The following is a 41,867-nucleotide window of genomic DNA, read 5'->3' on the forward strand; positions in this document are numbered from 1 at the left end:
TGAGACGAAAAGCTGTATTCCCGATTACTTGTAAAAAGTAATGGAGAATGCAGTTTTTTTGTGTAATAAGTGTAACCGTGCAGAACGAATGCACGGTTTTTTTGTTTTCTTTTTTTGTCCCTCTATCATCCTCTACGCTAGAAACAATGGAGAGGAGGGGGAGAATGTCTATACATCCGTTACGACTGTTGGCTATATTGCTTCTCGCTACATGTATAGGTATAGCGTCTTACACCATTTTGAAACCACATCAGGTGACCTATATACAATTACGATCATCAGTAGAAAAAGAAAGTGGCCAATTACTGGAAGCGAAGGATATGGAGCCTTTGACATTGAGAGTGGGAGGGATTTTTCAACGACCCATTGCTCCAATTCCAGGCTTGATTCCATGGGAAGAAGGACAGAGTCTTGTCGGTTTAGCATTCACTCGTCACGTGAAGGGAGGTCGCCCGTTATTGCAAAGTGATTTGGAGCAAACAAGTAGTGCACAAGGCAGCGGGGTGATAACAGAAGAAATGACAGGTATGAGCATTCCCATAGACAATGTAGCAGGAGTTTCACCGCATGTATCAAGCGGAGAAAGGGTACACGTCTATGCTTCCTTTGAAGATGAGACAGGAGCACATTCTGGACTCCTATTGCAGAATATGCCGATCATTGGCATTCAACGCGAAATGGAAGGTGATCACCCCAATCTGGTAGCTGTTACTCTCTCCCTGACACGTGATGAGGCTGTTCTGCTAACACACGCACTTCATTATGGAAAAATCAGATTGGGCTTGGCCGCAATGAAGGATGGGGGAAATCCGGGAATAGGAGACGCAAAATTCGCTGCAGAGTTAATGAAGACGAAAACACGCTGGGGTATTCAAAAGGAGGAGCAGGAGTGAAAAGGCGTTTGCTCATAGTAGATGATGATCGAGATTCAGCTCGTTTGTTAACGGCTCAACTTATTAACAGCAGATGGGTAGAAGTGTGCGGGGAAGCACTCGGAGTGGAAGAGGCATGGGCAAAATTACAGGCAAACCAACCCCATTTGGTATTGCTCGGTGGTATAAAGGGAACGGAAAGAGGTGTGTTGTGTCAGCAATTTCGGCTAGCCTTTCCTCATCTTTCATTTATTGCTGCTTGCTCAAGCGATGAACTGATGTGGGAGCCGTTTTTCCGGAACTTAGGTTTATGGGTTATTGCCAAGCCCATTGAACCAGGGCAAATCGAAGCGTTAGCCATGATGATACAGCCTCAAGGCATGGGAGCAGAAGCTACGCCACAACAACATCAGTATGTAATCCAGGAACAAACCAAGAGCTATCCGAGCCAGACGCCTTCATTCTCCGAGCCGATTACAGATAGACAAGTCCCTGAAATGACTCGTTCCAAACAGCTTATTACTGTTTACGGTCCAAAAGGTGGCGTAGGAAAAACATTTATTTCTCGTGAGCTAGCGATTTTCTTTTCCATGCAAAAAAAAGAAGGTCTCCCATTGCGGGTAATTGCTGTTGACTTCAATCTGGATCTCGGTACATTTGCAACTACCTTAAATCTCCCTCGTACTCCTAATCTTTTTACGTGGGTAAAGGATCTTGATGCTCAGTTGCATTCGTTTATTCAGAGTCAAGGAAATGACCCTTATTCCATAAGCAGTGAGGAATGGCAGGAATACGCACAAGCCTTGCCGTTATCTCCACAACAAATCGAGAAATATGTGGTTGCTCATCCTGATACGGGATTGCATGTACTTACCTCCCCCCGTGATATTCGACAAAGCTTTGAAATCCGTGACTATCATTTATATCTGATTCTCGAAACGTTAAAACAAAGCGACTACGACGTCATTCTGATCGATACGGCTCCTGATACAACAGATGCAACGATTCAAGCTCTGTTTTTTGCAGAACATGTCGTGATGGTGGGAAATCCGGTGGTAGACTCCATTGAAAATATTCAACGATTGCTGAAACTGTTGAGAGAAGCAGAGTACCCTGAAGAACGCATTCAAATTTGCATGAATCGTTTGCAACGGAAAGAAATGTTTACCTTAGATGAAATTCGTGCCTACTTTCAACTTCACCCTAGCAAAAAAATCTTCTCAATACCTGACGATGTAGAAGTAAAAAAATCGATTAACACCGGAACGCCAGTCATGCTCCAGTCAGGGAGAATTCCGGCCAAGGAAGCCATTGAGACACTAGGAAAAGCACTGTTTCCTGTAGATGGGGAACAAGTTAAGGCTATTGGAAAAGAGAAACAAAAAGAGAAAACATCTCTCTTCAAGTGGTTATGGGGATAAGGGAGGGTATCATGTTCGATAAAAAACAGTTACTAGGCATTTCTAATCAAGTCCGCACAGCGCAAGAATTACGGTCAGCGGGGAGGGGAATGGCGGGAGTACCTTCGACGCTTCACGAAAAAATGCATGCCCCCGAACACGAGCGGACGAATGAAAAATGGGTCGGGACAGATAGGGAAACATCGATTCGTACCCAGATTGTTGAGAAATACGGAAAACGATTATGGGAGGAAAAGCAGTCCCCACTCTTTTTAGATGAGTTGATGACAGATCTTCGAATGCTGTTGGAGTCGCAAACGACACTGACATCCATACAAATGGAAGCAGAAGTAAAACGATTGCTGCATTCTTTGACGGGTTGGGGGCCATTAGATGCTTTGTTAGAGGATAACGACATTACGGAAATTCTTTTTCATCGCTATAACTATCTCGTCATTGAAAGAAAAAGTACTGGTCGTCTTGAATCGCCAGACATTGCTGTTTTTCGCGATGAGGAAGAGCTGCTGCGCTTATTGGAACAAATTGCAGCGACAATGGGGCGTGAGTTTAATGAAACAAAAGCAGAGCTGCATACACAGCTTCCGGACGGTTCCCGGGTTGCTGCTACGCATCGCTCTATTTCTCCCGATGGTCATATGCTCACGATCAGAAAACACCGTGAGTTATTCAGCGAGTCCGACTACTTGCGGTATGGTTCCATATGCGAGCCGATGCTTCTCTTTTTAAACAGAGCCGTCCGATTATCTCGTGCATCTGGCATTGTTAGTGGAGGAACAGGCTCAGGCAAGACACATATGCTCAATCTCATCTCCCAATATGTTCCTGATCATTTAAGTATTATTACGATCGAGGATGTTTTGGAGATGAAGCTTCAGCATCCTTTTGTGCGCAGATTTTTAGCGAAACCTGCGAATTATGAGGGGAAGGGTGGGTTTTCGATCAAGGATTGTGTTCGTTTGTCCTTGAGAAAAAGGCCGGATGTCATTATGGTCGGTGAGACACGAGGTGGCGAAATCGTAGATATGCTTTGGGCGATGAATACGGATCACCCTGGTAGCTGGAGCACAGCACATGCAAACTCACCGCGAGCTTTGGTCGATTCAACATTGCCCATTTTATTTGGAAAAGCAGATGAAGGGTATAGTGCTGAGGAGCGCAATTTAATGATCGGTTCAGCACTGGATCTGATTGTTCAAGTAAAACGTTTTGAAGAAGATGGCAGTCGCAAGGTGGTTGCGATAACGGAGGTAGTGGGGACGGGTCAATCGCATGAAGAATGGATAAAACGAGCTTGCAACATTAAACAGGTTCTCCCTGATCGGGTGTACTTACAGGATATTTACGTGTACGAAGCAACTGGGGTGGAGAATGGGAGAGTAAAGGGCCACTTCAAATGGACAGGCTATCGCCCAGAGCGACTGATTAAGCGATGGCTAGAGAAAGGCCTGTCACGAGAGGAGATTGAGCAAGTCTTTTTCACCACACCAATACCGCTATAGGAGGAGAAGGCATGGATATTAGCTTACCTATTGCGATAGGGATGGGGATGGCCATCCTGTTATTGATCATGCCCAACAAATTGTTTATGCGAGAACCGACGGGGAAGCACGAAATTGTAGAAGTCCTGCAACAGGACAGAAAAACAATTTGGAAGCAGTTTGAGGAGAGGTTGGCCAAATCGCGCTCAGGATGGGGGATAAACCAGTATGTGACCCTCTCTTTTTTATTGGGGATCGCGTCCTTTGGTGTGAGTAGTCAGATCCTACAGTCTTGGTGGATGGCATTGCCTGCTTTGCTGGCAGGGATTATGTTTACCGAACGGTTGGTGAGTGTATGGGGAGCTCGTCGAAAGGACGATTTCGAAGCAGGCAATGTAAAAGCGATTCGTCTCATGGCCAGTTCTTTACGTACTTCTCCATCGTATTTGCATGCGTTTGAACAGGTAGCGGCTAGTCCATTCTTATCAGAAATTGTATTAGAGGAATACAGGCGTATTGTAGAGCTATTGCGGGCACAAGTCCCGTTGGAGCACGTAATGAATCGATTCTTTGAACGTACAGGATCAGCAGATGTCAAATATTTAGCGACCATTGTTCACATTCAACGTGAGATGGGCGGAGATATGGCCAAAACGCTCGATTTGGCTGCCTCTTCGATATTGCGGCGCCGACAGTCGCTCCGTAGACAAAAAGCAGCAATGGCGCAGATCGTCGCACAAGTGAATTTACTAAGTGTCATGCCGTTTGTTTTTGTCATTGCGTTGTATGTGAATAATCCCAATCATTTCGACCCACTAACGGCCACAATAGGGGGGAGATTGCTTATTTTGGGAAGCTTGGCTTCTATTTTGATTGGGGGAGAAGCAATTCGTTATGTTGCGCATAAAAGCATAAGCAGGGGAGCATAGGAGAGGGTGCAATGTTCGTTCTCGTTATTAGTATATTGGTGAGTGTTGCTATATTTCTGTACGGTCTTCCGTCATGTGTGAGTAAGGAAGAACCATTCTCCGCCACGCTTTTGGGCAGGATTGATTCCGAGAAACAAGCCAAGCTTGAACAATCGTTTCAACATGAACGAAAAAGGTGGACACTGGTTCGAGGCTTGGAGAAAAATCAGGTACTGCTACAGCATTTTTACAAATGGACGGGTGTCGATAAGAAAAAAATAGAGGAAACATTGGCGCGTTTGGGGATCGAGATAAGCCTGACAGAGATTGTCTTGTTCCGGCTCATCAGTATGTGTTTCATAGCTTCATCTCTAGCTTCATTGGCAATAAGCATGGTTAACGGTGAAAGAATCGGTATGGTAAATGGTCTCCCCTTAACGTTTAGCTTATTTTTGTACTTGCTTCCAAACATGCTGCTAGATTGGGCGGACAAGCGGGCAAAAGCTGAAATTCGTGCGCAGGTTCCTATTTTTTTCAGCATTGTGCAATCACTGGTGGAAGCAGGCATGCCATTGCAGCAGGCTGTTAAGCAGACAGCGAGACGGTTTGATGCAAGACTGGGCAGAGAGCTTGCGAGCCTAGAAATGGGAGAGAAAAGGCATGGGAACTGGAGAAAGGCGCTTGAAGAGTTGGCCTTTCGGTGGGAGGTAGATTCGTTGACTACAATCGCGCTGGAGATGAACGAGGCGATGAAAAAAGGGGTTAGCCTATCACAAATGTTGTCTGTCCAAGTAGAGGAGCAAGTGAGACAACAAGAAGACGAAGCTGCTACCCATATGAATCGGTTAAATATCAGGTTATTGCCTTTTGTCATTTTGTTAATGGGTCTGCCGCTGTTGTTCTTGGTGATGGGTCCTGCATTCATTGGCATCGGAGAAAGCTTGTAGAAAAATTAGCGAATGTAAATATTTTTGCGAGAGGCACTGTCTTTTGGCAGAGTGAAAATAGAACCAAAATCTCAATGAGGAGTGAATGGAATGGGAGCCATCGCAGATTACGTCAAGCGTTTTTGGTATGAGGAGGACGGTGTTACGATCGTGGAAATGGTCATTATCATTGCCGTCATCTTGATTGTACTTATTCCGACACTGACACAACTAGGCACTGCCGAAGACGAGAAGCTGAAGGAACTGCAAGAAAAGATAAGCAAATGACAAACGTAGTCTTGCTGGGCGTGTTAGGAGCGGCAGCATGGACGGATTGGAGACGAAGAAAAATACCGAATACTCTTGTTTTTCCAGCGATTACTGTCGGCTTATGGTATCAGTGGGAAGGTGAATTATTAGCCGGAGCATTGTTAGGTGTGGCAGGAGCCTTTTTGTTGACAGTTGGTCCCGTAATCTTAAAAGGGATGGGGATGGGGGATCAAAAGTTGCTGATGGCTGTTGGTGCTTGGACGAGCTGGAGTGTGGTGTATTCTTTGTTTTTGCATTCCATCGTTTTGTGCCTGCTTGTTATGGTGTTCTATCCGCAAAATTGGGCTCGCTTATGCAACAATCTTCAAATCATAGCAGCCGGATGGTCAGCTCATCGACAAGTATGGCTTCCAGGCAGGGAAAAAACAGCCTTTTCATTCCCCTACGCGGTATATTTGCTGGTTGCTTTTGTGTTCCAATCCGTACGAGATGTCATCGGAGCAAGCGGATGATCACACGCATGGGACGAGTGATACGTGCGAGGGTGAAAGATGAGCGAGGCAGCCAAATGATTGAGTTTATTTTGGTGTTTCCTTTAGTTTGGATCTTGATCGTATTCTCCTTTGACCAATTCAGCATGATGTACAACAAGCAAAAGGCATTGGCGGCTGCGTATGAGGCAGGGAGAATTGCTGCAGTGCAGCCCAATTTCGGGTTGGCCAAATTCCATGCGAAAGAGCGAGGTACATCAGAATTAGAACAAGGTATCGGAGTCCTTCACAAAGATGTGCAGCTGGAGCTTGATGGGAACGGCTGGAGAAAAGGTAGTCATGTAAAAGCTGAAGCAACAGTTTCATTTCGGCTTCTCGCTACGGGGGAAATATACGAGATAACCGAAAGCTATCACATGATGGTTGAAAATGCGGAGGAGAAGCAATGAATGATCTGTTGCACCATTTTTTGTTTCGAGTGAAGGAAGAGCGCGGGGCAACCATGATTACTGTGCTCTTCTTTCTCTTCTGCTTAGGCAGCCTGCTCTCTATCCTGTTATTTTTGGAGCAGACAGATTATCTAAAAATGAAGATGCAACATACAGCAGATCTGATTACCAAAGGATCGCGTGCGGCTGGAAAATGGGAGTACGAGGATTCAAACGGTGATAAGCAAATCAGATTGTTTGCGACAACAGAAGAAGCAGAACGGCGTGATGCGGATATCATTCGCGGGGCACGTGAAGAAGCGGGGATTCTTTGGAGATTAAACAGGCCGAATCTGGAGGGGACAAGTGATGGGTTCTCTGTCATTCACCAAAAAGGTGAACGGCCTTATTTGTACTTGCAAGGAATCTATCATTTAGAAGTAAAGGTTGAAAAGAATATATCTGTATTTTGGGATGAGCTGTTTGTAAAAATGAACAGAGTCTCCCAGTCTGGAGTCTATGAATAAAGTCACAATTTTGAACAAAGGTACTGTTATTTTTGTCCTAATCCCGCATGGTAATTTAGTAGTATATTCCAGAAATGGGGATAGGAGTGAGATGACAGTGCCTTCAAAAATAGTCGATCGGTACAAACGAATTCTTAACGGAGAGCAAAAGCGTTTTTCCCCGTATGAGTTCGAAGATGTGCAGTACCGTAAGCAAAAAGTCCAGTTAGTTGTCAGATATGCGATTGAAAATGTGAAAAGATGGACGCCAGAGCAGGCGCGGCGTGAATTGAGCTTGCAAGATGTTAAAGAATTGAAGCTGCATTTAGTAAGGGAATTTATTGAACCGCCTATCGAGGCAAAGGCTGAGGATGTGTATTATTTCGTCGAATTTGCTTATCCGTATTTACCTCGGCTTTCAGAAGAGCAACGAGTGCTATGGGTTTACCATGAAGTGCTTTCAGGCATAAGACGTCATTTTCCCCCATCTTATTTTCAGAGCATAAAGGGTGAGGAACGGGCAAAAATATGCGTCGACTATATGTGCAGGCATCTACTAAAGCTGACAGATTTGCGTCAACTGCCAAGTATCTTCAGCAAAACAGAGAGAGCATATACGCTCCTGAAAACATATAAACTCAAGATTCTCGTCGATACACTCTACTTTTCACCATTTGATATGGTCACTGAAATGTATCCCGAACTTAGTGATCCCTCTTATTGGGAAGAGTTATAAAAATATTTGCACAACCCTGCTGTCTTTTTTTACGGTAGAGATAGTTTCATAGGCTTATAAGCAGATGAAACGGCCGTACTCTACAGGTGAGAGAAGGAGGCGTTGCGTATGGCAACAGTAGAGGCTCACCAGAAATGCTCTGCATCCGTGGAGCAGCTTCTAGGGCGACAAGTACGCTACCAGAAGCACAAACCCGGCAGGTATCTTTCAGTGGAAAGAGTTCCGCAGGGAGCGTTCCAGATCGAATCTGTACATCGATTTGGAGACAGAGTAGTACTCAATGACGGACTGATTGTAATGGAGAATGCTCCAACCGTCATGGAGCGCGGGGGAAGGATCGCTCTTCTTTTCGCGACCGGAGAAGAACTTTACTTTGTAACTGAGTAGGTTCTCTGAATCGCCTTGCACGGGTGCGTGTGAGGCGACCCATAAAGTGAAATGCCTGGTTTATCAGGCTAAATAAGATTCGACGAGTCGAGAATGCTGTTGGAGAATATCTATTGCTCTATAAAAAGGAAAATGGGGGTATTTTGACGTGTTGGCAAAGAGTGCAATCGAATTAGTCAACCGCTGCTATGAGGAGACAAACAAGCTGACATTGTTGTCATTGGAAGAGTTTAAGGAATCCTTTATTGCTTTTGTTTTTGGAGATTACCAGGAAGAGTTTATGGTTCAGTATGATCTGGAAGAGTTTTATGAGCATCTGAATCAGCTTCAGTTATCGAATTGCCGGAGAGATTTTGATCGAGCAGTTGAGGAATGGTACATCACAGAGTATGGAAGCGGGTATAAAGGCGTCAGTTATCATGACATTTTGTTTACGCTAGTAAAGGAAGCAGTCGTTCAATACCAATCGCCCAATCGGATAGCACTCATCCGGGACGTAACCAAGCTCCTTACTATGCCAAATGGATTCCTTGCCCGTTGGCAAAATGGGCAGATACGTGAGCGTTCCATCCCCACATATTTTAAATACTTGATGAAGCTTGGAGTACGTACACATGAAGATATTGAAACGTTGGTAGACATGTGGCTGGTAGAGTACCCAAACGCATTTAATAAAAAGCAGCAGGAGCTATTTGCCAATCCACCGAGAAGAGGAAGACCTAACAACGTCGAGCTCGCTCTGTTAATCGAGCTAGCCATGAAAGTGAGACCAGAAATGACAGCTCAGGAACGAGAGCGGCTGCGCAAAATATACTATTATCATCGCAAGTCCCTCACTGTTCGAGAGATGGTTGAGAAATTTGAGAAATACATTGCCAGTAAAAATAAATCAAATGATTCCCAGGTGGGATAATCATGTTTCACCAAATGAGCCGCTTTGTCTCCAGGTTCCGAGATTTGGAGCAACAGGAGTTTTCACAGTCAATTGAGGAAGAGCGGCATTGGAGAGTGCTTAAAGAAAAGCTTGCTTTGCCACAAATAGTTGAGCAACAGGAGTCGTATCAGCGTAAATGTATTGCTGTTATGAGTTTGTATGCACAGGCTGGAGCTAGTTTTCTTGCAAGTAACCTAGCGTATGCATGGTCAGGAAAAGGCATTCCTGTCACCCTTTGCGAGTTACCAAAAGTGACTTCCTATTATTATTTTGCACTTGATTTTGAACGTAGAGTTCGACAACAAGTAAGAGATTCTCCTACACCATCGCTCCTCATGCAGAATAACCATCTTCGCATCCAGATAGATTCCCCAGCACAACTTCAGCACGAATCTTCTCAAACAGATACAGCCAACTGGTTACTACGGATTTGTAAGGATAGTCCCATTGTTGTCATTGATGTTTCTTCCTACTGGAATGATCTCTATTCTAAACAAATTTTTGAGCATGCCGACGAAATATGGGTAGTATTTGATGCAGATTTGGCTAGACTTACCCGTTTGTTCCTGGTAGATCAAGCCCCTGCTTGGTGGAAGACAGAAAGAAGAAAAATAAAAATGATAGCAAACAAGTGGAATAGCCAATTGTCTCGGACAAGCGTCATGAAAAAAGTAGAAGGAACGCTCTCATTATGGGATCAGCAGCCTGGAGCTGCACAGGTAACTGACATGATTCCGTTGATGGATGGAGAGAAAACAGCAATGGCAAGTGCTAAAGCCAACCTACTATTGGAGCTTTTCCCAGAGGAAGAGATTGAGTTTCAGTCATTGATTCATGCTTATAAAGGAAGGATGTTATGAAGAAGCAAACATTGCTTGTCATTTGCTTAATTTCGTTTCTGCTAGCAGGGTCGTCCTTTTATGCAGCCACTCAGTATATTGACGCGATGGCTGCGGAAAAGCTGTTTGCCCCAGTTGTAAAAGTAGCTGCAGGGAAAGAAATATCAGCCTTCGAGCCGATTACACAAGATGATGTGATACTTGTACAGGAAGAAGTGGATGAAATTCTTCCAGGCTCAGCGCGTGATTTGGATACTGTTCTGGGGAAAAGGAGCACGCAGACTATATATGAAGGCGAACAATTATTAGTGGAAAAGCTGACAGATACGCAGCTTTTACCAGAAAAAGGGGAGGCGCGCTACGAGTTCCCCCTACTATCCATTCATCCTTTAACGGAATTACGCAAAGGCGATCATGTGAAAATTTGGGTCAAATACAAGAATCTCTCGGAGCTGCAAGACTATCCTGCACCACTGCATTTTCGAAAAACCAATGATACGGCAGATTTGTTATTTGAAAGTCAGCTTGCAAGCGTGAGGGACAGTAATGGTATTGAGATCTATACATTAAAGCCGAGCTTGTTGCCATCGCCTGATCAGATGGATTCCATCTTTCATGGATCACGAGAAAAGCCGTTGCAGAATGGCGAAAAACGATATCGTGACTACCGGGTTCAGCCAACAGCACTACCAGCTTTTATCGGCTTTAATTTGACAGACGAGGAGTATGTGATAGTAAGCGAGGCAATGTCATATGGGATGCTTCAGGTAGGTCATATCATGGGTTCAAAGGAGCAAGCGTCATGAAAATTTTAGTTTGTTATCCGATGAAGTCACTCGCCAAGACGTATATGCCTGTGTACAGTGATGTACTGGTAGCTGAGTCGGCGGAGGAGTTTTCGCGGCTTGTGCAGCTTTATATGCCAGAAGCTACCGTGATCTTTTCTGAAATGTTCACCTCTCCCGTTTGGGAATGGCTTCCGGCTCTGAAAGCACAGCTCCCGCCTAACTCACCGTTAATTATTGTTCCTCTCTATCGGGATGAGAAGATGATTGAGAAGGTAGCGGAGGAGTCTGAGCTAGAGCATGTATACCTGTTATCAGCTCATTTATCTCAAGAAGAAATACGCCATCAAATCAGTCTGATTCTAGGCCTTGTGCAAGAGTGTGCAGATATCGGATCGTCAAAAGAAAAGGGGCTGGTTTACGCTTTATTGAGCTACGGAGCTTCTGGCATTACTACCTTTTGTATTAATTATCCTGTCATACTAGCGAGACAGCATCCTGAAAAGCGAATTGTCGTACTTGATATGAATGACGCTAAGCCGGATTTAACACGTTTCTTCAAACTCCAACAACATCAATTATCTTCATTTCGTCCTGACTTTATCGATATACAAACAACTGCCAAGCGTAACTGGAGCAAAGTCTGCAAACAGAGCGTACACTTGCCTAATCTGTATTACGCACATGCTGCTAGCAAATGGAAAAGCTCAGAATTAAGCAATCTAATTAATGTGTTTCGCATGCAATTTGACTTTGTCTACGTCGATTGGGGTTACTGCTTTCCTGAGTCTGAAACTCTACAGCGATTGCTTCATACCGTTGACCGCAATCTTTTATTCGTGAGAGCTGATCCCTTTAGTATCGATAGTGCCAGAGAGTGGCTGCATAAATGGAGAGAAAGAGGAGTGAAATGCGAGGTTCTGCTCAGTCATTTAGAGCCTGGGCAACCCTTTCGAATCGGGGAGGATGTTTCGGTCTACGGTGTAGTACCACGAATTTCGGAGAGCAGGCTCAATCAATCTCATCAGAGCTGCAGTGTATTAATAGAAGAGTTTTTCCCTCCCAAATCCTACATCAGCAGTTTGAAGGAAATTGCTAAGGCACAATATATGGATAAAAGTGCGGTGTTTTGCTGATGAGAGGGATAGAACGGGAACAACCAGTTGGATCGGGCATCCAAACTATCGAGGACATTAAACAAGCAGCAAGAGATTATTTAAATCATTTTGGCAAAACGCGAGAAGAGAAGCTAGAGATGCAGCGAATTCTCGCTTTGGCAGAACAGGGAGATCGTGATAGTCACAACCATATTATTCTTCGTTTGCAGCATTATTTTGAGGAAGTCCTCCAACGACCAGTAACCGAACAAATTTTGCCGCATGTCAACGGTTACGAAGGGCTCACCTTTTCTACATACGGGTGGGGCATACTCGATGCGGTCCTCCATTTGTCTCCGTGGGTAGAGGAAGTGCGAATTTCTGCAAACCGCAACATTGCCTACTTGGAGCAAGGGGTCAAAAAATTTCTCTCTTACACACCAAGCTGGAAAGAGGTTGAAACCCTCCAACAAAAGTTGACCAATACAGCGGGGCTATCTTTTAACGAGAAAAAACCTAGATTGAGCGGATACTTACATTCACTAAAAGCGAGATTGACTATGTTTACTTTCCCTTATTCCAGAGTACCGACCATTCTGGTTAGACGATTTACAACGCCTACCTTTTCACTCGACCAACTTCGTACACAGCAACAGCCAGCCTTCGACGAAAGAATTCAATGGCTAATGGAACAGCAAGTGTACGGACGCAGCAATGTACTGGTTATTGGACCGATGGCTGCAGGGAAAACAACATTGATGATGTGTATGATGAAGCTGAAGGACCCTCGGACAGAATATGTCACGATCTTTGAAAGTGAACATGAGATGCGATTTGGTGATATTTGGCCAGGTGAAGTGATTGAACTCCAAAACGTGGAGGAAATCGGTATTGAATTAGAGCATTGCTTCAAAGACATGTACCGATCAACCGCAAATACGATTTTGATTGGAGAAATTCGCGAGCCTATAGAAGCGTACCATTTTATAAATGCCGGAATCAGAGGGACGGACGCTACAATCGGAGCGATGCACGAACGATTTGCGCATAGAGCGTTACATGATTTGACCGATCTTGTTTATCAATACGGAGGGCGGAGTGTCGAATTGACCCAGGAGCGGATTAGCAGGGCAGTCAATTTTGTCAATTCGCTTACATACCGCAACAGTGGTCACCGTTTTATTGATGCCATTCATACGACGGAGTGGAATTCATCTTTTAACCGAGTGGAATCTATTCCACTAGTAGGTCGCAACATGCAGACGGGAGCTTATGAATGGACGGGAAATCAACTGAGCCCACATTTAGTTGAATACATGTGTTACGTCGGCAAAGCAGACATTGAAGTGTTGAAAGAGCTACGTCTTACCGATATAGGTAGGCAGCTATGATTTACACATTTCTTTTCCCAGTGTTTCTATGTCTCTTCTCTGGCTTTCTGTTCCTCGGCTTACACCTGTATAAGGGATGGAGAAGTCCACGCGTATTCTTCCCGCGTACAGTTGAGGTATGGAGAGAGAAATTTTTAAGGCATTCAACCCAGCGCATGATGTATGAACATTGTGAGCGTTGGTGTCAAATCGTGGGAGGTACACCAGAAGGGTACTTATTACTATCCATGATTGGCGGGATAACGGGATTCATCTCGGGTATTTTGTTAGGAAATATGATTGTATCCTTGTCGCTTTTTCTCTTATTCTTCTTGCTGCCAACACTGATTCTATACGCACGCTATACCGTACAAATGAATAAAAAAATCAGCTCCTTCTGTCGATTCGTAGAGTTGTTTGCCCGTTATTATAACAGTCGCAAAAACATCGTCCTTACCTTTCGCGAAATGATAGAGGAATGCCCCAAAGAGTTATTACCTGACCTCCTTCTGCTAAACAATAGCCTTTCGGATGGGGGAAACTCGGTTGCGGCAGTAGAACAATTTGCGAAGAGACTGGACCATCCGTGGGCTTTTGATTTTGCAACGTATATTTCCAGCGGTTTAGAAGGAGAAACAGAAGATATTCAATCACCTTTAAACCGGTTAACGAATGAGATGTTTGTACAACAAGATGAAAAGCATGAGCGTGATAGTGAAATATACTCCATTTGGATCAGCCTGCTTATCGTCATAGCGATTTGCATTTGTTTGATCCCCTACAACCAGGGGTTGCTTCAAGATTCCTATCGTCTCTATTTCTACACGCCAGATGGACAGGCCATATTAGCAATTGCGGCGACTGTGTGGACTTTTTCGATCCTGTTGGCGTTTATTTGGGGAAGGAGATATCGCTAATGCCAATGCTAGTCATGTATACCTACCTTGGGTTAGGCGCTCTATTTGTTTTTAGTGCGACGTTTATGATCGGAAAGTATTTGTTTCACAAGCAAAAGCCGAAGCTATTTGTTTCCGGGGCGTGGTGGGGAAAGTGGGAGCAGGCACTCAAGCCTGACGAAGACGACAAATGGGATCAGTTACTATCACGAGCAGGAAGGCCTTTTGGATGGGGAAAACCGGAGTGGGTGTTTCTGCAATTGTTGACTGGAAGTACCGTTTGCATCCTGATTCTTATGTGGGTCGTCGTGAGTCGAATGGAATCATTTCCACTTCTGTCGATGTGCCTGGCATCTGCAGGGAGTTACATGCTTCCGTACATGGGCTTGAAGATGTGGGCAAATCACAGGGAGGATATGCTGAGCACAGATATCGCCAGATTTATCAATCGCTATGTGACTCTTCTAGAAAATCAGGTGCCCATTTACAATGCCATGGTCAAGGCAGCAAGACCGACTAGAAAGCTAAAGGAGTATATCCCTACTTTATCTGAGTGGAACAGGGACTCTAAAGAAGCACTTGAGAGCTTTAAACGCAAGATTGGCGTCGACGACGGAATTATCCTCGTATCGAGCATGCGTACAATTGAAACGCTGAGCGAAGGACAAGTAAGTGCAACTATGCAACGAATGGAGTGGGCTGTCGATCATCGACGAATGTTCCGTCATCGAAAAAAGATAAAGTCTTTGGGGATCGGCTACACGGTTATTGTCTACCCGGCATTTTACATGGGATTATTGGTCGCCATGTTTCCCTGGTACAAGCTGCTTACAGAAATTCTGGATAAATATTTGATCTGAGGAGGAGAAAACTCATGACCAAGCTATTATCTATCATCATGTGCATCGTTTTCTCTTTAGGAATAATCGTTTCTAGCTTGTCCGAAATAAACACATTGGTAGTGAGAGAAGACGGGCTGAGAGATCGAGCAGTTGGGTGGATCGACAAAGCCATACCTTAAATCACGTAAGAGAAAAGGGGAAATTCGAGATGTCGAAAATGTTTTTTATATTTTTAGCATGCGTCATGGTGTTAGGGATCGGTGTCAGCAGCTATGGCAATGAGTTAAGCCCGGCGGCAAACGATTCTGCCGAGAGCATTAACCAATCCATCACATCGCTGAATTACGATACCCGAAATGAAAACATCAACTTCAGGATGCAAAACGGCACATCTTATACATCGTCAAAGTGATGCTGCACATCCACGTTCTTCTCATCATTTCGATTATGGTAGGGAGTTTGTGCGCGGTACTTTGGAATCTCCAGCCAGAGGAGCAGCTTAAACAGACACAAAAAGAAAGGGTGTATCGAGCAGCGACGGTCATCTTCCATTAAAGAGGAGTTGGCGTTTCTAAAACGATGGTGAAAGCAAAAGTCTTTCTTATTTGTCTACTGGTCCTTCTATTGGTCACTTCCGCATTGGGAGCTTACCACTTGTACGCAATGGAAAGGGCGATTGCCCGTGGAATCTATGCTGACTTACTGGATGATATGCAGGACATCGGGTATTTGGAGCCGACGTTAGCAGATTACTATCTTCTGAAAATGAAAGAACTGGGTTGGGAAGTGACAGAGGATGCGTTTGCTGGGAGCTGGCCTCGAACTGAGAGCGAGCGAGCTCGCAAAGAGCGGCAGGAGGCGATTACCTTGTCGGTTACCATCCAGCCTTCAAAAGTGACCCAATGGCTGCACAAATTTGTGGAGGGGGATACATCCTTTTCCTTTACGGGAAGCCGGCCGTCCGAATACTTTGATCCAGGGTGGTAGTACATGAATAAAATGATTAGCATTTTGGCTGTAATGGCTATTGTTTTGCCTTTGACGGTAGGCTTGCTTCTCACCGGGCCGCAAAATCTCCTTTCGGCATGCACGCAGTTTTTCGGTGATTTGCTCGCTGAAGTCACGCGTTTTGGTACAGGCTAATGGGTCAATTAATCGCTGTGATTCTGAACATTATGGTTATGCTACTCGTTCCATTAGGACTTTTACAGGTACATACGGTTGTTCAGGCCAGAAACGAATTATTGGAAGTGAGCGCGGCCGCTACAAAATACGTCAGCAACCACGGGGGGACGAGTGAAGCCAACTTGCAACAAGAGGTTCGGGCATTGATCACTCGGGAGCTGAGGGAGAAAAAGTTTTCCGTGTCAGATCAGGACCTGTCTGTCAGTGTCACTCGTACTCGTTCACTTGATCCCGTCCTATGGAGCCATGAAGATGAATTTGTTGTGGAGCTGGCAATTCCATACCCCCGCTTTACCTCATGGATTCCAATGCCGGCTGATTCCTTGCAAGTTCAAAGAATAGGTACAGTTAACATCATGGACTACGATCTGTAAAAGCTCCCGTTAGGAGGCTATCGTTACGGGTATTAACATCTTATCCATTTCTACGATGCTGTTCTTTTTGCTGGTAGGTATGTTTATTGTCGATGCAGACATCGCCATGCAGAAAAAAACAGAAGTGAAGATACTCCTGGAGTTGTCTAATCATCACGCCACCTTTGCTGTTGATCCTGTATTGAAAACAGAGGGTGTGATTGATCTGCTCGAAGACGAGGCTCTTGAACGTTTTGATGAAAGAATGTACGAGAACGGTGGATACCGTCGTGAGCAAGCCATGTTCGTCCCTCAAGCAGACAGTGTGACCACTGATCCCATTCCTTTCTCGCGCTATTATGTGGATTTCCGTTCGTGGCGCCATGACCTCCAATTACGCCTACAGTATAATGGGACAACCCTCGTGACAGAGAGAGCAACGGAAGGGCCAGCTCGTCCGGGAGGTGGCATGCTACAGATTACCGTCGTAACTGAGCAGGGGGAGGAGCTGCAGCTCGCACCGAAAACAATGGTCGGTCCATCCCATGTAGTAGTTGCCTACATCGACGAGCAACCGTTTCTGCCAATGCTGCCTCCACATTCGTTTCCAGTCGTATCTGTAGAAGAACTGAAAGATTAGTCAGACTTATTTACAAATTGCAAATTCTTCTGGTACTATGTAGGAAAGTGCTTACCCAGCTTGCGATTGTGAGGAAGTCGCTCTCCGAACATCCCGTTTGCCGGTCCGTTAAGCATAGTAAAAGTGGGGTTATTGATTTGTTTGATAAAGATACCATTTATATCGTAGGCGATGCACAGTCCTCTTCGAACAATCCGATTACACAGCAATTCAGTGCTTTTTTTATCGGATTGGTTGTCGATACTTCCAACGACAAGATCGTAGATGCGGCCTGTTCCTCCACGGTTCAACTGACGTCTGACTTTGCTCGGTCGATCTTTATCGGTCATTCTATTATGGCGTCGGAGGAAATTGGTGAAGAGATTCGCTTTCGGTATTTTGGATCTTCCCAAAAAACATTGATCGCAGCGTTCAAGGACGCGCAAAAGAAGTACAAACAAGCAGTTTCCACGAGAAATAAAGCCACAGTCACCAAATGAATACACCCGCTGCTTTATTTATTCGTATGCACGGCATACACGTAAGTATAACCCAGCAAATGCCATGATCGCGTGCATTTGCTGGGTTTTTTGCTTATTACGAGAGTTCAGTCACTGCCACCAACATGGTTTTACTGATTTTTGATGAAAAGGAGGAGAGTCCTTGCTATCTTTTGTCTTCCGCAGATTTATCTCCATGATCGTGACGTTATGGCTCATCATTACCCTCACCTTTTTCCTGATGCATGCCGTTCCAGGATCTCCTTTTGAAAAAGAAGGAAAGGCATTAAACGAAGCGGTTGCTGCGAACCTCAATGCCTACTACAACCTGGATAAGCCACTACTCGTCCAATACGGGCTGTACTTGCAAAAGCTATTGCAGTTTGACCTTGGGCCATCGATTGCCAACAGCTCAGATACGGTCAACAAAATGATCGCCCGTGGATTCCCCGTTTCTTTTCAACTCGGTCTGATTTCTGTCGTCTTTGCGATTGTCACTGGTATCGCCCTTGGTGTGATCGCCGCGCTACGACATAACCGTCTCATTGATTACCTTGCCATGATTATTGCTGTTATCGGGATATCTGTTCCCAGCTTTGTTGTCGCTTCCTTATTAATCAAATATTTGGCGGTCGAATGGAAGCTGTTGCCGACCGCAACATGGGGTACTTGGCAGCATGTGATTATGCCAGCGCTTGCATTGGCATTTGGTCCGATTGCGATTATCGCTCGTTTGACCCGTACTAACATGCTGGAAGTGTTGACCCAGGAATATATTGAAACCGCTCGTGCAAAAGGGCTGTCTCCGGCGACGATCGTGTTGAAGCACGCGCTACGTAATGCAATTTTGCCTGTCGTCACGCTTTTAGGTGCATTGATTGCCAACGTTTTAACGGGAAGCTTTGTGATCGAAAAAATATTTGCGATTCCTGGGATGGGGAAATACTTCGTCGCTGGTATTAATAACCGTGACTATTCCGTCATTATGGGAACGACAGTCTTCTATAGCGCACTTTTAATTTTCCTGATGTTTGTCGTCGATGTCCTGTACGGCATCATTGATCCACGAATTAAGCTACATCGAAAGGAGAGCGAAGGATGATCGTTTCTGATGATTTATTTATCCCCATGCGTAAAGACAACCTCAATGCGGAAGCGATTGTGCGACCTCAACTGACGTTTTGGCAAGAAGCTTGGCTTCGTCTGAGAGGAAACAAGCTGGCCCTGATGGGATTGGTAGTTATTATCTTGCTTGGGGTTATGGCTACGATTGGACCGATGATCTCTGGTCATGAATACGCCAAACAGTCGATTATTATGAAAAACAAACCGCCATCGGAAGCGAATTGGTTTGGTACTGATGATTTTGGCCGTGATGTTTTCACACGTGTTTGGTATGGTGCTCGCATTTCCCTGTTTGTCGGTTTGACAGCAGCTCTTATCGATTTTTTCATTGGTGTCTTGTATGGAGGAATTGCCGGATATTTGGGCGGGCGAATCGATAATATCATGATGCGCTTCGTCGATATTTTGTACGGCCTTCCTTATTTATTGGTTGTGATTTTGTTGATGGTCGTCATGGGACCCGGACTTTTAACCATTATTATCGCATTAAGTGCGACAGGCTGGATCGGGATGGCCCGGACTGTGCGTGGTCAGGTCCTGCAAATGAAAAACTCGGAGTACGTACTGGCGGCAAAAACAATGGGGGCAAAGCCGTTCTATATCATTCGCAAGCACCTGCTGCCTAACACAATTGGCATCATCATTGTCTATGTCACGTTATCTGTTCCATCTGCGATTTTTTCAGAGGCGTTTCTGAGCTTCCTCGGTCTCGGTATTCAGGCACCAATGGCTAGCTGGGGTGTGATGGCGAACGATGGACTCCCCACCATTTTGTCCGGTCATTGGTGGCGGCTCTTTTTCCCTGCTTTCCTAATCTCGCTGACGATGCTCGCGTTCAATGTGCTCGGTGATGGCTTGCGTGATGCGTTCGATCCGAAGTCAAGGAGGTAGGCAACATGGATAAAACGGAAAAGCTGCTGGAAGTCAGTGGGCTTCGGGTCACATTCAAGACGCATGGCGGTGAAGTAAACGCGGTTCGGGACGTGAACTTTACCTTGAACAAAGGGGAGACACTGGCGATTGTTGGTGAATCCGGATGTGGGAAAAGCGTGACTGCAAGGAGCATCATGCGTCTGATCCCAGAGCATATCGGAAAAATCGCAGGTGGAAGTATTCATTTTAAAGGGCAAGACCTGGCAAAGCTGCCGGAAAAGCAAATGCGTGAGCTGCGTGGGAAAGAAATCTCCATGATCTTTCAAGATGCGATGACTTCACTCAACCCGACCATCACCATTGGTGAACAGATTATGGAAGGAATCGTTCGCCATCAAAAGGTCGCCAGAAGCGAAGCCAAGCGGCAAGCGATTGAAATTCTCACCTTGGTCGGGATCGCCAATCCAGAAAGTCGTCTCAAGCAATACCTCCATCAGTTCAGTGGCGGGATGCGCCAACGGATCATGATTGCGATTGCGCTTGTCTGTAAGCCGTCCATTTTGATTGCGGATGAGCCTACGACAGCGTTGGATGTAACGATTCAGGCGCAAATCATCGAGCTGTTCAAAAGCATTCAGCAAAAGACGGGAGTCTCGATCATTATTATCACGCATGATTTGGGAGTCGTCGCCAAGATTGCGGATCGGGTCAACGTCATGTATGCCGGAAAAGTGGTAGAGTCCGGTCCTGTTCGCGACATTTTTTACAATCCTCAGCATCCATACACAAAAGGCTTGCTGGCGTCGATGCCTCGTTTGGATGCGGATCGCTCTATTCCGTTGAGCCCCATACCTGGAACACCTCCAGATTTGTTTCGTCCGCCAATAGGCTGTGCATTCGCTGCGCGCTGCGACTACGCGTTGGAAGTATGTCGGAATTACCAGCCTGCGGAGACCCATGTCCATAGCAAACACGCGGTTTCCTGTTGGTTGCAGGACCCACGGGCGAAGAAGTTGCTGGCGTCGATGCAACCGCCTACGGGGACCTGATTCATGGCTGTCGAGGGCAGTGCATTCGTGTAAAAGAGGGTGTCGTCTGACGGCGCTATCCTTTTACGTCATACAAAAACAAAAAAATAAGGGGGAAGAAACAGTGAAAAAACTATCAACATTGTTGCTGACGGCTACGCTGGGTGTGTCCATGCTCATGGCTGGATGTACATCGGGTCAACCAGCTGCACCGAGTGAGCCTGCACCAGGCAACACGGCTCAGCCAAACGCTCCGACGCCGGGCGATCAAGCGGCAAAGCTCCTCTTGCTGAATAATATCAAGGAACCGACGTCATTGGACCCGCCAATTGGTTTCGATGAGCCGTCCTATAACATTTTGAACAACTTGATGGAAGGCTTGACCCGCCTGGACGAAAATCAAAAGCCTCAACCAGCGGCCGCTTCCGAATGGACAATCTCCGTGGATGGAAAAACCTACACCTTTACCCTGCGTGACAACAAATGGTCCAATGGTGAACCGGTAAAGGCTCAGGACTTCGAATTCGCGTGGAAACGCATGCTTGATCCTGCCCTGGCATCTCCAGCAGCATCCCTCGCGTACATTATTGAGGGTGCGGAGGCATATAACAGCGGGAAAGGACCGGCGGATGGCGTAAAAGTAAAAGCTCTGGACGACAAGACACTAGAGGTTGTGCTCGCTCAACCAGCTTCTTGGACGCTCCTGTTGGCATCCAACCCAGCTTTCTTCCCTGTACACAAAGCAACTGTAGAAAAAGATCCGAAATGGGCAGCAGAAGCAGCAAGCTTTGTCGGAAACGGACCATTCAAGCTGACAGAGTGGGCGCATGACAGTGAACTGAAAATCATGAAGAGCGATACCTACTGGGATGCAGCCAACGTAACGCTGCCTGGTGCCGTTTGGAAAATGATTGATGACGAGAATACCGAGTATCAAATGTTTACGAACGAAGAGCTGCATAGAACAACAACCGTTCCTGCAGACATGGCGGACCAATTGTTCAAAGAAGGCAAAGTATTCGTGCGTGACGGAGCAGGTACAGAGTTCTATCGTTTTAACGTAACGAAGGAGCCATTTGATAACGCCAATATTCGTAAAGCCTTTAGCTTGGCGATTGACCGTAAGACACTGGTCGACCTGGTGCTGATGCGTCAGCAAAAACCGGGAACAGGCTTCGTATCTTTTGGTTTGCCTGATGCCAACGGTGAAGGACAATTCCGTGAAGTGGGCGGAGAACTGGTAAACTTCAACCCAGATGAAGCGAAGAAGCTCCTGGAACTAGGAATGAAAGAAAAAGGCTACACAAAGCTACCAGAAGTTACACTCACATACCGTAGCGGAACGGCTAACGAAAAAACGGCACAAGCCGCGCAAGAAATGTGGAAGCAGACGCTGGGCGTAGATGTGAAGCTGCAAAAAGTAGAAGGAAAAGTTTTGACCGATATGCAAAAGCAATTGCAGTATCAAATTGCTCGTTCTTCCTGGTTGCCTGACTTCGGTGATGCGATCAACTTCCTCGACATTTTCCAATCGAAGGCAGCAAGCAATCGTACGGGTTGGAGCAATGCGCAATTCGACAAGCTGATCCAAGACGCATACAAAGAGCCAGACGATGCAAAACGTCTGAAGCTGCTGCATGATGCAGAAAAACTCTTGTTGGATGAAGCGCCAATCGCACCGCTGTATTTCTACAACACTTCCTTGCTCTCAAGCGACAAGGTGAGTGGGGTACAAAGCTCTTCACTTAGCTACACAGACCTGAGAAAAGCTGTCGTGAAGTAACAAGAGTGAGTTGGGAGAAGTCATTTCAGGCGGCTGGAATGACTCTCCCCCCTTTTTTGCTAGAATTTTTAATAGTGCTATAATTTAGTATGTCTATTAGAAAAAACAGTGAAAGAAAGCACAAGTGCTGGAGAAGATGGAGGAAAACATGATTATTCAAGCCATTGAAGTAAAACGAATATCTGTTCCTTTGAAAAAGCCTTTTAAAACGGCTTTGCGTACGGTGCATAGCCTGGAATCGATTCTGGTGAAAATCACCTGCGACAACGGTATGGTCGGGTGGGGCGAAGCTTCGGCTACTGTTGTCATTACCGGAGACAGCATCGAGAGCATCGAGTCGGCGATTATGAACACGATGAGACCTCAGCTCATCGGTTTGAATTTGCTTGCCTATGAACGAGTTTTCCAAACCTTGCATCAATCCATGGTAGGGAATACGAGTGCGAAGGCAGCAGTAGACATTGCATTGTACGACCTCATTTCTCAGCGCGCAGGAATGCCGTTGTATCAATTCCTGGGTGGCTACCGTGACCAATTGGAGACGGACTATACCGTCAGCGTGAACTCCCCGAAAGAAATGGGCGAGGATGCGGCTGCCTATCTCAAGCAAGGCTTCAACGTACTGAAAATCAAAGTCGGCAAGGACAATATCGAGGATGACATTTTGCGCATCCAGGAAATTCGCAAATCCGTGGGCAATCAGGTGAAGATTCGTCTTGATGCCAACCAGGGATGGAATGTAAAAGAAGCGGTGCAATCCATTCGAAAAATGGAGGACATGGGTCTTGGCATCGAACTCATTGAGCAGCCTGTAAAAGCGCATGATCTGGAAGGCTTGAAGCGGGTAACAGATTCGGTCGATACGCCAATCATGGCTGACGAGAGTGTGTTTTCACCAGCGCAGGCTCTGCAGGTTTTGCAAAACCGTGCGGCTGACATGATTAATATCAAGCTGATGAAAGCTGGCGGCATTTACAAAGCACAATTGATCAACCAATTGGCTGAAGAGTACGGTATTCCATGCATGGTTGGCAGCATGATCGAATCACGTCTGGCTGTATCAGCAGCAGCTCATTTTGCAGCCAGCAAGAAGAACATCACCCGCTTTGATTTCGATGCTCCGTTGATGCTTTTGCATGATGGCATAGAGGGTGGCGTAACGTACGAGGGCCGCGTGATGCGCATGCCAGAAGAGTCTGGGCTCGGTATTCGTTCCGTCAGCCTGTGGGAGGGGGAGAACTAAGATGAAATCTGCCATTGTTTCTGTCTCTGTTGCCACTGTGTGGACCAAGCCGGAGTCGCCGCGTGATATTGACCAAGTAGCACTCCAATCCCCGGTAGATGCACGAAGCTGGCTCGCTTCCCTTACTGTGGAGGAGAAGCTTGGTTTTTACGACCAAAACGCGATTCAAACCCAAGCGCTGTACGGTACGCGCGTAGAGGTAGTCGAGGAGCAAGGGGAATGGTCACAAATTCTGATTCCTGATCAGACTACGAACAAAAACACAACAGGCTATCCGGGCTGGATGCCGTCTCGCCAGCTAGCACCGTGGTCAGATGCTTTCGAGGTACAGCAAGGCCAAAAGCTGGTGATGGTCACGGCGGCGTTTACCCGTCTACATACACCTGATCAAAAGCCAGACATGGAACTTGCCTTCTTGACCAAACTACCGCTGATCGAGGAAACCGCGGACTGGGTAACGGTAGCGACACCGAACGGCACAGGACTTTTGCCAAAAGCAGACGTCAAAATCGTGAAAGCAAACGAGCCCATCGAGCTTTCCGGTAATCGTGGAGAGGCAATCGTAGAAGCGGGTAAGCGATTCCTCAATCTGCATTATTTATGGGGCGGCATGTCCTCTTACGGGTATGACTGCTCAGGATTTGCGTACAACATGCACCGTTCTGTCGGTCTCCAGATTCCGCGTGACGCATCTGATCAGGCAAAAGCCGGACAGCTTGTGGAAAAAGAAGCTTTGCTTCCAGGCGATTTGTTGTTTTTTGCCCATGACGAAGGAAAAGGCAGAGTCCATCACGTGGGCATTTACATGGGCAATGGCGAAATGATTCATTCTCCGGATTCGCGAAGTGCCATCGAGATCGTCAAGCTGGATGGCTACAAGCTCGAAAAGGAACATTGCGTCTCCAGACGATACTGGTAAACGGATAACGGGGAGGAGTGGCCAGATGGAACGAAAGAAGCTGGTCCAGGTAAAGAACCTGACAAAAACCTTTACGTTGGGTAAAGGGCTCTCACTTACGGCAGCGGACAATGTTTCCTTCGATATATACGAGGGGGAAACGTTTGGACTGGTAGGGGAATCTGGCTGCGGCAAATCGACCACAGGCCGTACAATCATCGGATTGTATCAACCGACGACAGGTGAGGTCATTTTTGACGGGCAAAACGTCCATCAGGCATCATCTGCTGTGCGGAGTAAGCTGACACGCCAAATGCAAATGATTTTTCAGGACCCGTATGCTTCTCTGAACCCCCGAATGAACATTGCGGAAATCATATCGGAGGGCCTGTATCTGAACGGGCTATATAAAGGGAAGGAACGGATGAACCGTGTGATTGAGCTGTTGGAGATGGTTGGTTTGCAGAAAGAGCATGCCAACCGTTTCCCGCACGAGTTCAGTGGTGGTCAGCGACAGCGGATTGGGATTGCCCGTGCGCTTGCCGTGAATCCACCATTCATCATTGCCGATGAGCCGATTTCTGCACTCGATGTTTCGGTTCAGGCACAGGTCGTTAATTTAATGAAGAAATTGCAGCAGGAACAAAAGCTGACGTATTTGTTTATCGCGCATGATTTGGCGATGGTCAAGCACATCAGTGACCGTATTGGCGTCATGTATTTGGGTAATATGGTCGAGATGACTGCGAGTGAAATTCTTTACGAATCACCGAAGCACCCTTATACGCAGGCGTTGTTGTCGGCCATTCCTGTCCCCGATCCCGACTTGGAGAAAAGCCGTGAGCGCACCATTATCGAAGGTGACGTTCCCAGCCCGATCAATCCACCTAGCGGCTGTGTGTTCCGTACACGTTGTCCAGTAGCCAAAGCAGTATGCGCCGAAAAGAAGCCTATCTGGCAGGAAGTAGACACCAACCACTTCGTCGCCTGTCACTTGTATCAATAGTCTTCTATTTTGCCAGAAGATTCGACATTGTCTTTCTGCCATCCTTGATTAATGGGGATGGCTTTTTCTACATAAACTTTTAACTTTAACCTATGAAAGGGCTTACATCAACTATTCGGAGAGGAGAACTGTTAATATTCTGTTAACTGGCAGGAATCGAACAGGTTTTGTCGAAATACGGATACAGTAAAACATTCCGTGACTCACCTACTTCATCGTGAACTTCATTCCAGAGAAGTGAGGGTTGCATATGACTCTGAGTACCTCCTCGTTCCATTCAACTCCCCGTCGCTGGCGGGAAGTGGAGACACAGTTGGGAATTGTTGTCCCTAGATCGCTTCGATCGGACACTTCTGCTCTACTGTTTTTGGAAAGCGTCGCTGCAACACCCATGTTGGACAAAGAAGAAGAGCTTGCTTGCCTGATTCGCTATCAAAGGGATGGCGATCTTGAAGCACGTGAAACGATTGTGCGCGCCTATTTACGATACGTAGTTAGTACCGCTTTGCGCCATTTGAAAAGAGGGATGCCGTTCCTGGATTTGATTCAGGAGGGCACGATAGGTTTGTTTACCGCGATTGACAAATTTGATGTGGGACGTGGCGTGCGTCTCTATCATTACTCACACTGGTGGATCTCTCAGGCGATCACCCGTGCCATCAACGACAAAGCAACTTTGATTCGCATTCCTGTCCACATGCATGAGCAGATTCGCCAGTATCAGAAGCAAGTACTACATCTCGTCCATGCTTTGAATCGTACGCCTGATCGGCAGGAGATTGCCGTACTCTTGGATATCCCACTAGAAAAGGTGGATGCCATCGAACTGGCTTTAATGATGAAGATGGAATCCATCGACGCTGAGCTGGATAGTGAGAAATGGCAGGCTTGGCATGAAGACGAGAGCTTGAGCTACGCAGAAATCATGGATGATGGGTTGTCCTCTCTGGACGACTGGATTGAAAAGGTAGACCTTCGCTCGCAGATGCGTGCAGCGTTGGAGCGACTTAGTCCCCGCGCCCAAGAAATTATCTCTATGCGTTATGGTCTCTATGATGATCAAGTGTATACGCTGGAGGAAGTGGGGAAAATGTTTGGTCTTACCCGCGAGCGTATTCGCCAAATTGAAGCGACGACGATTGACCGATTGCGAACGCAAAAAGCTTCACACGTATTAAAAGATTATTTAACCTAACATAGGATTTGGTTATTTCAGCCCCTCTTTATACAGAGGGGTTTTTTCTGTCAGAAATGGTCGAATTCACAAAGTGTCAGACTCACAGTGGGAGAAGCGTAGTCTTTTTCTCCTTGTGGTAAACTGGTAAGATAGCTTCATGATTTTTTCGCTATGTAAAGAGGTAGTTTGAAAAGGAGGATCGCTACATGGGCGATTATATGATAAGAGCAACTGGTTTTAATGGGCATGTTCGTGCATTTGCCGCACGCACGACAGAATCTGTCGAAGATATGCGTCGTCGTCATGACATGTGGAATACAGCGACAGCAGCAGCGGGGCGTACGCTGACCATTACCTTGATGATGGGGGCTATGCTAAAAGGAAACGAGAGCCTCTATGTCAAAGTAAAAGGAGGCGGACCAATCGGGCAGATCATCGCGGAAGCAAACGCACATGGTGAAGGAATCGCTTATGTATCCAACCCTCAGGTCCACTTTGAGCTAAACGATAAAGGCAAGCTCGATGTAGCGCGTGCAGTGGGAACAGACGGGTTTGTGTACGTAACGAAAGATCTGGGTCTCAAGGAGCCGTATCAAGGAAGTTCGCCGATCGTCTCTGGTGAGATTGGGGAAGACTTCACTTATTATTTTGTGATGTCCGAGCAAACGCCTTCAGCAGTAGGTGTGGGTGTACTGGTTAATCCTGAGGACCGTTCTGTTTTGGCTGCGGGTGGATTCATTCTTCAGCTGTTGCCGAATACGCCAGAAGAGGTTGTAGCAGCCATTGAAGAACGTTTGGGGCAGCTTCCGCAGGTTTCTCGCATGATTGGCGAAGGATTGACTCCGGAAGAGATTTTGGCCCGCGTATTGGATGAGCCAAAAATCCTGAGCCGCACGGAGATTCAATTTAGCTGCAAATGTACAGCGGATAAGGTGGTTCAGGCACTGATCAGCATGGGACGCGAAGAAATGGAAGGTCTGATTGAAGAACTGGGCGAAGCAGAAGTACACTGTCATTTCTGTAATGAACGTTACCATTATGACAGATCCGCGTTGGAAGACATCCTGAAAGACATGTAAGCGCGGCGTCAAGTAGGGGAGTGTTGGCATGACCAACCTAAAAGGGTTATGGGCATTCATTGGGGCGCTTGTATTGTTGCTGCTTGCCGTTACCTGGGCATGGTACCAGGCATCAGGCAAGCTGCAGCCTGCCGCCATCGTAGGGGATAAGACGATTAGCAACGATGAGTATGTAACGGCGCTGAAACAAAAGTTCGGTAAGCAAGTGCTAAACGACATGATTAATCGGGAAGTCGTTTTTCAAGAGGCGAAGCGATCCGGCATTACGGTTGATCAGAAACAGCTGGAGCAAGAGCTTTCCCAGATTCGCGACAGTTATGGCAGTCGGACAGACAGCGAGTTTGAGGCTGCGCTGTTAAAACAAGCGGGAACGACCGTGGAAGCCCTCAAGCAGGAGATTTCTTACCAAATCCTGCTGCAAACCCTGGCAACGAAGGACATGACCATCAAGGATGAAGAAGTGCTAAACGTCTACAATAGCCGATCTGACCGCTATACCCGACCGATGCAGATGCGTTTAGGACAAATCGTCGTGGCGTCACAAAAAGAAGCGGAACAAGTTTTGGCTGATTTAAAAAACGGGGCCGACTTTCAGACGATTGCCAAAGAGCGTTCGATTGATGCGGATACAGCTGTGAACGGCGGCGATGTAGGCTGGGTTTCCATTAAGGATAATCGATTGCCTGACGAGGCGAAGCCCATCGTAGAAAAGCTGGAGAAAGACAAATATAGCGAAGCGATCAAAATAGAAGACCAATACGTCATTTACCAACTGACAGAGCGCAGGGAAGCCAGTCAACGGACATTTGAAGAAGTAAAAGATGAGTTACGCCGAGAGATCGCATTTGCCCAGGTCGAGTCATTGGATGTCGTGCTGGAGCGGTTGCGAAAATCGGTAGGGGTCCAGATTTCTGGGCAAATGCCTCATTGACCAAATAGGCTGCCGTTGATATAATTATGTCAATAAATCCTAGCGTTTTACTCGGTTATTAAAAATAGGAGGGGCAGAACATATGCGCGTGGCTAATTCCATTACCGATTTGATTGGATTTACTCCGCTTGTGAAGCTGAATCGTGTTGTCACCGAAGATATTGCAGACATTTACTTGAAGCTGGAGTTCTTCAACCCGGGAAGCAGTGTAAAAGACCGAATTGCGTTGTCGATGATTGAGGCAGCAGAGGCAGATGGAAGTCTGAAACCGGGTGATACTATCATTGAACCTACGAGCGGAAATACTGGTATTGGACTCGCGATGGTTGCTGCTGCAAAAGGATATCGTGCTATTCTGGTCATGCCAGAGACGATGAGTATGGAGCGACGCAACCTGTTGCGTGCGTATGGTGCGGAGTTGGTTCTCACACCAGGCAGCGAAGGGATGGGCGGAGCGATTCGCAAAGCGGAAGAGCTGGCGAAAGAAGATAGCTCGTATTTCATTCCGCAACAATTTAAAAACTTGGCGAACCCGGCCATTCACCGTGAGACAACTGCGCGTGAGCTGTTGGACCAAGCGAAGGAAATCGGCGGCGTAGATGCGTTTATTTCCGGTATTGGTACAGGCGGAACGATTACGGGTGTAGGGCAGGTTCTTCGTGAACACTATCCGAATGTTCAAATCGTGGCTGTTGAGCCTGCTGCTTCGCCAGTTTTGTCTGGCGGCAAACCAGGTCCACATAAGATCCAAGGTATCGGGGCTGGCTTTGTCCCGGATATTCTCGATACACAAATTTACGACGAAATCATTAAAGTAGAAAACGAGGACGCTTTTGAAACCGCGCGTCGTGTTGCTCGTCAGGAAGGTATTCTCGGCGGGATTTCTTCTGGAGCAGCGATCCATGCGGCTCTGCAAGTAGCAGCGAAGCTCGGCAAAGGCAAAAAAGTGATCGTTGTCATTCCTTCGAATGGTGAGCGTTATTTGTCCACGCCTCTGTATCAGTTCGAAGACTAATGGTAAAAAGATACCGCAAGACCACGGAGCGCCACGTTGGCGACGTGGTCTTTTCTTTTTGTGTCAGGCAACTATATAATGAACGGATAAATAGTGAAAACCGGAGCGTGAAGAGGAAGAATGTTCCCTACCTTTGCTGATTGCCAGACGTATGCCTTATCTTATCCGTTGGTTCCCCTTGCCCTGCGTAAACCGTGGTCTTCGACGATTGATCCGTGGCAGGTGCTCACAAAGCTACAGCCTTCTCTGCAAAATGCTGTCCTGTTGGAAAGTGGACGAGCTGGGCGGTATACCTTTTTGGCATATGAGCCTATCGCTACGCTGCGCAGTCAGCGAGGAGAAACCATCGTTTCGTACCCAGAAGGGAAAATGGAGAGCATAGAGACTCACAACCCATTGAATGCTTTACGAGAGCTGCTCTCTCGTTACCGTACGCCGATGCTTCCAAGTATGCCAGATTTTGCTGGAGGCGCCGTAGGCTATATTAGCTATGAGATGAACCGCTTTTTTGAGCCTAGCTTGCCACAGATAGCGACTGACGACTTACAGTTGCCAGACCTGTATGTTATGATAATGCAAGACCTTCTTGTCTTTGATCATGAGACCCGAGAGATCATTTGCCTGACGCATTTGCGCGCGGACAATTTGACCGAAGAGAGCTATCGACAAGCAGCACTCCACCTGGAAAAACGCATGGACTTGATTGCTTCATTGGCAATGGATCGCGATGAGACAGATTGGGAAGCTTTGCGCAAAAGACCGCTTGCCAAGCTAGTGCCTGCGTCCGTATCCTTTGCCAAAAACCAATTCGAGGATGCCGTTCGTCGGGTGCAGGAGTACATCGCCCAAGGGGATGTTTTTCAGGTCAATCTGTCGGTACGGCAAAGCAAGCCGGTGCAGGTGACAGCCCCAGAAGTGTACGATGTGCTTCGCAAGCTGAATCCCTCGCCTTATATGGGCTATCTGAGCTTCCCTGAATTTCAATTTGTTAGTGCCTCGCCAGAGCTACTTGTAAAGGTAAAAGGCAAGGAAGTGCATACGCGTCCAATCGCCGGCACACGTCCTCGTGGATTAACGGACGAGCAAGACGATGCATTGGCACGTGAGCTGATTGATAATGAAAAGGAACGCGCAGAGCATGTCATGCTGGTTGATTTGGAACGCAATGACATGGGCCGTGTCTGTCGCTTTGGCAGTGTAGAGGTCAGCGAATTCATGGTCGTGGAGAAATATTCCCACGTCATGCATATCGTCTCTCACGTCAAAGGAGAGCTGGCAGCAGGCAAGGATGCGCTTGATGCGATCGAAGCGACTTTTCCGGGAGGAACGATCACCGGAGCGCCAAAAGTTCGCACGATGGAAATCATCGAGGAGCTGGAGCCCGTCAAGCGAGGCGTCTATACGGGATCCATCGGCTGGTTTGGCTTCAATGGTGATATCGAGGTCAACATTGCCATCCGTACCATGGTGATCAAGGATGGCGTAGCTCATGTGCAGGCTGGAGCGGGTATCGTGATTGACTCGGTTCCAGAGGCCGAGTATGCCGAGTCATTGAAAAAGGCAGAAGCGTTGTGGAAAGCGCTTGAGTTGAGCGAGCAGAGAACGATGAGTTGAGAGGAGATGAGTGTACGATGATTTTGATGATTGATAACTACGATTCCTTTACCTACAATTTGGTGCAGTATGTGGGAGAGCTTGGGGAAGAGCTGCAAGTGTATCGCAATGACAAAATTACACTGGAAGAAATCGAACGGTTGGCACCGGATTATTTGATGGTGTCTCCAGGACCGTGCACGCCAAATGAAGCGGGGATCAGCATGGATGCGATCCGCCATTTTGCCGGAAAAATTCCGATTTTGGGTGTTTGTTTGGGCCATCAGTCCATTGGGCAAGTGTTTGGCGGAAAAGTCATTCGGGCTGAGCGCTTGATGCATGGAAAAACGTCGGAAGTTTTCCATGATGGCAAAACCATCTTTCAGGACATCCCTTCCCCGTTTACGGCGGCACGCTACCATTCCTTGATTATTGAGGAAGCGTCCATTCCGAGTGAGCTGGAAGTAACCGCCCGGACAGCCGAAGGTGAAATTATGGCTGTGCGCCATCGGGAGTTCCCAATCGAAGGCGTCCAGTTCCACCCTGAATCGATTATTACGGAGCACGGCAAGCAATTGCTGAAGAACTTCCTTACCGCATACGCGCGCCAAACGACAGGTTAACGCATAGATACGACAGGAAAACCGCCTTTTTTCGAGGGCGGTTTTTTTATTTACATACTCTTTATATAACATTCATGGTTCCTCGATATACGGCTTGTACAATGAAACAGAAGAAGGCGAAAAAGGAGAGATAGTAAATGGATGTAAATCGTCGACAGTTTTTGACTTATCTCGGTGTAGGGACAGCGGCGTTGGCTTCGGTAGCAACAGGAATTCCTGCCCTGGCAGCTGGTAATACCCTATCAGGAAAAACAGCCGACCATCTGTTTGGTCTCGATACAAAAAAACATAACTTCAATCCGAAATTCAAAGAAATTCATCCGACTACGAAAGACGATGTTGTACTGCCGGACGGCTTCAAATACGATGTAGTGGCTTCCTATGGCGATAAAATCAATGCAGTAGGAGATACCTTCGGGTTCAACAATGACTTCACCTGTTTCCTACCAATCGAAGGCAAGTCCGATCATGGCCTCTTGTGGGTGAATCACGAATATTTAGGTGAGTTGGAATATTACGTGAATGGCTATGACTATCTGAATGCAGATGACAACAAACGTACCCCTGAGCAAATCAAGAAGTACTTGTATGCACTGGGCGGTTCCATTATTGAAATCAAAAAAGAAAATGGCAGCTGGAAGCTTGTTTCCGATTCCGAATATGGCCGTCGGGTGAGCGGACTGACCAAGCATGTGTTGACTGGCCCAGCAGCTTCTATTGCCAAAGAAGTAACCGGAACATTTGCGAACTGTTCTGGCGGCGTGACGATGTGGAATACAATTCTTTCCTGCGAGGAAAACTACATGGACGTCGTCGGTGATTGCAAGCTGCCTGAAGCCGAGCATTATGGCTGGGTTGTAGAGGTCGATCCATTTGATCCGAAATCGACTCCGAAAAAGCATACAGCACTGGGCAGATTCTCCCACGAAAACACGGCAATGGTTCTGGCTCCATCTGGACAATTGGTCGTCTACATGGGGGATGATGCGAAAGACCAATACGTGTATAAGTATGTATCCAAAGGCAAGTACGAACCGAAGGCAGGGAAAAACAATTCTAAGCTGCTGGAAGAGGGTACACTGTACGTTGCCAACTTCGGTAAGGGCAAGTGGATTGCGTTGGATTTCGCAACAACCGAAGCACTGAAAAAAGCAGTCGATGCAGATGGCAAACCGATGTTTGCTTCTCAGGCTGACGTGCTTCTCAACTGCCGAGATGCATCCAAAGCAGTAGGGGCTACCCCGATGGATCGCCCAGAAGACCTGGAAGTGCATCCGATTGATGGTTCCGTCTTCATTGCCTTGACCAACAATGACAAGCATGGCAACTTCTACGGACAAATCGTTCGCCTGTTCGAGAAAGACAACAACCATGCAGGCTTGGAGTTTACGTTTGAGATTTTTGCAGCAGGTGGACCACAAAGCGGTTTTGCGGCGCCAGACAACATGGCTTTCGACAGCGCGGGTAACCTGTGGGTCGTGACAGATATCTCGTCCTCGTCGATGAACAGCGGTATTTATAAATCCTTTGGAAACAATGGGGTGTTTTTCATTCCAACAACGGGTAACAGCAAGGGAGAAGCCGCACAATTCGCGTCTGCACCAGTAGGCGCTGAAATGACAGGTCCTTGGTTCACCCCTGATGAAAAAACACTGTTCCTGGCGGTGCAGCATCCAGGTGAAAACCTGAAGTCGTATGACAAGCCGACCAGCCACTGGCCTAAAGGTGGAAATGCAGTAGCCATGCCGAGCGTGATTGCTATTACAGGTTTCTAGGACAAGGAGTGTAACAGATTATGCTGTCGAGCATCGGTATTCCTGGATTAATTCTGATCCTGATCATTGCTTTGGTGATTTTCGGGCCGAGTAAACTGCCAGAGATCGGTCGTGCTTTTGGACGAACCTTGACCGAATTTAAAACTGCAGCAAAAGATTTGACCAAAGACGATGATGAAAAAGAGAAGGCTCCAGAAGAAGCGTTGAAACGAATCAACTAATCCAGCCAGAGAGAAGGCGGTGCGTACACGTGACGCACTGCCTTTTTCCGCGCATGAGGAGGAGTTCGAGTGAGCAAAGAGATGCCTATACTTGAGCATGTTACAGACCTGCGCCGCAGAATTTTGATTGTGCTGTCCGTTCTGGTTGTCAGTATTGTTATCTGCTTTTTGTTTGTGGATCATATTTATTTGGCGTTAGCGAATCATTCAGGGGAAAAGCTGGCGATTCTTGGGCCGGGAGATATCCTGTCGATCTATGTGAAGTTGTCCGCAGTCGGTGCGATTGCGATAACAATCCCAGTTGCCGCGTATCAAGTTTGGCGCTTCGTGGTGCCCGCATTGGAAGAAAGAGAGCGAAAAGTGGCGCTCATGTATATCCCGGCTCTATTCCTGCTGTTTATTTTCGGGCTTTCCTTCGCATACTTTGTGCTCTTTCCGATGATGTACAAATTTGTTTTGGGGCTATCCAACGGGAATTTTGAACTGGTCATAACAGCGAACGATTACTTCACCTTTATGCTCAATCTGTGTCTGCCGTTTGGGTTGCTTTTTGAACTGCCGGTTGTCGTTTTGTTTTTGAGCCATTTGGGGATTCTCAACCCGCATCGCTTGGCTAAAATGCGCAAACCCGCCTATTTGGTGCTCGCGATTATCTCGATTACCATTACGCCGCCTGATTTTCTGTCCGATATTATGGTAATTGTGCCACTCATCGTTTTATATGAAATCTCCATTACTATCTCGCGTTTCGTACACGGCAAACGTGTGCAGGAGACAGCGGTTTCCTCGGAAAATATGATATGATGCTCTCGACTATATTATCGGGAGAGAGCGCAGATGCACGTTTATGTTAACGGGACGATTTGTCCGGCTCACGAGGCTACAGTATCGGTATTGGACCACGGGTTTTTGTACGGTATTGGTTTGTTTGAAACGTTACGTGTATATGACCGCAAGCTATTCTTATGGGATGCTCATTACGCCCGGCTTTGTTCCGGGCTTTTTGCGTTGCAGATTCAACCTGCTTGGACAAAGGAAGAGCTGGCTGAAACCATCTTAATGACCATAGATGCCAACGAGTTGCGTGATGCTTACGTCCGCTTGAGTATTACGGCTGGCGCAGAAGGAGTGGGCTTGGTAGCAGGGGAGTACGAGCGTCCTTCCTTATTCGTATTTGCCAAACCCGTAGCACCTCTAGCGGTACCTCCTCCGCCAAAACGATTGCAGACATTGGCGTTGGCTAGGCAGACAGCAGAAGGCCACCAGCGCTTTAAATCGCACAATTACTTAAACAATGCTCTTGCTCGCCAAGAACTCGGTGCCCGTCCTGATGTGGAAGGTCTATTTTTGACGCATGATGGCTTCGTGGCCGAAGGAATTGTGAGCAATGTGTTCTGGGTCAAAAACGGCCAGTTGTTTACTCCTTCTATTGATACGGGCATTCTTGATGGAGTGACGCGGCGACATGTTTTGACTTTGGCACAGCAATTATCGATGCCTGTCGAAGAAGGACGATATCGCTTGGAAGATCTGCTCAACGCCGATGAAGTCTTTACGACAAATTCCGTGCAAGAGATCGTTCCGATTACCGAAATTGACGGGCATTGCGTCCCTTCGACATATGGTGCATATTCGCGCGAACTGCACCGCGCCTACCGTCAGTCTGTAGCGACTAGCGAGTAAATTATGGTATGCTACTATTCAATGTGCGAAGACGGGAAAAGGGAGTTTGATCATGAAATACAATTCATTTCGAATCCATGCTGCGACCTTCGCTGAGATGGTATCGGAGCTTGTCAAAAGGGGTGTTCCTGTTCCAGAAGCCGAACGCATGGCGGAAGCAGGGACGAGCTTGAAGATTCACACGGAAAACATGAGTGTGGCAACAGCACAGAGTGTGAGAGAGATTATGCACTCTTTCGATGCGGAAGCCATTATTTCAGACCAACCAGGTACTGCCGACAAAAAATACGTGCTGCTGTTGGCTTCACAAAAGAAGATAGATTTGGCGTTGGATCATATGAAAACCCAAACAGAAGAACTACGAGCGTTGGCGGCAGAGGTACGGGAAGTTTTAGCTATGCCTGCCAAGCTTCGTGCGCGCCGCGAGCTGAACTGTGGCCAGTATGTCCTGCCACTGGGAGAGCGTACGCTAGTCATGGGCATTTTGAATGTGACACCTGATTCATTCTCGGATGGCGGTCGCTATGTCGATGTAGACGCAGCACTGGCACAAGCGCGTGCGATGGTTGAGGCTGGAGCGGACCTGATTGATATCGGGGGAGAATCGACACGTCCGGGCTCGGAAGCAGTCGATGAGGCGACGGAGCTGGATAGAGTGCTGCCAGTCATTCGGACACTTTCGCAGGAATTGTCTGTTCCGCTGTCTATTGACACATACAAAGCGGCGGTTGCAGAACGGGCCATTTTGGAAGGTGCACATATCATTAATGATGTATGGGGAGCGAAGCGTGACCCGCGGATGGCAGAGGTAGCTGCTCGTCTCGACGTGCCCATTATCCTGATGCATAATCGCGAAGACACGGACTATCACGACTTTTTCCCAAACTATATTAAAGACCTGCGTGAGTCCGTACAGATTGCCTTGCAGGCAGGGGTAAAACAGGAGCGAATCATCCTTGATCCGGGGATCGGGTTTGTAAGGACTGTCGAGCAAAATCTCGAAACGATGCGCAGGCTGGATGATCTGGTAGGGCTGGGCTATCCTGTTCTACTTGCCACTTCACGCAAGCGGATGATCGGTCATGTTCTCGATTTGCCCGTAGATGAACGTGTCGAAGGTACCGCAGCGACAGTTGCCCTTGGGGCGGCAAAAGGCTGCCATATGGTACGGGTGCATGATGTCAAAGAAATGAAGAGAGTGACGAAGATGATGGACGCGATGCTAAAAGGGGGCTTTAACCTTGGATAAAATCTACTTCAATGGCATGTCTTTTTACGGATATCACGGTGTGTTTGGAGCAGAGGCTGAGCTAGGCCAACGGTTTTATGTCGATCTGGAGCTATCGCTCGATTTATCCAAAGCTGGAGCTAGTGACAATCTTCAAGATACAGTCAATTACGCCGATATCTTTACTTGTGTGCAAAAAATTGTCGAGGGTGAACGGTTTCAGCTGGTAGAAAAACTGACTGCTGTGATAGCAGAACGTCTACTTACGCAATTCCCTTTGCATGAAGTCAAAGCAAAAGTGACCAAGCCGAATCCGCCGATCAATGGGCATTATGAGTCGGTTGCGATTGAGATGATCCGTAGAAGAGAGGATTTTGCTTCATGACAGTTTGTGCGTATTTGGCGCTAGGCTCCAATCTCGGGGATCGGGCACAAAATTTGCGCCTGGCGATACACAGATTGAACGAGCAACCTGGAATTCGCGTGCTTCGTGTCTCCTCTGTTTATGAGACCGATCCATTTGGTAACGTCGAACAAGACGCCTTTCTGAATATGGCGATCGCTGTGGAAACAGAACAGACCCCGGATCAGCTGCTAGATACGGCTTTGTCAGTAGAGCGAGAGCTGGGTCGTGTCCGAACAGTTCGATGGGGTCCGCGCACGATTGATATTGACCTACTGTTGTACGGGACATCTCGTGTTTCGCAAGACAATCTCATGATTCCTCATCCTGGGCTGAGCGAGCGTGCTTTTGTACTCGTGCCGCTTCGAGACGTTTGGGAAGGCGGCGTTTTACCTGAGCATAACCAGACCATTGATCATTATCTTTCCTTATTGGTAGAGGATCACAAGGGGGTACGTGAGTGGGGAGCAATCAATTGGGAAATCGAATCCGGTCCTTCCGAAAGCTAAAAGGGTATACGCAACAGTCCCTTTCGGACAAGATGGGAGTGTCACTGTCGTTTGTTGGATCACTAGAGAGAGGAACTCGTACGCCAACAGAGCCTGTATTACGGAAGATCGCCAGCACTTTACAGGTAGACTACGATGAATTATGTGCTATAAATAAGTGATGTAATGAAGTTTGGATAGGATTGTCCTCTCCAAGACCCCGACTAAGCGGGAATTAAGGAGGCGAAAATAGATGAAAATCGGCAATATCGAATTAAAAAACAACGTAGTTCTCGCTCCAATGGCAGGTGTCTGTAATCCTGCTTTTCGTCTGATTGCAAAGGAGTTCGGTACTGGATTGGTTTGCGCTGAGATGGTAAGCGACAAGGGCATCGTGCACGGAAACAAAAAAACGATAGATATGCTGTTTGTCGACGAACGAGAAAAACCACTAAGTTTGCAGATTTTTGGTGGAGACAAGGAAACCTTGGTGAGTGCGGCGAAATATGTAGACCAGCATACGAATGCGGATATCATTGATATCAACATGGGCTGTCCTGTGCCGAAAATTACGAGCTGTGATGCAGGTGCGCGTCTGTTACTCGATCCAGATAAAATTTACGAAGTCGTATCTGCTGTGGTCGATGCGGTCGACAAGCCGGTTACCGTGAAAATGAGATTAGGCTGGGACGAAGATCATCTGTACGTACTGGATAACGCCAAGGCAGTAGAACGTGCAGGCGGCAAAGCGGTTGCTGTTCATGGACGCACCCGCGTACAAATGTATAAGGGGCAAGCTGACTGGGAATGGATCCGTCGCGTGAAGGAAACCGTTTCGATTCCGGTGATCGGAAACGGGGATGTGGCTACTCCTGAGGATGCGAGACGCATGCTGGATACAACGGGTTGCGATGGTGTTATGATTGGACGTGCTGCGCTCGGAAATCCGTGGATGCTGTATCGTACGATTCAATACCTGACGACGGGCGAGCTTGGTCCGGAGCCAACCGCACGTGAAAAGATGGATATTTGTTTCTTGCATGCAGAGCGTTTAATCGCGCTGAAGGGTCCGAGAGTGGGAGTCCTTGAGATGCGCAAGCACGCGGCGTATTACTTGAAAGGCTTGAAGGGCTCGACGCACACGAAAAATCTCGTGAATGCGGTTGAGACAGAAGAGGAGCTTCGTCGCGTCCTCATGAACTATGTCGACTGGATCGAAAACTACGCCGATGACAGTGAAGAGCCGCTGGAAACAGCGCATGATGAGGCTGTCAGCTACTAAAATTGGTGGTTCATTCCAGACATTGACAAGGGTTCCTTCATATCCTATAATACTCCGTAATATTGGGAGCCGAGCTGCCAGTCCACACTGGCAGCTTTACCTTTGAACCTCACAGACGATTGCATTCTGCTGTATATTGTATAGAACATCTACATATAATCCTTTGTACTTTACCCAGTATAAATGGAATCATTTTTTAAAACGGGGGAATTGAACCATGTCTGAAAAAGAAGTCATCCTTACACCAGAAGGTTTAACAAAGCTGGAACAAGAGCTTGAAGATTTGAAAACGGTTAAACGCAAGGAAGTAGCTGCTCGTATTAAAGAAGCGATTAGCTTTGGAGATATCAGTGAGAACTCTGAATACGAAGAAGCAAAGAATGAGCAAGCGTTCATTGAAGGCCGCATTCTGACCCTGGAAAAAATGCTGCGCAATGCCCGTATCATCACAAATGAAGATGTAGATACAGGTGTTGTAAGCGTTGGTTCCCGCGTGAAGCTGAAAGATCTCGAGTTCGGTGATGTTATGGATTACACGATTGTAGGTTCTGCTGAATCCGATCCGATGAACAACAAGATTTCCAACGAGTCCCCGGTAGGTCAAGCGCTTCTCGGCAAAGCAAAAGGCGCGATTGTTGACGTTAACGTACCGGCAGGAGTCATTCAGTACGAGATTCTTGATATTAACCTGTAAGCAGTCGATCTATGGCGTACCTTTTGCGAGGTACGCCGTATCGCTATTATAAAAGTCTGTACAAAATTGTTAATGCAGGTATTTTCTAGAGGAGTGAGTGAAATGGCAAACGAGCAAGACCTACAGCAAGAAGAGCAGCAACAGGAAGGGCTCCACGAGCTTCTTCAAGTGCGTCACGACAAAATGAATCAATTGCGTGAGTGGGGCTTTGATCCGTTCGGTAAAAAATTCGAGCAAACGCATCACGCTGCAGATATAACGAAAGCTTTTAGCGAAAAGAGCAAGGAAGAGCTGGAAACGGAAGAGAACGTGGTTACGATCGCAGGCCGCTTGATGGCGAAACGTGGGATGGGTAAGGCGAGCTTTGCTCAACTGCTGGATCGTTCCGGTCAGATTCAAATCTACGTCCGTCAGGATACCGTTGGCGAAGAGCTGAGCAAAGTATTTGATTTGGCTGATATCGGTGACATGGTCGGTGTAACTGGTGTTGTTTTCAAAACAAAAACCGGCGAGCTCAGTGTAAAAGCAAAGGAACTGACCTACCTGACCAAATCACTGCGTCCACTGCCTGAGAAATACCATGGCCTCAAAGATATCGAGACTCGCTACCGTAAGCGTTACGTGGACTTGATTGTGAATCCAGAGGTTCGTGATACGTTCATTACTCGTAGCCGTATTCTGACTTCGATGCGTCGTTATTTGGACAACCTTGGCTATCTGGAAGTAGAAACACCTACACTCCATGCGATTGCCGGTGGTGCATCTGCTCGTCCATTTATCACGCACCACAATGCATTGGATATGCAGCTGTATATGCGTATTGCAATTGAGCTGCACTTGAAACGTCTGATTGTCGGTGGCCTGGAAAAGGTGTATGAGATCGGTCGCGTATACCGCAATGAAGGGATCTCTACTCGTCACAACCCTGAGTTCACGATGATTGAGCTGTACGAAGCGTATGCTGACTACCAGGACATCATGAGCTTGACTGAAGAAATGGTTGCTCATATCGCACAGGAAGTATTGGGCACCATGAAAATTCAGTACCAAGGCAATGAGATTGACCTGACACCAAAATGGCGTCGTGTACACATGGTAGATTTGATTAAGGAAAATGTTGGCGTCGATTTCTGGAAGGAAATGAGCGACGATGAAGCTCGTGCTTTGGCAAAAGAGCATGGCGTATCCGTTGAGCCTCACCATACGTTCGGGCATGTAGTGAATGAATTCTTTGAGCAAAAGCTGGAGCATACGTTGATTCAGCCTACCTTTGTTTACGGTCATCCTGTGGCGATTTCGCCATTGGCGAAGAAAAATGACCAGGATCCGCGATTCACGGATCGTTTTGAGTTGTTTATCGTAGCTCGTGAGCATGCCAATGCATTTACAGAGCTCAACGATCCAATTGACCAGCGTGAACGCTTTGAAGCACAGCTCTTGGAAAAAGAAGCTGGTAACGACGAAGCGCATGATATGGACGATGATTTCATTGAAGCGCTTGAGTACGGTATGCCGCCAACCGGAGGATTAGGAATCGGAATTGACCGTCTGGTAATGCTGTTGACCAACTCTCCTTCTATTCGCGACGTACTGCTGTTCCCTCATATGCGTAACCGCGACTAGTCTTTCTGAATAAAACCATCTGAGAAAAACTCAGGTGGTTTTATTTTTTTTACTTGCACTTAAAAAGGTTAAGTGTTATATTAATACCTGTTCTTCTTTTTTACTTAATCGATCACAAAAAATGATGTGAAAATAGTTCTTGCTTTTCCTTCAAGGTATGTGATAGATTAATGAGGTCGCTGAAAAACACGTTAAAAAAACTTGTTGACACGATCTGGACAACCTGATAAGATGAAATGGTTGTTGCGAAAAA

General features: G+C 46.9%; 49 protein-coding genes. All 49 read left to right on the top strand.

The genetic code is table 11. The features are described from left to right. Positions 1–164: 164 nt before the first annotated feature. On the top strand, positions 165–893 hold the full coding sequence (gene cpaB / locus HPY27_RS29265) for a Flp pilus assembly protein CpaB (RefSeq protein ID WP_174226557.1): 729 nt from the start codon (positions 165–167) through the stop codon (positions 891–893). After that, entirely contained in the window at positions 890–2,293 is a 1,404-nt protein-coding gene (locus HPY27_RS29270) for a CpaE/TadZ family protein (RefSeq protein ID WP_017246978.1), read from the top strand. The genes cpaB and HPY27_RS29270 overlap by 4 nt, the downstream gene beginning before the upstream one ends. An 11-nt stretch (positions 2,294–2,304) precedes the next feature. After that, positions 2,305–3,792: a TadA family conjugal transfer-associated ATPase gene (locus tag HPY27_RS29275; protein ID WP_017246979.1), complete on the top strand. Its 1,488-nt coding sequence runs from the start codon at positions 2,305–2,307 to the stop codon at positions 3,790–3,792. A gap of 11 nt (positions 3,793–3,803) precedes the next feature. Continuing rightward, complete coding sequence (locus tag HPY27_RS29280; RefSeq protein WP_173624473.1) at positions 3,804–4,700, top strand: type II secretion system F family protein; 897 nt, start codon at positions 3,804–3,806, stop codon at positions 4,698–4,700. Between the two features lie 11 nt (positions 4,701–4,711). Further along, on the top strand, positions 4,712–5,626 hold the full coding sequence (locus tag HPY27_RS29285; RefSeq protein WP_174226558.1) for a type II secretion system F family protein: 915 nt from the start codon (positions 4,712–4,714) through the stop codon (positions 5,624–5,626). Between the two features lie 90 nt (positions 5,627–5,716). Next, the gene (locus HPY27_RS29290) at positions 5,717–5,893 is read left to right on the top strand and encodes a hypothetical protein (RefSeq protein ID WP_017246982.1); all 177 of its coding nucleotides are present in this window, start codon (positions 5,717–5,719) and stop codon (positions 5,891–5,893) included. Next, the gene (locus tag HPY27_RS29295; protein WP_173624471.1) at positions 5,890–6,387 is read left to right on the top strand and encodes an A24 family peptidase; all 498 of its coding nucleotides are present in this window, start codon (positions 5,890–5,892) and stop codon (positions 6,385–6,387) included. Before HPY27_RS29290 ends, HPY27_RS29295 begins: the two co-directional genes overlap by 4 nt. Further along, positions 6,384–6,815, top strand: coding sequence for a TadE/TadG family type IV pilus assembly protein (locus tag HPY27_RS29300; RefSeq protein WP_173624470.1), 432 nt, complete (start codon positions 6,384–6,386; stop codon positions 6,813–6,815). The genes HPY27_RS29295 and HPY27_RS29300 overlap by 4 nt, the downstream gene beginning before the upstream one ends. Then, entirely contained in the window at positions 6,812–7,321 is a 510-nt protein-coding gene (locus HPY27_RS29305; protein WP_017246985.1) for a hypothetical protein, read from the top strand. The genes HPY27_RS29300 and HPY27_RS29305 overlap by 4 nt, the downstream gene beginning before the upstream one ends. 97 nt (positions 7,322–7,418) lie before the next feature. Continuing rightward, positions 7,419–8,036 carry a DUF4046 domain-containing protein gene (locus HPY27_RS29310; RefSeq protein ID WP_026042923.1) on the top strand — a complete coding sequence of 206 codons (618 nt, stop codon included), beginning with the start codon at positions 7,419–7,421 and terminating at the stop codon, positions 8,034–8,036. Positions 8,037–8,144: 108 nt separating this feature from the next. Continuing rightward, positions 8,145–8,423, top strand: a complete 279-nt coding sequence (locus HPY27_RS29315) for a hypothetical protein (protein WP_017246987.1) — start codon at positions 8,145–8,147, stop codon at positions 8,421–8,423. A gap of 148 nt (positions 8,424–8,571) precedes the next feature. Beyond that, entirely contained in the window at positions 8,572–9,336 is a 765-nt protein-coding gene (locus HPY27_RS29320) for a hypothetical protein (RefSeq protein WP_174226559.1), read from the top strand. A gap of 2 nt (positions 9,337–9,338) precedes the next feature. After that, positions 9,339–10,217 (top strand): CpaE/TadZ family protein, encoded by an 879-nt coding sequence (locus HPY27_RS29325; protein WP_017246989.1) that lies wholly within the window; start codon positions 9,339–9,341, stop codon positions 10,215–10,217. Next, positions 10,214–11,002 (top strand): SAF domain-containing protein, encoded by a 789-nt coding sequence (locus HPY27_RS29330; protein ID WP_017246990.1) that lies wholly within the window; start codon positions 10,214–10,216, stop codon positions 11,000–11,002. The genes HPY27_RS29325 and HPY27_RS29330 overlap by 4 nt, the downstream gene beginning before the upstream one ends. After that, positions 10,999–12,117: a hypothetical protein gene (locus HPY27_RS29335; protein ID WP_017246991.1), complete on the top strand. Its 1,119-nt coding sequence runs from the start codon at positions 10,999–11,001 to the stop codon at positions 12,115–12,117. The genes HPY27_RS29330 and HPY27_RS29335 overlap by 4 nt, the downstream gene beginning before the upstream one ends. Continuing rightward, a complete protein-coding gene (locus tag HPY27_RS29340) occupies positions 12,117–13,469 on the top strand; it encodes an ATPase, T2SS/T4P/T4SS family (RefSeq protein WP_069853015.1) in 1,353 nt (450 codons plus the stop codon). The genes HPY27_RS29335 and HPY27_RS29340 overlap by 1 nt, the downstream gene beginning before the upstream one ends. A gap of 191 nt (positions 13,470–13,660) precedes the next feature. Beyond that, positions 13,661–14,365: a hypothetical protein gene (locus tag HPY27_RS29345; RefSeq protein WP_254613031.1), complete on the top strand. Its 705-nt coding sequence runs from the start codon at positions 13,661–13,663 to the stop codon at positions 14,363–14,365. Then, on the top strand, positions 14,365–15,204 hold the full coding sequence (locus HPY27_RS29350) for a hypothetical protein (RefSeq protein WP_174226561.1): 840 nt from the start codon (positions 14,365–14,367) through the stop codon (positions 15,202–15,204). Before HPY27_RS29345 ends, HPY27_RS29350 begins: the two co-directional genes overlap by 1 nt. A gap of 14 nt (positions 15,205–15,218) precedes the next feature. Beyond that, on the top strand, positions 15,219–15,365 hold the full coding sequence (locus tag HPY27_RS29355; protein ID WP_174226562.1) for a hypothetical protein: 147 nt from the start codon (positions 15,219–15,221) through the stop codon (positions 15,363–15,365). Positions 15,366–15,394: 29 nt separating this feature from the next. Then, positions 15,395–15,598, top strand: coding sequence for a hypothetical protein (locus HPY27_RS29360; protein ID WP_016738853.1), 204 nt, complete (start codon positions 15,395–15,397; stop codon positions 15,596–15,598). Between the two features lie 251 nt (positions 15,599–15,849). Beyond that, positions 15,850–16,173: a hypothetical protein gene (locus HPY27_RS29365; protein ID WP_232030497.1), complete on the top strand. Its 324-nt coding sequence runs from the start codon at positions 15,850–15,852 to the stop codon at positions 16,171–16,173. A 3-nt stretch (positions 16,174–16,176) separates the two neighbouring features. Continuing rightward, the gene (locus tag HPY27_RS29370) at positions 16,177–16,329 is read left to right on the top strand and encodes a hypothetical protein (RefSeq protein ID WP_007725191.1); all 153 of its coding nucleotides are present in this window, start codon (positions 16,177–16,179) and stop codon (positions 16,327–16,329) included. Next, on the top strand, positions 16,329–16,745 hold the full coding sequence (locus HPY27_RS29375; RefSeq protein ID WP_069853008.1) for a hypothetical protein: 417 nt from the start codon (positions 16,329–16,331) through the stop codon (positions 16,743–16,745). The genes HPY27_RS29370 and HPY27_RS29375 overlap by 1 nt, the downstream gene beginning before the upstream one ends. Before the next feature lie 55 nt (positions 16,746–16,800). Next, positions 16,801–17,364, top strand: a complete 564-nt coding sequence (locus HPY27_RS29380; RefSeq protein ID WP_017246998.1) for a hypothetical protein — start codon at positions 16,801–16,803, stop codon at positions 17,362–17,364. Between the two features lie 137 nt (positions 17,365–17,501). Beyond that, positions 17,502–17,843 carry a DUF3870 domain-containing protein gene (locus HPY27_RS29385; RefSeq protein ID WP_012683929.1) on the top strand — a complete coding sequence of 114 codons (342 nt, stop codon included), beginning with the start codon at positions 17,502–17,504 and terminating at the stop codon, positions 17,841–17,843. A gap of 163 nt (positions 17,844–18,006) precedes the next feature. Next, positions 18,007–18,945 carry an ABC transporter permease gene (locus HPY27_RS29390; protein WP_017246999.1) on the top strand — a complete coding sequence of 313 codons (939 nt, stop codon included), beginning with the start codon at positions 18,007–18,009 and terminating at the stop codon, positions 18,943–18,945. A gap of 26 nt (positions 18,946–18,971) precedes the next feature. Beyond that, positions 18,972–19,859: an ABC transporter permease gene (locus tag HPY27_RS29395; RefSeq protein WP_371736826.1), complete on the top strand. Its 888-nt coding sequence runs from the start codon at positions 18,972–18,974 to the stop codon at positions 19,857–19,859. 5 nt (positions 19,860–19,864) lie between these two features. Next, positions 19,865–20,890: an ABC transporter ATP-binding protein gene (locus HPY27_RS29400; protein WP_173624465.1), complete on the top strand. Its 1,026-nt coding sequence runs from the start codon at positions 19,865–19,867 to the stop codon at positions 20,888–20,890. 103 nt (positions 20,891–20,993) lie between these two features. Next, positions 20,994–22,652: a peptide ABC transporter substrate-binding protein gene (locus HPY27_RS29405; protein ID WP_173624464.1), complete on the top strand. Its 1,659-nt coding sequence runs from the start codon at positions 20,994–20,996 to the stop codon at positions 22,650–22,652. Between the two features lie 148 nt (positions 22,653–22,800). Beyond that, positions 22,801–23,895, top strand: coding sequence for a dipeptide epimerase (locus HPY27_RS29410; RefSeq protein ID WP_106835731.1), 1,095 nt, complete (start codon positions 22,801–22,803; stop codon positions 23,893–23,895). Between the two features lies 1 nt (position 23,896). After that, a complete protein-coding gene (locus HPY27_RS29415) occupies positions 23,897–24,814 on the top strand; it encodes a C40 family peptidase (RefSeq protein WP_174226563.1) in 918 nt (305 codons plus the stop codon). A 25-nt stretch (positions 24,815–24,839) separates the two neighbouring features. Beyond that, positions 24,840–25,799, top strand: a complete 960-nt coding sequence (locus HPY27_RS29420; RefSeq protein ID WP_173624463.1) for an ABC transporter ATP-binding protein — start codon at positions 24,840–24,842, stop codon at positions 25,797–25,799. A gap of 250 nt (positions 25,800–26,049) precedes the next feature. After that, a complete protein-coding gene (locus HPY27_RS29425) occupies positions 26,050–26,994 on the top strand; it encodes a sigma-70 family RNA polymerase sigma factor (RefSeq protein WP_017247006.1) in 945 nt (314 codons plus the stop codon). Between the two features lie 188 nt (positions 26,995–27,182). Further along, complete coding sequence (gene hslO / locus HPY27_RS29430; protein ID WP_173624462.1) at positions 27,183–28,055, top strand: Hsp33 family molecular chaperone HslO; 873 nt, start codon at positions 27,183–27,185, stop codon at positions 28,053–28,055. Positions 28,056–28,083: 28 nt separating this feature from the next. After that, entirely contained in the window at positions 28,084–28,986 is a 903-nt protein-coding gene (locus HPY27_RS29435) for a peptidyl-prolyl cis-trans isomerase (protein ID WP_174226564.1), read from the top strand. Between the two features lie 82 nt (positions 28,987–29,068). Next, entirely contained in the window at positions 29,069–30,001 is a 933-nt protein-coding gene (cysK, locus tag HPY27_RS29440; RefSeq protein ID WP_017247009.1) for a cysteine synthase A, read from the top strand. A 120-nt stretch (positions 30,002–30,121) separates the two neighbouring features. Next, on the top strand, positions 30,122–31,615 hold the full coding sequence (locus tag HPY27_RS29445; protein WP_069852984.1) for an anthranilate synthase component I family protein: 1,494 nt from the start codon (positions 30,122–30,124) through the stop codon (positions 31,613–31,615). 17 nt (positions 31,616–31,632) lie between these two features. Further along, positions 31,633–32,217 (top strand): aminodeoxychorismate/anthranilate synthase component II, encoded by a 585-nt coding sequence (gene pabA / locus HPY27_RS29450; protein WP_017247011.1) that lies wholly within the window; start codon positions 31,633–31,635, stop codon positions 32,215–32,217. 137 nt (positions 32,218–32,354) lie between these two features. Further along, positions 32,355–33,992 (top strand): PhoX family protein, encoded by a 1,638-nt coding sequence (locus HPY27_RS29455; protein WP_174226565.1) that lies wholly within the window; start codon positions 32,355–32,357, stop codon positions 33,990–33,992. 20 nt (positions 33,993–34,012) lie between these two features. Beyond that, entirely contained in the window at positions 34,013–34,213 is a 201-nt protein-coding gene (tatA, locus tag HPY27_RS29460; protein ID WP_017247013.1) for a twin-arginine translocase TatA/TatE family subunit, read from the top strand. A gap of 69 nt (positions 34,214–34,282) precedes the next feature. Further along, positions 34,283–35,017 carry a twin-arginine translocase subunit TatC gene (tatC, locus tag HPY27_RS29465; protein ID WP_174226566.1) on the top strand — a complete coding sequence of 245 codons (735 nt, stop codon included), beginning with the start codon at positions 34,283–34,285 and terminating at the stop codon, positions 35,015–35,017. Between the two features lie 33 nt (positions 35,018–35,050). After that, on the top strand, positions 35,051–35,896 hold the full coding sequence (gene pabC, locus HPY27_RS29470; protein ID WP_017247015.1) for an aminodeoxychorismate lyase: 846 nt from the start codon (positions 35,051–35,053) through the stop codon (positions 35,894–35,896). A gap of 52 nt (positions 35,897–35,948) precedes the next feature. Next, positions 35,949–37,145 carry a dihydropteroate synthase gene (gene folP / locus HPY27_RS29475; RefSeq protein ID WP_174226567.1) on the top strand — a complete coding sequence of 399 codons (1,197 nt, stop codon included), beginning with the start codon at positions 35,949–35,951 and terminating at the stop codon, positions 37,143–37,145. After that, on the top strand, positions 37,138–37,509 hold the full coding sequence (gene folB / locus HPY27_RS29480) for a dihydroneopterin aldolase (RefSeq protein WP_017247017.1): 372 nt from the start codon (positions 37,138–37,140) through the stop codon (positions 37,507–37,509). The genes folP and folB overlap by 8 nt, the downstream gene beginning before the upstream one ends. Continuing rightward, the gene (folK, locus tag HPY27_RS29485; protein ID WP_174226568.1) at positions 37,506–38,036 is read left to right on the top strand and encodes a 2-amino-4-hydroxy-6-hydroxymethyldihydropteridine diphosphokinase; all 531 of its coding nucleotides are present in this window, start codon (positions 37,506–37,508) and stop codon (positions 38,034–38,036) included. Before folB ends, folK begins: the two co-directional genes overlap by 4 nt. Next, a complete protein-coding gene (locus HPY27_RS29490) occupies positions 37,988–38,197 on the top strand; it encodes a helix-turn-helix domain-containing protein (RefSeq protein WP_012683949.1) in 210 nt (69 codons plus the stop codon). The genes folK and HPY27_RS29490 overlap by 49 nt, the downstream gene beginning before the upstream one ends. A gap of 71 nt (positions 38,198–38,268) precedes the next feature. After that, positions 38,269–39,297 (top strand): tRNA dihydrouridine synthase DusB, encoded by a 1,029-nt coding sequence (gene dusB, locus HPY27_RS29495; protein ID WP_017247019.1) that lies wholly within the window; start codon positions 38,269–38,271, stop codon positions 39,295–39,297. 217 nt (positions 39,298–39,514) lie between these two features. Further along, a complete protein-coding gene (greA, locus tag HPY27_RS29500; RefSeq protein ID WP_007725265.1) occupies positions 39,515–39,991 on the top strand; it encodes a transcription elongation factor GreA in 477 nt (158 codons plus the stop codon). 102 nt (positions 39,992–40,093) lie between these two features. Beyond that, the gene (gene lysS / locus HPY27_RS29505) at positions 40,094–41,614 is read left to right on the top strand and encodes a lysine--tRNA ligase (RefSeq protein ID WP_017247020.1); all 1,521 of its coding nucleotides are present in this window, start codon (positions 40,094–40,096) and stop codon (positions 41,612–41,614) included. The last annotated feature ends 253 nt before the right edge of the window (positions 41,615–41,867 follow it).

This window comes from Brevibacillus sp. HB1.1 (genome assembly GCF_013332445.1).
GTDB classification, from domain to species: domain Bacteria; phylum Bacillota; class Bacilli; order Brevibacillales; family Brevibacillaceae; genus Brevibacillus; species Brevibacillus porteri.

Bases quoted from the DNA above. Each gene is read 5' to 3' on its own strand.
- cpaB (WP_174226557.1), top strand. From the start codon at position 165: ATGTCTATACATCCGTTACGACTGTTGGCTATATTGCTTCTCGCTACA.
- HPY27_RS29275 (WP_017246979.1), top strand. From the start codon at position 2,305: ATGTTCGATAAAAAACAGTTACTAGGCATTTCTAATCAAGTCCGCACA.
- HPY27_RS29280 (WP_173624473.1), top strand. From the start codon at position 3,804: ATGGATATTAGCTTACCTATTGCGATAGGGATGGGGATGGCCATCCTG.
- HPY27_RS29285 (WP_174226558.1), top strand. From the start codon at position 4,712: ATGTTCGTTCTCGTTATTAGTATATTGGTGAGTGTTGCTATATTTCTG.
- HPY27_RS29290 (WP_017246982.1), top strand. From the start codon at position 5,717: ATGGGAGCCATCGCAGATTACGTCAAGCGTTTTTGGTATGAGGAGGAC.
- HPY27_RS29295 (WP_173624471.1), top strand. From the start codon at position 5,890: ATGACAAACGTAGTCTTGCTGGGCGTGTTAGGAGCGGCAGCATGGACG.
- HPY27_RS29300 (WP_173624470.1), top strand. From the start codon at position 6,384: ATGATCACACGCATGGGACGAGTGATACGTGCGAGGGTGAAAGATGAG.
- HPY27_RS29305 (WP_017246985.1), top strand. From the start codon at position 6,812: ATGAATGATCTGTTGCACCATTTTTTGTTTCGAGTGAAGGAAGAGCGC.
- HPY27_RS29315 (WP_017246987.1), top strand. From the start codon at position 8,145: ATGGCAACAGTAGAGGCTCACCAGAAATGCTCTGCATCCGTGGAGCAG.
- HPY27_RS29325 (WP_017246989.1), top strand. From the start codon at position 9,339: ATGTTTCACCAAATGAGCCGCTTTGTCTCCAGGTTCCGAGATTTGGAG.
- HPY27_RS29330 (WP_017246990.1), top strand. From the start codon at position 10,214: ATGAAGAAGCAAACATTGCTTGTCATTTGCTTAATTTCGTTTCTGCTA.
- HPY27_RS29335 (WP_017246991.1), top strand. From the start codon at position 10,999: ATGAAAATTTTAGTTTGTTATCCGATGAAGTCACTCGCCAAGACGTAT.
- HPY27_RS29340 (WP_069853015.1), top strand. From the start codon at position 12,117: ATGAGAGGGATAGAACGGGAACAACCAGTTGGATCGGGCATCCAAACT.
- HPY27_RS29350 (WP_174226561.1), top strand. From the start codon at position 14,365: ATGCCAATGCTAGTCATGTATACCTACCTTGGGTTAGGCGCTCTATTT.
- HPY27_RS29355 (WP_174226562.1), top strand. From the start codon at position 15,219: ATGACCAAGCTATTATCTATCATCATGTGCATCGTTTTCTCTTTAGGA.
- HPY27_RS29360 (WP_016738853.1), top strand. From the start codon at position 15,395: ATGTCGAAAATGTTTTTTATATTTTTAGCATGCGTCATGGTGTTAGGG.
- HPY27_RS29365 (WP_232030497.1), top strand. From the start codon at position 15,850: ATGGAAAGGGCGATTGCCCGTGGAATCTATGCTGACTTACTGGATGAT.
- HPY27_RS29370 (WP_007725191.1), top strand. From the start codon at position 16,177: ATGAATAAAATGATTAGCATTTTGGCTGTAATGGCTATTGTTTTGCCT.
- HPY27_RS29375 (WP_069853008.1), top strand. From the start codon at position 16,329: ATGGGTCAATTAATCGCTGTGATTCTGAACATTATGGTTATGCTACTC.
- HPY27_RS29380 (WP_017246998.1), top strand. From the start codon at position 16,801: ATGCTGTTCTTTTTGCTGGTAGGTATGTTTATTGTCGATGCAGACATC.
- HPY27_RS29395 (WP_371736826.1), top strand. From the start codon at position 18,972: ATGCGTAAAGACAACCTCAATGCGGAAGCGATTGTGCGACCTCAACTG.
- HPY27_RS29400 (WP_173624465.1), top strand. From the start codon at position 19,865: ATGGATAAAACGGAAAAGCTGCTGGAAGTCAGTGGGCTTCGGGTCACA.
- HPY27_RS29410 (WP_106835731.1), top strand. From the start codon at position 22,801: ATGATTATTCAAGCCATTGAAGTAAAACGAATATCTGTTCCTTTGAAA.
- HPY27_RS29415 (WP_174226563.1), top strand. From the start codon at position 23,897: ATGAAATCTGCCATTGTTTCTGTCTCTGTTGCCACTGTGTGGACCAAG.
- HPY27_RS29420 (WP_173624463.1), top strand. From the start codon at position 24,840: ATGGAACGAAAGAAGCTGGTCCAGGTAAAGAACCTGACAAAAACCTTT.
- HPY27_RS29425 (WP_017247006.1), top strand. From the start codon at position 26,050: ATGACTCTGAGTACCTCCTCGTTCCATTCAACTCCCCGTCGCTGGCGG.
- hslO (WP_173624462.1), top strand. From the start codon at position 27,183: ATGGGCGATTATATGATAAGAGCAACTGGTTTTAATGGGCATGTTCGT.
- HPY27_RS29435 (WP_174226564.1), top strand. From the start codon at position 28,084: ATGACCAACCTAAAAGGGTTATGGGCATTCATTGGGGCGCTTGTATTG.
- cysK (WP_017247009.1), top strand. From the start codon at position 29,069: ATGCGCGTGGCTAATTCCATTACCGATTTGATTGGATTTACTCCGCTT.
- HPY27_RS29445 (WP_069852984.1), top strand. From the start codon at position 30,122: ATGTTCCCTACCTTTGCTGATTGCCAGACGTATGCCTTATCTTATCCG.
- pabA (WP_017247011.1), top strand. From the start codon at position 31,633: ATGATTTTGATGATTGATAACTACGATTCCTTTACCTACAATTTGGTG.
- HPY27_RS29455 (WP_174226565.1), top strand. From the start codon at position 32,355: ATGGATGTAAATCGTCGACAGTTTTTGACTTATCTCGGTGTAGGGACA.
- tatA (WP_017247013.1), top strand. From the start codon at position 34,013: ATGCTGTCGAGCATCGGTATTCCTGGATTAATTCTGATCCTGATCATT.
- pabC (WP_017247015.1), top strand. From the start codon at position 35,051: ATGCACGTTTATGTTAACGGGACGATTTGTCCGGCTCACGAGGCTACA.
- folP (WP_174226567.1), top strand. From the start codon at position 35,949: ATGAAATACAATTCATTTCGAATCCATGCTGCGACCTTCGCTGAGATG.
- folK (WP_174226568.1), top strand. From the start codon at position 37,506: ATGACAGTTTGTGCGTATTTGGCGCTAGGCTCCAATCTCGGGGATCGG.
- dusB (WP_017247019.1), top strand. From the start codon at position 38,269: ATGAAAATCGGCAATATCGAATTAAAAAACAACGTAGTTCTCGCTCCA.
- greA (WP_007725265.1), top strand. From the start codon at position 39,515: ATGTCTGAAAAAGAAGTCATCCTTACACCAGAAGGTTTAACAAAGCTG.
- lysS (WP_017247020.1), top strand. From the start codon at position 40,094: ATGGCAAACGAGCAAGACCTACAGCAAGAAGAGCAGCAACAGGAAGGG.